Below are 56,316 nucleotides of genomic sequence, written 5' to 3'. Positions count from 1 at the left end.
CGTGAAGTCGCGCATCGATCCTGCCGCGTGCTTGCTCAATGCATCGCAGAATGCCGTGAAGGTAACGCTGGAAGCGATCCAGGCGCTGGGCGGCAACGGCTACATCAACGAATTCCCTGCGGGCCGCCTGTTGCGCGATGCCAAGCTCTACGAGATTGGCGCCGGTACGAATGAAATTCGCCGCATGCTGATCGGTCGCGAGCTGTTTCACGGGAAGGCGTGAGGTTGAGGGCGTCATCTTCTTGCTTGGATGACGCCCGGCCTTGAAAGTGCGCACGCGTCGCACGAAGAAAGTATCCGGCAAGATTGGCCCCTCACCCCGGCCCTCTCCCCGGAGGGGAGAGGGAGAAGTGGGGTGGCTCAGAAACGCAGGCTGTAGTTGAGCATGCCCATCATGCCCTGCCCGTGCTGCCCGAAATACTGATCCATACCGAACTGCAGGTTGGAACGCGCCGACATCGCCCAGTCGAGCGTGAGCCCCGCCTGGCTTTGATAGCGTGACAGGCCAACGCCGCCCACCGGCGCCCACTGATCCAATGCGCTGAAGCTGGCCTCGAAAACATCGCCGTGCGTGGCAAATGCCTCCTGCCACTGCAGGTACCCCTGCAGACTGAGGCTGCCACCACCCGCCAACGACCAGGTATGCCCGGCACGCAAGCCCAGGCCAGCCTGCCAGCGATCCACCGTCTGCGAAGCCGACTTGAGGCCGAAGCCGTCGCCGCCCAGTTCGTTGAAGCCATCGCGTTGGATACGTGCGTACTGCAGGTTGGCGTACGGAGTGAACTGCACGTCACCCAGTGATGCGCGATAGCCGGTTTCACCGTAGGCCACGCCATAGCGGCCATTGGTATCGCTGGCGACAGCGGACATGTCGCTGCCCAGCTCAAGATGCCGGCGCATGGTTTCGCGATACGTGCCGTAACCCAGCCGGCCCATGCCGTACCACGCGCCCTGCGTGACACCGCCATAGAGCATGCCTTCGACGGCGCGGCTCTGGCCCTGGTCGGCGTATTCGGCAAGACGTCCCAGCCCCTGACTCTGGCTTATCGCGAAACCGAACACGCCATTGCTGCCGAAGCGGCGATCCTGACCGACCATCCAGCCACTGAGGTCGTAACCCACCTCACCGTAGCCGCTGCGGCTCATGCTGCCGTGATAGCCCAGCGTTTGCGCCCAGCCGCCCGTGCCGCGGGTGTCGACCAGCGTGTCGAAATGGTCGGACAAGGCACGCGTGCCGGCGTCGATGGCTTCAAACGTCATCGCCGCACTCGCAGCGTGCAGCTGACCGGACAAACTCTCCAGCGAGTGCTGAAGTGCCGCGGTGCTCGCGGTCTGCTGCAGGTTGGCAGCGCCGTTGATGAAGTCCGTGGTAATCGGACCGTTGTTAACCGTGCCACCAGAGCCGACCTGCGCATTGATCTGGCTAAAGGCATTGTCCACGCGCTTTGCCGCGCCAAACGAAGCGGCCGTGTAACTCATGCCGGTGACAGCGGTAGCCTGCACCTGAGTGACATTGAGCCACGCACTGGTACTGTCGTAATTGAGTGTGGCGGTCAGCAGTACGCCTGGCGCCAGGTCCGGCCCACTCCCGGTGAAGGTGCCGGTGAGGCCGCCCTTCGCCGTCAGCACGTTGGTATGCGAGTTCGCTACGTAACTCTTGGCGGCGCCGATGACATAGAGGTCGCCACTTTCCAGCACGGCCTGGCCATCGATGTTGAGCGCCGAGCCCAGCTCGACCGCCAGCCGCCCGGTTTGCGCGCCACCACCGCCGATGCCCTGGAAGTAACTGCCGCTGACATGGACGTCGCCACCGGCCACCACCAGCGCGCCCAGGTTCTGCACGTCTTTGCCGAAGCTGTGAGCGCCAGCCATCACGGCATTAGCGCCATCGATGTAGAGACTGCCAGCCAACGAGGGCGCCACCAGCGCACCGTTCAAAATGTGAGTATCGCCCTGGTAAGTCGGGGCCTGGGTCAGCGTCAGCGTGCCACTGCCATCCTTCGAGAGGCCGCCCGCACCGCTGATGGCGTTGCCCCAGGTGGAGTTGGCGTTGAGAGTGACCTTGAAGTCGCCCCAGTCGAAGCGGCCCGGCCCCTTCACGGCCTTGGCCACATCGAGCATGCCGTAGCCGAACACCGGATCCACGCCCGGCGCACCGAGATCGTCCGCCGTGCCCAGCAGCGTCTGGCGCACCTGATCGTTGGTGAAATAGGGGAAGGCTTGCCAAACCAGCGCCGCCGCACCGGATACCGCCGGCGCCGCGAACGAGGTGCCACCGACGACCCACAAGGTGGCCTTGCCGGTATCGTCCTTGCCACTCACCACCACGTCGCCCGGCGCGGCAAGGCAGTAATGCATGGCCACGCCACACTGATTGGAATAGCTGGCCAGTTGCGTAGGGTGGTTGCTGTCCACTGCCACCGCGACCAGCCAGCCTTTCTCCAGATCACTCGCGCCTGGCTGGCTCGGCAAACTGGCAATCGTGCTGGGATTGGGTTGCGATGCGTTACCCGCGGCAAACACCACCAATCCGCCCGCCGAATTGACGAAGGGGCTGTAGGCGTCGTGGAAACCCTTGGTGGTCGCGGTATCCGTGCTGTCCCAGGTGATGCCGCCCCAGGAGTTGTTCATCACCCTGACGCCGGTGGTGATGAGGTCGCCATTGATCTGCCCGAACGGCGCTGCGTCACTCGCACTGACTTTGGTCGGCGGCCGTGTGCCGTTGTCGCTCGGTGCGCTGTCGGAAATGATGCGTGCCGACACAATGTTTGCGCCCGGTGCGATACCACCGGGGAACTGGTCGAACGCTTTGCCCGCCGCGATTTCCGACACCCATGTGCCATGACCGATGACGTCGTCAACCGCCAGGTTGTTGGTGCCGGGATTGATGTAGACCAGGTTCTGGACCACCCGGCCGGCCAGCGCGGGGTGATTGCGCATCACGCCACTGTCGACCACGCCAATGGTTACGCCGGCACCGGTGAAACCTGCCTTGTGCGCCGCATAGGTCTGCGTCAGCGACAACTGCGCATCCAGCGGCGGCTGGTTTGATGTCGTCGGAGGGGTGGTGGGCGGTGTGGTGGGTGGCTTGGTGCCACCTGACCCCGGGGTCGGTGGCTGGTACCCCGGGCCAGGCGGGGTATAGGGCGGCGCCGGTTTGACGTTGCCGTTGCCGCCGCCTCCACAAGCGGTCAGGCCAAGTGCCATCCACACTACGACAGACAACTGGCGGAACTGCAGTCCGCGCGCACCACTATCCATAGCTTCCCCTGTGCTCTTCTGAGCGACCTGTGCCATCCCGGCGCAGCGGTTCCTTACTACTGGACTCCGCCAGCACCCTCCTTGCGCCATATTCGCACAAGCTTTCGCGCAAATTCTTACGGTACGTCACGAACCCGACAGGTGGGCACTAGCCCAGCCGGGTCCCGTGCAGGGGAAAAGAGGGTAAGGCGGCCGCCTGTCAGAACGACAGGCGGTAGTTGAGCGTGTCCATCTTGCCGTGGTCGTGCTGGGCGACGTACTGGTCCATCCCGAGCGACAAGCTGGAGCGTGCGGTAATGGCCCAGTCAAGGCTGAAGCCGGCATCGCCGCCGTAACGCGACAGGCCGATACCACCGACCGGTGCCCATTGGTTGAGTACGGCGAAGCTCGCGTCGAGTACGTCACCGTGCATGCTGAAGGCGCGCTGCCACAACAGGTGGCCTTGCAAACTCAGACTGCCGCCGCCCGCCAGCGACCAGTCACGCCCTGCACGCAAACCCGCACCGCCCTGCCAGCGCTCGATGGTCTGTGCGCCGGCCTTGAGGCCGAAGCCGTCGCCACCAAGCTCGTTGAAACCATCGGTACGGATCGTGGCGTACTGCAGATTGACGTAAGGCGTGACCTGCACGCTGCCCAGCGACAGGCGATAACCGCTTTCGCCATAAGCCACGTCGTAGTGACCATTGGTGTCGCTGGCCACCGCCTCCACGGCGCTCCCCAGTTCGATATGGCGGCGCATATCTTCGCGATAGGTGCCTACGCCCAGGCGCCCCATCAGATACCACTGGTTCTGCACCAGGCCGCCGTAAAGCATGCCTTCGACCGCTCGGCTCCGGCCCTGATCGGCGAACTCGTCCAGACGTCCCAGATCCTGACTCTGGCTCACCCCGAAACCGACCACACCGTTGCTACCCAGGCGCCGGTCCTGACCCACCATCCAGCCGCTCAGGTCGTAGCCCACGTTGTTATAGCCGCTACGACTCATGCTGCCGTAGTCGCCCAACGACTGCGTCCAGCCGCCCACACTGCCCACATCGGTGAGTTGATCGAAGCGATGAGAGAGAGCGCGCGTACCGGCATCCATGGCATCAAACGTCATGGCCGCGCTGGCCGCATGCAACTGGCCGGAGAGACTGGTCAGCGACTGTTGCAAGGCGGCGGTCGTGGCGGTCTGTTGAAGATTGGCAGCGCCGCTGAGGAAGGACGCGGGCGTACCGCCGGCAGTCGTGCCCCCCTGAGCGACCTGCGTATTGATCTGGCCAAAAGCCGCATCCACACGCTGTGCGGCGCCAAACGATGCCGGCGTGTAGGTCACGCCAGTCACCGATGTGGCTTGCACCTGGCTCACGTTCAACCAGGCATCGAAGGCGCTGTAGTTGAGCGTAGCGGTAAGCAGTACGCCGGTGGCCTTGTTGAGTCCGGAGAACGTTCCGCTGAGACCGGCGTTGGCGGTGAGCACATCGGTGTGCGTATTCGCCTGATAGCCGCTGTTGATGCCGGTGACATAGAGATCGCCCCCGGTGATGCTTGCCGAACCCGTCACCCGCAACGCCGAACCCAGCGACACGGCCAGGCGGCCGGCGCCCACCTGGCTGTAATTGCCACCCACGGTGGTATCGGTGCCGCTTACGGCGATGACGCCGGCATTGGCCACCGAGCCGCCGATTGTCGGCGTGCCACTGAGTACACCTTGCGCACCGATGCTGACGCTGGACGCCAGTGATTTCGCGACCAACATGCCGCCCTGCACCTGAGTCAGCCCGGTATAGCTGGAAGGCTGCGTGAGGTTGAGCGTACCGCTGCCCTGCTTGATCAGACCGCCCGCACCGGAGATCGGGTTATTCCAGTTGGAGACGCCGCTGAAACTCACGGTGACGTCGCCCCAGTTGAACTGTTCGGGGCCGTTGACTGCCTTGCCCACATCAAGCTCGCCATACCCAAACGTGGTATTGGGTTGCGAACCGCCTAACGGATCGGCCGTGCCCAGCAGTGTCTGCCGCACCAGGTCATTGGTGAAGTAAGGGTAGGCCTGCCACACCAGCGCCGCCGCGCCCGACACCTGGGGAGCCGCGAGCGAGGTGCCTTCAACGATCCAGTACGTCTCATTGCTGGCGCTGGTGTCGTTCTTGCCGCTCACGATCACGTCGCCCGGCGCTGCCAGGCAGAAGTTCATCGCGATGCCGCACTTGTTGGAGTAACCCTCCAGCTGAGTCGGGTTATTGCTGTTGACGGCCACCACGGTGAGCCAGCCCTTCTGCAGGTCGGGCGCCAGGCTGGGCAGTGCGGCGATGGTGCTTGGATTGGCCTGCGAGTCGTTGCCGGCCGCGAATACCACCAGCCCGCCCCAGGAGTTGATGAAGGTGTTGTACGCGTCATGAAAACCCTGCGTGGTGGCGGTGTCGCTGGCGCTCCAGCTGATGCCACCCCACGAATTGTTCATTACTTTCACGCCATTGCTGATCAGGTCGGCATTGACCTGGCCCAGCGGAATGGCGTCGGAGGCCGTCACCGGCGCCGGCGCCGTGGATCCGTTATCGTCAGGCGCGTTGTCATCAATGATGCGGGCGGAAACGATGTCCGCTCCCGGCGCGATGCCACCGGCGAACTGCCCGAACGGCGTGCCCGCGGCGATTTCCGCGACGTATGTTCCATGACCGACAACGTCATCGACACCGAGGTTGTTAGTCGACGGATTGACGTAGGTGAGATTCTTGATGACACGTCCGGCCAGCGCAGGATGCGAGGCCATCACCCCGCTATCCACCACGCCGATGGTCACGCCAGCGCCATTGAAGCCCGCCGCATGCGCGGCATAGGTGTTAGTGAGGCTGAGCTGGGCATCAATCGGCGGCTGCGCAACGCTGGACGACGAAGGTGGCGTTGACGGCGGAGTCACCGGCGGCGCCGGGGTGGGCCGGGTGTTGCCGCCACCGCCTCCTCCGCCACATGCCGCCAGGCCCAACGCCATCCAAACCAGCACCGCCGCACGGCGGTACCGCAAACCCTGCATACCCGTACTCATGGCACCCACCCCGTTACCACGTGTTCTGGTCGACGTCCTGTGCGCGCCCCCTGCCCCCAGCAACGCGCGACAACCGACATAGTGGCACAACGAAAACGCAACTAAATGCCGCAAATATCGCAGTGCCATTGCAAAGGGGTCTGGTTTGCCCCCATCTGGGCCAGACTGCGATAATCCCTAGGTTATCTACCGGGCATCCTTGCCCTATCAAGTACTTGCGGAGATCTCCATGTCGGACGTCAGCGTTGTCATCGTGGGTGCCAAGCGCACTGCCATTGGCTCTTTCCTCGGCCAGTTCACTGGCGTACCTACGCCCACGCTGGGCGCCACGGCCATCCGTGCCGCGCTGGAGCAGTCCGGCGTTGGCGCTGCCGACGTCAGCGAAGTCATCATGGGTTGCGTCCTGCCTGCCAACCTGGGTCAGGCACCGGCGCGTCAGGCGTCGCTGGGCGCCGGCCTGCCGGCCAGCACGGGCTGCACCACCGTCAACAAGGTATGCGGTTCGGGCATGAAGTCCATCATGCTGGGCCATGACCTGATCAAGGCCGGTTCTGCCGCCATCGTGGTGGCGGGCGGCATGGAGTCGATGACCAATGCGCCGCACATGGTCAACGCGCGCACCGGTATCCGCTACGGCGACGGCACCCTGGTCGACCATATGGCATGGGACGGCCTGACCAACCCGTACGACGGCAAGGCCATGGGTGTGTTCGGCGAACTGTGCGCCGACAAGTACCACTTCACCCGCGAGGAGCAGGACACCTTCTCCACCGAATCGGTCGAGCGCGCCAAGGCCGCCCAGGCATCGGGCGCCTTCGCTGACGAAATCGTTCCGGTCACCGTAACCAGCCGCAAGGGCGAAGTGAAGGTCGATACCGACGAACAGCCGGGCCGCTCGGACATCAGCAAGATCCCGACGCTCAAGCCGGCGTTCCGCAAAGAGAATGGCACCATCACGGCAGCCAGCTCGTCCAGCATCTCCGACGGCGCGGCCGCCGTGGTGCTGATGTCGGCCGACGACGCCAAGGCTCGTGGTCTCAAGCCGCTGGCCCGTATCGTCGCCCACGCCACCCACTCGCAGGAGCCGGAGTGGTTCACCACAGCGCCGGTGGGCGCCCTGCACAAGGTGCTGGAGAAGGCTGGCTGGAAGGTCAGCGACGTCGATCTGTTCGAGGTCAATGAGGCCTTTGCCGTGGTCGCCATGGCCGCCATGCGGGAGCTGGACATTCCCCGCGACAAGATCAATGTCAACGGCGGCGCCTGTGCACTGGGCCACCCGATCGGCGCCAGCGGTGCCCGTCTGGTGGTCACCCTCGTCAACGCCCTGAAGACCCGCGGCGTTAAGCGTGGTGTGGCGTCCCTCTGCATCGGCGGCGGCGAGGCCACGGCAATTGCGGTGGAATTGCTCTGATTCACGGCAATTCACGGCACCTGGCCCCCAGGTGCCGATGAAAGCGGGGTTAACCGTTTTCACTGCTTTACATAAAGATGTGGCGCAATTTCCACGAAAGCGTTATTAATACGCCCGCCAAACGGCATTCCACGGCAAAGGAGATTCAACATGAAGTTCACGCGTACCCTTCTCGCCTCTGCGCTCGTCGCGCTGCTGGCGGCTTGCAGCAACGGCGCGCAGGATTCCGCGCAGGACGCCCAGAAGTCGGCTGACCAGCAGCAGTCTGCTGCTGAGCAGGCTCAGAAGGCTGCTGCTGCTCCGGCTGAGCAGGCCCCGGCTGCTGCCCCGGCTTCGACCGCTGCTGCTCCGGCTGAACAGCCGGCGCCGACCCCGGCTTCGACGGCCGCAGCTCCGGCTGCTGCTTCGACCGCTGCTGGTCACTAAGTACCATCGTGTACTTCAAGAAACCGGCCGCCTCTGGCGGCCGGTTTTTTTGTGCCCGAAAAAATGGAAAAGCACCGGGGATGTTGCGTTGCCGATTTAGCCGATGCGCCACCACCGGTATCATCCTTGGCTTCCTTCGAACGGCAGTGTTAGCTCATGAGTGTCATCGCCTCGCAGATCGATCCCCGCTCTCCGGAATTCCAGGCCAGCAGCGCGCAGCTGAAAGGGCTGGTGGACGACCTGCACCACGAGCTGGCCCGCAGTGCCGAAGGTGGTGGCGAAAAGGCCCGCGAGAAGCACACCGCGCGCGGCAAGCTACTGCCGCGTGAGCGCATCCGCGCCCTGCTCGATCCCGGCTCACCGTTCCTCGAGCTCTCCCCGCTCGCTGCCCATGGCATGTACGACGACGCCGCGCCAGCGGCCGGCATCATTACCGGTATCGGCCGCGTCAATGGCATCGAAGTGGTGGTGGTGGCCAACGACGCCACGGTGAAGGGCGGCACCTATTTCCCGATGACCGTGAAGAAGCATCTCCGGGCGCAGGAGGTGGCGCTGGAGAACCGCCTGCCCTGCATCTATCTGGTCGATTCCGGTGGCGCCTTTCTGCCGCTGCAGGATGAGGTGTTCCCGGACAAGGAACATTTCGGCCGAATCTTCTACAACCAGGCCCGCATGTCTGGCCTGGGGATTCCGCAGATTGCCGTGGTGATGGGCTCGTGCACCGCTGGCGGTGCCTATGTGCCGGCCATGAGCGATGAAACGATCATCGTGCGCGAACAGGGCACCATCTTTCTCGGCGGCCCGCCGCTGGTGAAGGCGGCCACCGGCGAAGTAGTCGATGCCGAAGCACTGGGTGGCGCGGACGTCCATACGTCCGTGTCCGGCGTGGCCGACCACTTCGCGGAGAACGACGCCCATGCGCTGTCGATTGCCCGCGATATCGTCGCCAGCCTCAATCGCAAGAAGCCGATGCCACTGGCATTGCGCGCGCCGGCCGAGCCGCTCTACCCCGCGGAAGAACTGTATGGCGTGATTCCGCAGGATACGCGCCGCCCGTTCGACATCCGCGAGGTGATCGCCCGCATCGTCGATGGCTCGGAGTTTCACGAGTTCAAGGCGCGCTATGGCAAGACCCTCGTGTGCGGATTCGCGCATATCCACGGCTACCCGGTAGGCATCATCGCCAACAACGGCATCCTGTTTTCCGAATCGGCACTCAAGGGTGCGCACTTCATCGAGCTGTGCAATCAGCGCAATGTGCCGCTGGTGTTCCTACAAAACATCACCGGCTTCATGGTCGGCAAGAAATACGAGAACGCCGGCATCGCGAAAGACGGCGCGAAGATGGTGACCGCGGTAGCGTGCTCGCACGTACCGAAGTTTACGGTGGTGATTGGCGGCAGCTTCGGCGCCGGCAACTATGCGATGTGCGGACGGGCTTACGGCGCACGCTTCCTGTGGATGTGGCCGAACTCGCGCATCAGCGTGATGGGCGGCGAACAGGCCTCGTCCGTGCTCGCGACGGTGCGCCGTGACGGCATCGAAGCCAGTGGCAAGAGCTGGAGTGCGGAAGACGAGGAAGCCTTCAAGGCTCCCATCCGCGAACAGTACGAGCGCCAGGGTCACCCCTATTACGCCAGCGCCCGCCTGTGGGACGACGGCATCATCGATCCGGCCGATACGCGTCGGGTGCTGGGCCTGGCGATTTCCGCATCGCTCAACGCGCCGATCGAGCCGCAGCGTTACGGCGTATTCCGCATGTAACTGCGAAAGGCCGCTCCCCACGGGCGAGCGGCCTACGATGATTCACCAAAGATGTGTCATCACCGGTATCTCACCGGCGATGCGGTGTCTCTTAGCGTGGCACGCGCAACGCGGAATCGCGCAGCGCCGCGTCATGCTCCACTTCGTCGTGGCCCGCAACATCCAGGTTGTCCGTCAGGCCATGACCGGCCGGATGGCGCATGGCCGTGGGTGGCACTGTGATCTCTGCGGCGTCACCGTCTGGCACGAAGTTGTCCGGAGAAGGCTGCTGCTGCATGAGGGACTCCTGGTAGGTCCTGGGATTGTAGCTATGTGCAGGCGATCCCCCGAAAGATCAACCACGGGAGGACGCCTTCCTGTCCGCGGCGGACGCATCGCCAAAGCTTGCGCTCCCAAACCATCCCCGCGAAAACCTGCGCCTTCCCCCAGGGACTGCACCGCCCGTTGAGGGGAGATCTCTGCATTTGCGCAATGGCTCCCTGAGCGGTACCGTTTTTGAAAGCGCTTTCTCACGTCGACGAAGGAAGGACTCCTATGGCCGTGCAGAAGTCTGTCGCATTTTCCCTATGTTGCCTCGCTGCTGGCATGGCCTTGACCTCCAGCCCAATGGCGATAGGTCAGAACGCACTCCCGACCATTCCCATCGACAACCAGCCCGTCAGCGCGGCTCCGGTGGTCCATGAGGACAACAAGTCCGAAGACAATTCGCGCGCCTTCAACACGCCCACCGATGATGGCAGGCCCGGCGAATACTACTTCGCACTGGGCGTCCAGGCGGTCAAGAAAGGCGACTACGCGCACGCGATAGCCATGTACAAGGTGGCGGCCTCCTGGGCATACAAGCCTGCCGAGTACAACCTGGGCGTGATGTATTTGAGTGGCCAGGGCACCGCCGTCGATCTGCCCACCGCCATGGCCTGGATGGCGCTCGCAGCCGAGCGCAACGACGCACAGTACGTTCGCGCAAAAAAGCTTGTTTACGCCCATCTCTCACCCGAACAGTTTGCGAAGGCAAATGAGATCTGGCGCGGACTGCTGCCCACTTACGGTGACGAAAACGCGATGCCTCGCGCCAAGGCACGCTGGCTCGAAGCCAAGGAGAACGCCACCGGCTCGCGCGTGGGATCGTCTGCGGCCCACGTGGAAGTGGGCGGCGCAGCGGGTTCGCCTAATCACATGAATTCGCCGAGCTACGATTCCCACAGCGGGTTTCATGAAACGAAAAATCCCGCTGAGCTGGCGGGTGTTCACCAGGCTGATGGCGCCATTGCCTATCAACAACTCCGGGCCACGGATAATCCTTACGACCCCAAATTCACCACCGTGTCTGGCCAGGTAGCGGTAGGTGCACTTACCCCCGTCGACAAGAAAACCGGGGAAGCCACCAAGAATGACAGTGGGAACCCACCCGACGCAGCCGACCAGGGCCATCCGTAACCGCCCGTTTCCATCGGTTACGTTCGGACGTCCAGTCGCGATTGCTCCCTGCCAGCGTTGGGAGTAGCGTCAACGTGCTGCGTTCCCCGTGTAGAAGACCGGAGGTATCGCTATGAGCTTGCAAAGTCTCTCGGCGTTGCGCGCACTCTGCATCGTCGCCTTGCTGGGGTTCCCAGTCGCCGCGGCTTGTGCGGACACCTCATCGGCACTGCCCACGATCCCGGTGGACACCCAGGCTCCGCCTCCGCAAGTGGTGAGCTTTCACGCTACGTCGGACGTGCCCAGCAGCCGCACGGATCCATTCAATACGCCTGCGGACGACGGCCGCCCGGGAGAGTATTTCTTCTATCTGGGCGCCCTCGCCAACCAGAATCACGACTACGCACACGCTATCGCCATGTACAAAGTCTCGGCGTCGTGGGCGTACAAGCCGGCCCAGTACAACCTGGGCGTGCTCTATCTCAATGGGCGGGGTTCCCCGGTAGATCTGCCGCGCGCCATGGCGTGGTTCGCACTCGCCGCCGAGCGCAACGAGCCGCAGTACGTGTACGCCAAGCAGCTGCTATACGCGCACCTGACGCCACAACAGTTCGAAGACGCCAACGTTATCTGGCGTGAGTTGCTGCCCACTTACAGCGATGCGGCCGCCATGCCCCGAGCCAAGGCCCGCTGGCGCGAAGTGCTTTATTCCGCGACCGGATCTCGTGTGGGCTCGGCGGCGCCCCATCTGGTGATTGGCGGCACGGTGGGCCTGAATGATCATCAGGCACCGCCAAGTTACGATGTCGGCAACGGCGGCATCATCGCCACCACACCCGGCGAAGTTACCGGCGTCCATCAAACGGACGGTGTGCTCGCCTATCAGCAGTTGCGCTCAAGCAGCGACCCTTACGACCCCAAGTTCGAGAGCTATCTGCTGTCCGGCACGGTGACGGTGGGCATCCTTACGCCGGTCAATCCGGATGATCCGGCCCTCCGCAAGTTCCATCCGCCGATGGATACAAATCCGCCCGATCACCCGTAGGGCATGGTGCCGGCGCGTTCGGCGTCACTTTGCGCGGGGGCGGAATTCCAGCGGATGCACGTCGTGCGCCGCGGCGGGCGGCTTGGGCCCGCAGGCGCCGCAGGTGCTGCAACCGTCACTACAATTGCCGGTGGCCTGCCTGGGTTGCAGGCGGCGGCCCAGCGCACGCTGCCAGGCCGGGTGACCGGGCTGATCGAAATGCAGCGCGGCGGCGGCTAGCCATCGATTGGTGAGCTGCGGAGCGAGCTTCCGGAAAGTGATCAACGCACTGATCAGCACGATCACGCCGATGATCACGTACTGCAGCAGCAAACCATCACTCATGTCAGCCAGCTCGCGATCTGATACGTGAGGAACGAGGCCACATACGCCACCACAAACATGTAGCCGAACGAGATGCCCACGTTGCGCCAGGAATTGGTTTCGCGGCGAATTACCGCCAGCGTCGACATGCACTGCGGCGCAAACGCAAACCACACCAGCAGCGACAACGCACTGGCCAGCGAGAAGTTGGCCGCCAGCGCCTGGGCCAGACCTGCGCCGTCAGCGCCGTCGCCACCCACGGCATACACCGTCGCCAGCGCCGCCACTGCCGTTTCGCGAGCAGCAAAGGCGGGGATCAGCGACACGCTCATCTGCCAGTTGAAGCCCAGCGGCGCGAAGATCACCTGCAGACCACGGCCGATATAACCAGCGAAGCTGTAATCGATGGCCGGCCCGGTGGCCCCTGCCGGCGCCGCCGGGAAGGTGGAGAGAAACCACATCAGCACGGTCAACCCGAGAATCACACCGGTGAGGCGCTTGAGGAAGATCATGCCGCGCTCCCACAAGCCGATCGCCACGTCGCGCACCTTGGGCAGGCGATAGGACGGCAGCTCCATCAGCAACGCATGTTCACTGCGGTCGCGGCGCATCTTTTTGATCACCCAGCCCACCGCCATCGCGCCGATGACACCAGCGGCGTACAGCGCAAACAGCACCAGCCCCTGCATGTTGAAGATGCCAAGCACCCGGCGCGTGGGAATGAATGCGCCGATCAGCAGCGCATACACCGGCAGGCGCGCCGAACACGTCATCAGCGGCGCCACCAGGATGGTGGCCAGGCGGTCACGCGGATCGGTAATGCTGCGCGTACCCATGATGCCGGGAATGGCGCACGCGAAACTCGAAAGCAACGGAATGAACGAGCGCCCGGTGAGACCCACCGACACCATCAGGCGATCCAGCAGGAACGCCGCGCGTGGCAGGTAGCCCGATTCTTCGAGCACCAGAATGAAGAAGAACAGCACCAGAATCACCGGCAGAAAACCGATTACCGTGCCAATGCCGCCAAACACACCGTCGACCAGCAGACTCTGCAGCGGCCCGGCGGGCATCCACGCCGTCGCGTGTTCACCCAGCCAGCCGAAGCCCGCGCCGATCAGGTCGCTCATCGGCTTACCGGCGGCGTACACCGCCTGGAAGATCAGAAACATCACGACAGCCAGAATCGCCAACCCGAAGACCGGGTGCAGCGCCCAGCGATCCAGCGCATCGTCGAGCTCGGCGGTGGCACGCGGCATGGTCACGGTGGCGGCCAGCAGTTCGCGCACCTGCGCGTGCAGATCGGCGCGGCTGGCCGGATCGTCCGGCAGGGCCGGTGGCGCTTCGGGAATCTCGCCGTCCACCCGATCGATCAGTGCCTTCACACCGTCGCGCTTCACGGCCACGGTTTCCACCACCGGCATGCCGAGGCGGCGCGACAGTTCAGCCACGTCAATGACGATGCCACGGCGGCGCGCGGCGTCCATCATGTTCAGGGCCAGCACCACGGGGCGGCCCAGGCGCTTCACTTCCAGCACGAAACGCAGATGCAGGCGCAGGTTGGTGGCATCGGCCACGCACACCACCAGATCCGGTGCCGCTTCGCCCGGGTAGTTGCCCTCCAGCACGTCGCGGGTGATCTGCTCGTCGGGGCTGGTAGCGTCGAAACTGTAGGTGCCCGGCAGATCCAGCACCTGCAGCACGCGCCCGGACGGCGCGCTGAAGCGACCTTCCTTGCGCTCGACCGTGACGCCGGCGTAATTGGCCACCTTCTGGCGGCCGCCGGTGAGTTGGTTGAACAGCGCCGTCTTGCCGCAATTGGGATTGCCGACCAGGGCAATGCGCACGGTGCCGGTGCTCATGCCGTCATCTCCGGTCGCACCATCACCCGCGCCGCTTCATTGCGCCGAAGCGCGAAGCGGGTCGAACCGATCTGGATCAGCAGGGGATCGGCGCCCAACGGGCCCAACGCCACCACGCGAACCGGCTCACCTGCCACAAACCCAAGGTCGCGCAGTCGCTGCGCGATGGGGTCGGAAGCATGAGCATCGTCCACTCGGTCCACCACGGCAGTAGCCCCTTTCGGCAGGTCGGACAGGCGCACTGGTCACCAAAACCAAATAAGAATGGTTCGCATTGTATAGGAGTTGCCCGGGAACTGCAGCGCGGCCCAATGCCGCTCGGCGTTGCCCATCGCCCCGCAAGAACATGCCACCTGAACCGTCTCGCACCCGCCCGGGTTGGAAGTGGCGAAACGCGCCCCGATAGCAAACCTCGTGGATGTGGCTGCCGGGAGGGCGGTGCAGCATCCGGGCACACACCTTCGTGAGGTCGACATGGCTTTGTTTTCCCGACACGCCTCAGGGCTCCGGCTTGAACGGATGCAGGCGTCTGCGCAGTACCGCGGCGATAGCTTTGTGAACACCTACCCTTCCAGCGCCCCACGCGTGGAAGATCAGCGGCCATCCATGGCCGATTTCATCTTTGGCGGCGAAGGACGCACGCCGTTGCGCCCCTTGCCCTCGCTCGACCCGCGCCCCGCCTGGACCCGTCCGGTGGAAACCGGCCTTCGCGCCACCTGGCTGGGTCATTCGACGGTGTTGCTCGAAATCGACGGCGTGCGCGTGCTGACCGACCCCGTATGGGGTCCGCGCGCCTCACCGTTTTCCTTTCTCGGCCCCAAACGCTTTCAGCCGGTACCGGTGGATATCGCCGCCCTGCCACCGCTCGATGCCGTGCTGATTTCACACGACCATTACGACCACCTCGACTACCCGACCATCCGGGCGCTGGCGAAGCTGGATGTGCCGTTCATCACCTCGCTGGGCGTGGGCGTTCATCTGGAAGCGTGGGGCGTACCGGCGGATCGCATCACCGAACTGGACTGGTGGGAAAGCGTGACTCTGCCGCGCGGCCTGACCATGACGGCAGCACCCTCGCATCATTTCTCCGGCCGCAGCCTGCACGATCGCAACGCAACGCTGTGGTCCTCCTTCGTCTTGCGCGGCGAGCGCAGCGCCGTGTTCTTCAGCGGCGACACCGGCCTCTCGCCGCATTTTGCGGAGATCGGCCAGCGCCTCGGGCCGTTCGATCTGGTGATGATCGAAGTCGGCGCGTTTCATCCCTCCTGGGGCAGCGTGCACCTGGGGCCGGACAACGCTCTGACCGCATGGCGTCAGCTGGGCAGCGGACGCTTGTTGCCGGTGCACTGGGGCACCTTCAACCTTGCCATGCATCCGTGGGCGGAACCGGCGGAGGTACTGCTCGCAAAAGCACCCGAAGGCCTGCTGATGCCACGCCTGGGCGAACCGGTGGAACCGGCGCGCATCGACGTGGTGCAACCATGGTGGCGCGATGTGGCGCCCGGTCATTGGCAGGGTTCGGCGCTCGAAGCGGCGGAGTTTCTGGTGTTGCCGGCGAAGGATTAGAGTGCTTCCGCTTTAAGATGTCGCCCCTCGACAGGAGCACTCCATGACCAGCAGCATCCAGATCACCGATCACGCCGGCGTCCGTCGCATCGCACTGAATCGCCCGCAGGTGCACAACGCCTTCGATGATGAACTGATCGCGGAGCTGACCGCCGCACTGGAACAGGCCGGCGCCGAGGCCAGCGTTCGCGCCGTGGTACTCACTGGCGAAGGCGCCAGCTTTTCCGCCGGCGCCGATCTCAACTGGATGCGTGGCATGGCCAGCGCCAGCGAAGCGGCGAACCGCGACGATTCCTTGCGGCTTGCCAAGCTCATGCGCACGCTGCAATACCTGCCCAAGCCCACCGTTGCGCGCGTCAATGGCGCGGCCTATGGCGGCGGCGTCGGTCTGGTCGCGTGCTGCGATATCGCCATCGGCGTGGACAGCGCACGCTTTGGACTTACCGAAGTGAAACTGGGCCTGGTCCCGGCGGTGATCTCGCCGTATGTCATCAACGCCATCGGGCTGCGCCATGCACGGCGCCTGTTCGTTACCGGCGAACTGTTCGATGCAACGACCGCGTTGCAGATCGGCCTGTTGCACCAGTGCGTCGCTGCCGATCAGCTGGATGACGCCGTCCAGGCGTCGCTGCATCTGTTGTCGAAAGCAGGCCCGCTCGCACAGACGGAGGCCAAGCAGCTGGCGTTGCGCATGGCCGGCGCGGACGAAGCCGGGGCCGAACGCATCGATCGCGAAAACGCCGCCCTGATCGCGCGTCTGCGCGTATCGCCCGAAGGTCAGGAAGGCCTCGGCGCTTTTCTCGGCAAACGCACACCCGCATGGTGCACGACAGCCTGACATTCGCCATTGCATACTCGGCGCCGCACTGCTCCATTCAGGGAATGACGCCATGCTCGATCATGTTGGGTTGCAAGTTTCCGGCTACGAACGCAGCCGCGAGTTTTATCGCAAAGTGCTGGCGCCGCTTGGCGGCGCCCTGCTGATGGAAGTCACCGCCGAACAGACCGGCGACGGCGCACACGCCGGCTTCGGCACCCACGGCGTGCCGACCTTCTGGATCGGCACGTCGCAGCACGGTCACGGCAATGGCACCGTGCATGTGGCCTTTACCGCCAGCAACCGCGCCACGGTGGATGCGTTCTATCGCGCTGCGCTCGATGCAGGCGCCAGGGACCATGGCGCACCGGGGCTTCGCCCGCATTACCACGAGCACTACTACGGTGCCTTCGTGCTTGACCCCGATGGGCACAATATCGAAGCGGTGTGTCACCAGCCGGAGTGACAACGCGGTAACAGCCATCCCAGGTCTTTCAGCACCCGCAGAGTCTCAGGCACCGAAGGTTGCTGCAGACCTCGTCCAAGGAAGCCACGCCATGACCCATCCGATCATCAACATCGCCGACGTCGAAGTGCAGCCCTACCCGCCGGGCATGGGGCCCACCGGGGATACCGCCAGCCGCTTTGAAGCGCGCATGGGGCGTTTCTCCGCACAGATCGGTGCAAAGAAGCTCGGCTACAACATCACGGCCGTGCCGCCGGGCAAACGCGCCTTTCCCCTCCACTGCCATCGCATCAACGAGGAAATGTTTTTCATCCTCGAAGGCAATGGCGAAGTGCGTATGGGCGACCAGTGCTATCCGATTCGCGCAGGCGACGTGATTGCCTGCCCGCCCGGCGGTCCGGAGAAGGCGCACCAGATCATCAATACCGGCACCACGGAGATGCGCTACCTCGCCGTGAGCACCAAGGAGTCGCCGGAGGTTTGCGAATACCCGGACAGCGGCAAGGTCGGCATCATGGCCGAGTATCCGCCTGCGCCCGATGGCACGCCGCGCGGCTTCCGTCTGGTCACGCGCGCGGATATGCAGGTCGGTTACTGGGATGAGGAATAAGCCTCGCTAATACAGCGGCGCAACCCCCAAATGCTGCGCCGCGCATCGGCTGCGGCGCAGCAATCTGCTACGTTTGGCAACTTCGCATCATCCCCGGAAGCCGCATGTTCGAGCGCGTACTCATTGCCAACCGTGGCGAGATCGCCTGCCGCGTCATTCGTACCTGCCGCCGGCTCGGCATCCACACCATCGCCGTGTATTCGGAAGCTGACGCCAACGCCCAGCATGTGCGGCTGGCGGATGAGGCATGGCCCATTGGCGGCCCCCGCCCCACCGAATCGTACTTGCGCGGCGACGCGATTCTGGACGTGGCGCGCAAGAGCGGTGCGCAGGCGATCCATCCGGGTTACGGATTCCTTTCCGAGAACACCGCGTTCGCGCGTGCGTGCACCGATGCGGGTATCGCCTTCATCGGCCCGCGCCCGGAAAGTATCGACGCCATGGGTTCCAAGGCTGCCGCCAAGGCGCTGATGGAGCAGCACGAGGTACCGCTGGTGCCGGGCTATCACGGCGCGGACCAGTCGTCCGAGGTGCTGGCCGAGCAGGCACGCCGCACCGGCTTCCCGCTGATGATCAAGGCAGCGGCAGGTGGTGGTGGCAAGGGCATGCGCATCGTGCGCAACGAGGGCGAATTTGCCGATGCGCTGGCCTCGGCGCAGCGCGAAGCCGCCAGCGCGTTTGGCGACACGCGCGTGATCCTCGAACGTTACGTGGAGCATCCGCGCCACATTGAGTTCCAGGTGTTCGGCGACACCCACGGCAACGTCATCCACCTCAACGAACGCGAATGCTCCGCACAGCGCCGCTACCAGAAGGTACTGGAAGAAACGCCCTCGCCTTTCCTAGACGAAGCGCGTCGCGCCGCGATGGGCGCCGCCGCTGTAGCAGCCGCCAAGGCCGTGAGCTACGTGGGTGCGGGCACCGTTGAGTTCATCGTGGGCCAGAGCGGCGAGTTCTTCTTCATGGAGATGAACACGCGCCTGCAGGTTGAACACCCGGTCACCGAAGAAACACTCGGACTCGATCTGGTCGAATGGCAGCTGCGCATCGCTTACGGTGAACCGTTGCCGCTGGCGCAAGAGCAAATCCACGCGCGTGGCCACGCCATCGAAGTGCGCCTGTATGCGGAAGATCCGGACCAGAACTTCCTGCCCGGCTCCGGCAAGCTGCTCAAGCTGCGCCTGCCGGCACCGTCGCGTCACGTGCGCATCGACGGCGGCGTGATTGAAGGCGACACCGTCACGATCTTCTACGACCCGATGATCGCCAAGCTGATCGTGTGGGATCAGGATCGCCCGCAAGCACTGCAGCGATTGCGCGATGCACTGATGGCCAGCGAGATCGTCGGCCCCAAATCCAATATCGCGTTTCTCGAGCGGCTGGCGCGTCATCCCGTGGTGACCGAATGCCGTATCGACACCGGCTATCTCGACCGCCATCTCAACGAATTCCTCGCGGGCGATGCGCAGCCTGACGACCGCGTGCTATTTGCCGCCACCGCCGCCGCGTTGTTGCACGATGAAGCCGCCGTGGCGAATAAGGCGCACGACCACGCCGATCCGTTCTCGCCTTGGTCGCGTGCCGACGCATGGCGCGTAGGCCACGCCGGCAAGCGCATCATTGCCCTGTCGCTGCACGGGCAACGCTACGAAATCGACGCCTACGGCCATGATGGCGATTACCGCCTGCAGCATGGCGAGGCAACGGCCGATGTGCGTGGCGCGCGCCACGACGGCTTGGCGCTGAGCGCCCGCATTGATAACGAAGCATTGCGCCTGCCGGCGCGCGTCGATGGGTCGCGTGTCACCGTGCACGACGCCGCTGGCCACCGCCATACCTTTGAACGGGCCGCTGCATTTGCCTGGCAATCGAAGGAAGGTGGCGGCGGCAACCAGATCGTGGCGCCCATGCCTGGCCGCATCGTGCTGGTCAAGGCGAATGCCGGCGATGCCGTGGAAGAAGGCCAGGAGCTGCTGGTGATGGAAGCCATGAAAATGGAGCTGGCTTTGAAGGCGCCGCGCGCCGGCACCATCGCCAGCGTCAGCGCCGCACAAGGTGATTTCGTCGAGGCGGACGCCGTGCTTGTGCGCTTTGCGGATTGAATTTGTCGAGCTGAGAGGCTGCCAAATCAAGCCGCAAAGCAAAGTCACCGGATGAACTCGCTACGATTGCCGCTTTGGGGCCGCCCTACGGGCGCTTTGCGCTTGTCACTCCGTCGCAAGGGTGACGATCCAAGCCCTCGTAGCGGCCCGACCTCCGCCCCGAACCACATGAACGCGCTATGCTCAACGCTATGAACGCCAGCAACCATGTCCGCATCGTAGAAGTCGGCGCCCGCGACGGCCTGCAGAATGAAAAGACCCTGCTTCCGACGGACGTGAAGATCGCGTTGATCGATCGTCTCTCCAGCACTGGCCTGCAGACCGTCGAAGCCACCAGCTTCGTCAGCCCCAAGTGGGTGCCGCAGATGGCTGACGCCGCCGAGGTCTACCAGGGCATTCGCAAGGTACCCGGCGTGAGTTATCCGGTGTTGGTACCCAACGAGCAAGGCTACGAACGCGCGCGCGCGGTGGGTGTGAGCGAAATTGCCGTCTTCACCGCCGCTTCCGAAGCGTTCAACCGCAAGAACATCAATGCCTCGATCGACGAGTCGATCGAACGCTTCATGCCCGTCATGGCACGCGCCAACGCCGATGGCGTGAAAGTGCGCGGCTATGTCTCCACCGTACTCGGCTGCCCGTATCAGGGCGAGGTGGCGGTGAGTGATGTGGTGCGTGTCGCACGTCGTCTGCACGAACTTGGCTGCTACGAGATTTCGCTGGGCGACACCATCGGTGTCGGCACCCCGGCGAAAGCGCGCGCGATGTTGCACGCGGTGGCACAGGAAGTGCCCATGGCCGCGCTGGCTGTGCATTTCCACGACACCTACGGCCAGGCATTGGCCAACATCCTCGCCTGCCTTGAAGAAGGCGTGCGCGTGGTGGACAGCGCCGTCTCCGGTACCGGCGGATGCCCCTATGCGAAGGGCGCCACCGGCAACGTCGCCAGTGAAGATGTGGTGTACATGCTGCATGGCATGGGCATGCACACGGGCATCGATCTGGACATTCTCATCGCCACCGGCGCGTGGCTTGCGGCGCAGCTGCACAAGGAAACGGCCAGCCGTGTGACCAAGGCGCGTACGGCAACGGCGTAGCGCGGCGCGTCTGCGCTGATGAGACGGGTGAGGCGCATGCTGGCGCCTTTCTCCTGGATACGTTGCGACGTCATGCGGCCCCTCATACGCCATCATGGATGAGGACTTCACCGAACCGCGGTTCGCCGCCCGTGGCAGCGCCTACGTCTATGTGCTGCCCTGCCGAGACGAGGATCTGCTGAAGATCGGCTTTTCGCGCGAGCCGCTACAGCGCTTCCGCACCTTGCATCGGCGCTTCTTCGAGTTCTTCGATCTGGACCGCGGTTTGCTGATCGAGGTTGATCGCGTCTCACAGGCGCGTCGCGTCGAACGCCTGTTTCTCACCACCTGGGCCGAACACAGCGCGCCCGCGCCCCTTGCGGTGCCCATGGCAGCGGCGGGACACACCGAGTGGTATCGCGGCATTGCTGGCGAAGTGACGCCCCTGGCTCATCAACTCGCCCAGCGCGAGGGCCTGACACTGCACGAGCCGCTGCGGCCCTGGCTTGCGGCGCAGCTGATGCAGCGTGCCGACGCTCTGTATGACTGGAGCGAACGGATGCTTGGCCAGGCCCAGGCGGAGCGCTTGTATCTCGGCCAATCGGGTCCCACCGAACAAGCCCTGCTGGACACGCTGAACCTGTGCGACTGCCTGGCCCTTCCGCTCGCGCGGTTGCTGCCCGCCTCCGTGCAGGCGTGGTACCGCTACGGCCCGCATCGCTCGCTCTACCCGGTTTGATCGCGCCCCGGCCACTTTTCATCCCTGCCAGGGGGCCTTTCGTCGCCGTTATCCCCAATCTGTCGAAAAACAGCGGCCAGCGGCGCCAACGCTGGGTATGCTCCGATCCGTCCTCTTCAGCCACCGGCGTTCCGACGTGATCAAGAGCCTGCTCTTTGTTTTCCGACTGGTCGTGGCATGGTTTCTCGCCTTGCTGTTCGCGGCCTTGCTGATCACCAACAGCGCGCCCTTCCGTCATCACGACACGGGTGGCATGGCGGTGTTGCTGGTGGCGCTCACCCTGCTACTGGTGATCACCAGCGCGGTCTCTCATATGCGCCGCGTCAGGCTCATCGCCGAGCATATGGATACCGACACACTGGGCAACCGTCAGCGCCGGCGCGTGGAAGTGCCTTTCGAGGCCGACGAAACCTTCGACCTGCTCGACGCGGCCATCCGCGAGCTGCCGCGCACCGAAGATATCGAAAGCGCCCGCGACAGTCTGCAGATCCGCGCCAAGGTGGAACGCCCCCTACCCTACGGCCGCAGCCCGCTCGGGCGGCTGGACCCATCCACCTGGTTTGGCCATCTGCGCAACCAGATCTACGCCACCGTGACGCCGGGCGACGGCGCCAGCAGTGTCACGCTGATCTGCGAACCGGAAGCCGCCGCCTGGAGCGACTGGTTCCGCGTGGATGAAGGCACCAACCTGGAGAACGCCGAAGCCATTACGCGTGCCATCTCGCGGCGCATTGCCGAAAAGCGCCGCGACGAAGCCTCGCGCGCCAAACAGTCCGAGAGCGAGAAAGAACGCACGGTGGCGCGGCTGAATCTGTTGCATGCACAGGTCGAGCCGCACTTTCTCTACAACACGCTGGCCAGCGCGCAATACCTCGCACGCACCGATCCGCCGCGGGCAGATCAGATGCTGGGGCATCTTATCCACTACCTGCGCCACTCCCTGCCTTTGACCGAAGACGCGCTGTCGACGCTGGGCGACGAACTGGAACGCACCCGCGCCTATCTGGAGATCATGAAGCTGCGCATGGGCCAGCGGCTTGCGTTGCAAATCGATGTGCCGGACGACCTACGCCCCATCTCGCTGCCACCGATGATGCTGCAGACCCTGGTCGAAAACGCCATCAAACACGGGTTGGAACCCAAGCCCGGCGGCGGCACGGTATGGATACTGGCCCGCCGCGACGATGGTGCAGTCGCCGTCACGGTGGCCGATGATGGGGTGGGCTTCAGCACCGCCACCGCGGGCACCGGTATCGGCCTGAAGAACGTGCGTGAACGGCTGCGGCTCATCTACGGCACCGATGCGTCGCTCTCGGTGGTGAGCAATGCCCCCGAAGGCGTGGCCAGCACCATCACCGTTCCGGCGCGTGTCGCCGACAACGGCCGCACGGAGGCATCGCCGTGACCACTGCCATCCTTGCCGAAGACGAAGCGCTGCTGCGTACCGCCCTGCGTGAGCTGCTTGCGCAGGCGTGGCCTGAGCTGGAGATCCTGGCCGAATGCGAAGACGGCGCCAGCGCACTGGAAGCCATTGACATGCACCAGCCGGACATCGCGTTTCTTGATATCCGCATGCCTGGCCTCAGCGGCCTGGAAGTCGCAGCGGCCACGACCGAAGCCAGCCCCAACACACAAGTCGTTTTCACCACGGCCTACGACCAGTACGCGGTGGACGCTTTCGAGCGTGGCGCCGTGGACTACCTGCTCAAGCCCATCGCCCGCTCGCGCCTTGACGCCACGGTGCAACGGCTGAAGGCACGCGGCAGTCATCCAACGGACGCAGCCACCTTGACCGCGCTCTTGCGGCAACTGTCAGGTCAAGGTGCGCCGGGTGTGCAACCGCTCACCTGGATCACCGCCAGCAACGGCCGCGAGACGCGACTGATCATGGTGGACGACGTGGCCTATTTTCGCGCCGACAACAAGTACACCGTCGCCATGACCGCCGATGGCGAAGCACTGCTTCGCACCCCCATCCGCGAGCTGGCCGGCCTGCTCGACCCTGCGACATTCAAGCAAATCCATCGATCCACCATCGTCAATCTCAAAGCTGTGGCATCCATCGTTCGCGACGACACCGGCAAGGGCACGCTGCGCCTGAAGCAGCGCCCGGAAACGCTGGTGGTGAGCCAGCCCTTCATGGCTCTGTTCCGAAACATGTAAGCCCTACGCACTTTACAAGAGGTCATCATGGACACGTTGATCCTGCTTTTCTACATGCTATTGGCCCTCACTGGATATGAGCGCGGGCACACCGTCGTGACGCATGCTGTCGTCAACGGCGAAAACGTGATCGACAGCCAGGTCCAGATCGATGGGCCTATGGCCACCTTCCGCTGCCTGCGCAGCAAGAGCGGTGTGTGTCACTACACCGTGCTACCCAGGCGCTGCGCCGCCAGTGGCGGCGACTGCAAACCGCCACTCAGCAGCTTCAGCATGCGAGAGGGCAAATCGCTGTTGGTCACCGACCTGCCAACCGACTTCGCCAGCTGCGTGACGGCCAGCCCGGCGGCCGCCGGTGAATGCGCGCAGCAGATCGCCAGTGCTTCGCCATAGGAAAAAGTGAGCTTCCCCTCCCAGGGGCGTACGTCGCTAGAATCGGACGTCTGAAGGGTGGGAGGCGCCGATGCGGTGGAATCGTTGGAAGGTTGGTATGGGTGTACTGGCAGCCCTGCTGCTGACTGGCACCTCGGCGGCGATGGCCTCCGCTACGCGCGGCGACATCCTGTTGGTTCCCGAACGCATATGGACGGCTGAAGGCGACGCAGCCCATACCGGCTGGGCCGTGCTGATCCACGATGGCGCCATCGCTGCGGCGGGCCCGCTGAACACCCTCCACGCGCCTGCCGGGGTGCAGCGGATCGATCTCCCGGGCACGACGCTGACGCCGGGTCTGATCGACCTGCACTCCCACGTCTTCCTGCACCCTTACAACGAAACGTTGTGGAACGATCAGGTGCTGAAGGAGCCGCAGGACTACCGAACGCTCGAGGCCGCCGCGCACGCGCGTGCCACCCTGCTGGCCGGTTTCACCACGCTGCGCGATCTCGGTACCGAGGGCGCAGGCTACGCCGATGTCTCGATCAAACGCGCCATTGACGAAGGCATGATCCCTGGGCCGCGCATGTTCATAGCGACACGCGCCATCGTGGCGACTGCCAGCTATGGTCCGGGTCCGCGCGGCTTTCGTTCTGACATGGAACTACCTGGCGGCGCGCAGGAAGTCAGCGGCGTCGATGCAGCCATCCGCGCGACGCGCGAGCAAGCCGGACACGGTGCGGATTGGATCAAGCTCTACGCCGACTATCGCGTTGGCGCCGACGGCAGCACGCAACCCACGCTGTCGCTGGCGGAGATGAAGGCCATCGTCGATACCGCCCATCTTTCGGGCCGCCCGGTAGCAGCACACGCGGCCAGTGACGCTGGCGTGCGTCTCGCTGTGGAGGCCGGCGTGGACAGCATTGAACACGGTTATGGCGCCAGCGAAGCCACGTTCAAGATGCTCAAGCAGCGCGGCGTGGCCTATGAGCCGACGCTTACCGCGGTCGAATCGACCGCGCAGTACTTCGACCATTACGTGCCGGGGCAAAGCGAACCGACGCCGCGCATGCGCGATGCGGAACGCGCGTTCCGCACGGCGCTCAAGCTTGGCGTGATGATTGGAAACGGTAGCGACGTAGGCGTATTCACCCACGGCGACAACTGGCGCGAGCCGGCCAACATGGTGCGCGATGGCATGACGCCAACGCAGGCGCTGCATGCCGCCACCGATGTGGCCGCACGCATCCTGCGCCAACAGCAAACCTTTGGGCGCATCACGCCCGGGCTACGCGCCGACCTCGCCGCGTTCAATGGCGATCCCAGCACACACATCGACGATCTCCAGCATGCCGTCTTCGTGATGAAGGACGGCGTTATCTACCGCACGCCGCAAACGACGCCATGACCGACTTTCATATCAGGCCCATCGAAGCACGCGACAATGCCGCCGTCGCCAACATCATCCGCTCGGTGATGCCCGAGTTCGGCGCGGACGGCCCCGGCTTCGCCATCCACGATGCCGAGGTGGACACAATGTATGAGGCCTACGCGCGTCCGCGCAGCGCCTATTTCGTCGTCGAGCGTGATGGCGTGGTGCTGGGCGGTGGCGGCATCGCTCCACTGGAAGGCGGCGATGCCCATGTCTGCGAACTGCGGAAAATGTACTTTCTGCCGGCCGCCCGCGGCATCGGCGCCGGCAGCGCGATGATGCAACGCTGCCTCGACGCAGCCCGCGCGCAAGGTTTTCGCCGCTGCTACCTTGAAACACTGACTGGCATGGACGCCGCCCAAGCGCTCTATCGCCGCCACGGCTTCACGACGCTGGCATGCCCCATGGGCGGCACGGGCCATTTCAGTTGCGATCAGTACTTTATTCGCGAACTGTAGGAGTGCCGCCATGACCTCTCACGACCCGCGCATCGACGCCTATATCGCCAAGGCCGCACCGTTCGCCCAACCCATCCTGCAGCATCTGCGCGAGGTGGTGCATACGGCTTGCCCCGAGGTGGAGGAAGGCGTGAAGTGGAGCATGCCGTTCTTCAGTTACCAGGGGGCGCCGCTGTGCAATATGGCGGCCTTCAGGCAACACTGCGCGTTCGGCTTCTGGCTGCACAAAGACGTGTTCGGAGACAGCGCAGAAGAAGGCATGGGCCAGTTCGGCAAACTCACCTCACTGAAAGATCTCCCACCGAAGAAGACGCTGACGGCGCTGATCCGCAAGGCCATGGCGCTCAACGAAGCCGGCGTGAAAGTGAAGCGTCCCAAAGCCGCCAAACCTGCGCCCGTAACACCTGACGACCTTACCGCCATGCTCGCCATGAAGAAGCACACCGCTGCGCGCAAGACTTATGAGAGCTTTCCACCCGGCGCGCAACGCGAATACGTGGAATGGATTACTGAAGCCAAGACAGACGCCACACGCCAGAAGCGCCTAGCCACCACACTTGAATGGCTGGCCGAAGGCAAGCGTCGCAACTGGAAGTACGAAGCATGCTGAAAGCCCCTGTATTGAAATTCGAGATCGACGATCCGGCATCGCCTGACGTCACCCCGTTGATCCAGCAATTGGACGGCTATCTGGCGGAGCTGTACCCCACCGGCAACATCCAGCCCGTGCCGTTGGAGGAACTCAAACAGCCCAATGTGACCTTTCTCACGGCACGCGTCGACGGCATGCCGGTGGCCTGTGGCGCCTGTGTGAGTCACGACGATTACGTCGAGGTAAAGCGCATGTACGTGCTACCGGCCTGCCGGGGACTGGGGCTGGGCAAGCAATTGCTTGAAGCGCTGGAGAACGTGGTGCGCCGTCGCGGCGATAAGGTGATCCGGCTGGAAACGGGTACGGCACAGACCGAGGCGCTGGAGCTGTATGAGCGCGCAGGCTATCGCCGCTGCCCGCCGTTCGGCGAACATCACGCCAACTCCCGCAGCATCTGCATGGAAAAAGTGCTCGCATGATCCGCATCGCCCGCGCCGACGACGCCGCCGCCATCCATGACATCTACACACCCTCGGTGCTGCACGGGGTGGAAACCTTTGAAACCGAGCTGCCCGGTGTCGATACCATGCGCCAGCGCATCGAGGGGCGGCTACAGCACTACCCGTGGCTGGTCTGGGAAGATGCCGGGCGCGTGCTGGCCTACGCTTACGCCAGCCGCTTTCGTGAGCGGGCTGCGTACGACTGGATTGCCGAGACGTCGATCTACGTCCATGTCGACGCGCGCCGGCGCGGTATCGCTCGCCGCCTGTACGACACGCTGCTCGATGCGATGCGCCTGCAGGGCATCAACCAGGCCGTCGGCGTGATCACGCTGCCTGGCCTCGGCAGTGTGGCGATGCACGAAGCCATGGGTTTCACCCCGGCCGGCGTGTGGCGTAGCTCGGGTTACAAGCTCGATGCCTGGTGGGACGTGGGCGTATGGCAGCTGGAACTGCAGGCGCCGGAGAACCCGCCCCGGCCAGTGGTGCCATTCGCCGGGCTGCGTGAGACGGCAGCGTGGACCGCGTTGCTGCAGCGCGCAAACGCCTGACGGACCACCATCTGCGGGAGCGCCCGCACACATCGCACGGCTAAAGGGCAAGCCCGCGCGGCCTCACCCCCTCCTCGGCTACCATTCGGGTTTTGGCTTTTCCGAGGAATCCCCATGCAGCTCAATCAGGTCAAGGCGATCATCACCGGCGGCGCCTCCGGTCTCGGCCACGCTGTCGCGCAGTATCTGGTCGCCAACGGCGGCAAGGTCGCCCTGTTCGACGTCAACGAAGAGAAGGGCCAGGAAGCCGCCAAGGCGCTGGGTGGCCACTTCTTCCGTACCGATGTCACCTCTGAGGAAGGCGTAACGGCCAATGTTGCCGCCGCTCGCGACGCCATGGGTGGCCTCAATGTGTTGGTGAACTGCGCCGGCATCCTTGGCGCGGGCCGCATGCTGGGCAAGGATGGCCCGATGCCGCTCAACACCTTCGCCACCACCGTGATGGTGAACCTGGTGGGCAGCTTTAACGTGGCCAAGGCCGGCGCCAACCTTATGCAGGCCAATGAAGCCGGCGAAGATGGCGAGCGCGGCGTGATCATCAATACCGCGTCGGTTGCTGCTTTCGAAGGCCAGATTGGCCAGGCGGCGTATTCCGCCTCCAAGGGCGGCGTGGTCGGCATGACGCTGCCGATGGCGCGCGAGCTTTCGCGCTTCGGCATCCGCGTGGCAACCATCGCACCGGGCATCTTCTGGACCCCGATGGTGGACGGCATGCCGCCGCAGGTGCAGGAGTCGCTGTCGGCTTCGATTCCGTTCCCCTCGCGCCTGGGCAAGCCGGACGAATTCGCCAACACCGTGGGCTTCATTCTTGGCAATCGCTACATCAACGGCGAAACCATTCGCCTCGATGGCGCCGTGCGTTTGCAGCCCAAGTGATAGAAAAATAGTGGAGAGAAGTGAGGAGTGAGAGATGCACTCCCCACACCTTGCTCTCTCTCACTTCTCACTCCTCTTAACTCACTTCTCGCTCTCAACTCATTCTGGCCCTTATGAAAGCTTCCGACGTCAAGAAAGGCAACGTGGTCGAACACGAAGGCAACGTGTATCAGGTGCGCGATATCGAGCGCAGCTCGCCGACCGCGCGTGGCGGCAACGTCACCTTCCGCTTCACCATGTATTCGATCCCGGGTGGCCGCAAGTTCGACCTGAGCCTGCGTGCCGACGACGATCTCAAGGAAATGGACCTGGTGCGCCGCGAGGTGAATTTCTCGTACATGGACGGCGATGCGTTCGTGTTCATGGATAACGAGGACTACACCCAGTACATGCTGTCGCCGGAGCTGGTCGGCGACAACGCCGGCTACATCGTGGAAGGCACCGAGGGCTACTACGTGCAGCTGATCGACGATGCACCGGTGGGCCTGCAGGTGCCGACCAGCGTCACGCTTACCGTGGTCGACACCGCACCCGAGCTCAAGGGCGCCAGCGCCACCAAGCGTACCAAGCCCGCCAAGCTCAATACCGGTATCGAAATTCAGGTGCCCGAGTACATCACCAACGAAGAGAAGGTGTGGGTGAATACGCTGACGGGCGAGTTCGCCGGCCGCGCTTGATCTAGGAGTGAGTGAAGAGGAGTGAGAGAGAGCTGCATGCTCTTCTCTCACTTCTCACTTCTAACTCCTCTCTCTTCGGCTCCAACATAAAGCCATGCCATCGACCTCCACTCGACGCGTGCTGCTGCCTTGCCTGGCACTGAGCCTGCTGGCGCTCGCTGGCTGCGCACCGGCGCCGGTGCGTAACCCCATCGCTCAATGGGTACCCTCGCCGAACTACGACGCGCGCCGCCCCGTGTTGATCGTGCTGCACTTCACCAACGAGCACTCGGCCGCCCAAGCACTGCACACCCTGAGCACCGCCAATAGCGGCGGGCCGGTAAGTTCGCATTATCTGATCGGCAACGACGGCCGCATCTATCAGTTGGTGGCCGACGACATGCGCGCGTGGCACGCGGGTGCCGGACGCTGGGGCACCATCACTGACGTCAATTCCGCCTCCATCGGCATCGAGCTGGATAACGACGGCGATTCGCCGTTCACCCAGGTACAGATCGACAGTCTGCTGCGCCTGCTGGCCGATCTCACCGACCGGCTTCGCATTCCCCGCACGCAGATCATCGGCCACGAGGACCTGGCCCCTGGCCGCAAGGACGACCCCGGCCCGCGCTTCCCGTGGCAACAACTGGCCCAGGCAGGTTTCGGACTTTGGCCAAAGGGCCCCCTGGCCGATCCGCCGCCGGACTTTGACCCATGGGCGGCGCTGGGGCTGATCGGCTATCCGCTGGATGACCGTCCGTCCACGGTGAAGTCGTTCCACCATCACTTCCGCGGCATGGACGGCGACACGCTGGACGCGCAAGACTTGCGCGTGCTGTACGCACTCAGCCGCCAGCTCGGAGCACCGGGCGGCTGACGACACTGATCGTCGCGTTTGCTTCAGGCGCATTAAGGCAAAATCGCTCTATCGTTTAGGAGTGAACGACGCGTCATGTCCCCGAGTGGTTATTCGCTGCGTGCCACGGTCGTCGACAGTCTGTTGACCGCCAAGCGGCCCGATGTGCCCATGCGCGTAGCGTTGCGCAACACCGCGGCCGTCATCCTGCCGCTGGCCATCGGCATTGCCAGTGGGCACCCGGGCATCGGCCTGGGTATCGGCGCCGGCGCGCTGGACACCATGTTCTCCGACCAGCCGGGCCCGTACCGGCAGCGCATGGTGCGCCTGCTGCTCGCCTCGCTGGCCGCCGGGCTGGCGTCGCTGACCGGCTTTCTGATTGGCGACCAGCTGATTCCGATGCTGATCGCCACGGCGGTGTTCGGATTCCTCGGCGGCCTGCTGGTGGTGTTTGGCACCGACATGACCCGCGTGGGCATGACCAGCATGATCCTGCTGGTGGTCACCGCAGCGACACCGCGTCCACTGCATGAGGCCATCGGCGCGGCCAGCCTGATCTTTGCCGGTGGCCTGCTGCTGACCGTGTTCTCGGTCGCGGCATGGCCGCTGCAACGTTATCGCCCGGAGCGCCACGCGCTGGCCGAGGTGTATCGCGGCCTTTCCTCGCTGGCCCGGCAGCAGGCGCATGACGAGGCGGATGTTCCGGCACTCACCGATGCCATGACCACGCTGCAACACACCTTGCTGGGCCGGCACCATGCCACGGGCCGCGCCATGGAAGCCTTTGGCGTGTTGCTGGAGCTGGCCGAGCGCATTCGCCTCGAGCTCACCGCCATGGCGGAGCTGCGCGCCAACCCGAACATCCACGCCATGTTCCGCGGCGACGCCGCACGGGTGCTCGCCGCCATCGCCAACGCGCTGGAAGCCGGCGAGTCGCCGCGACAGGCGGAGCGTGCGCTGCAGACCCTGCAAGCCAGCGAGAACGCCCTGCTGAGCAACGGCGGCAATGCCGAAGGACTGGCTACGCACATCCACGCGCTCTCGGGCCAGCTCGCCGCGGCGGTGCGTAACGCGAACTGGGCCGGCAGTCGCGGCGAACTGCGCGCTGCAGCGGCCGAGACGCCACTACCGGCGGCACTTCGCAGCAATTCGGCACGCGCCACCCTGCGCGCCAACCTCACGCCGCACTCGGTGGCGTTCCGCCACGCTGTCCGTAGCGCGGTAACACTTACTGCCACGCTGTTTGTGGCTCGCCAGCTGGCCCTGCCCCACGGCTACTGGTTACCCATGACGGCAGCCATCGTGCTTCGCCCGGACTTCGCCGCCACCTTCAATTTCGGGTTGCTGCGCGTGGTCGGCACCGTGCTCGGCCTGGTGCTCACCACGGCCTTGCTGTACGTGGCCCCGCACGAAGTCTGGGCGCATCTCGCCCTGATGGCCGTGCTGTGCATGGCGTTCCGTTACCTCGCCACCGCGCATTACGGCGTGGCCGTGGCGGCACTGACCGGCACGGTGGTTATCCTGCTTTCGTTCGAAGGCGTGAACCCGGGCGACGCGGTGACGGATCGCGTCATCAATACCGCGCTCGGCAGTGGCATGGCGCTGCTGGCCTATGTGCTGTGGCCCACCTGGGAGCGTGGCCGCGCACGCGCGGCACTGTCGGACATGCTCGATGCCTACGCCGACTATCTGCACGCACTCGCCCGCCCCGAACGGCGCGACGGCCGCCGCGAGGCCCGTACCGCCGCACGCACGGCGCGCAGCAATGCGCTTGCGTCGCTCGATCGCATGCGCGCGGAGCCGGCTACCCCGCCACCGTTGCTTGATCTGGCCAATGCGCTGTTCGCCAACGGCAATCGTCTCGCGCGTACTGCGATGACACTGGAAGCGCTGATCAACGATCACGACAACCTGCCGGAAACGGTGGAAATGTGCGCCTTTGTCGATCACGCCTCAGCCGCGCTGCATGAAATTGCCGACGCGTTGCGCGACTCGCGCACACCAGATCGGCTGCCTGACCTGCGCAGTCTGCAGCGTACCTATGCGGCGTTGCTCAATATGGCGGAAGACCGTCAGGCGGCGGATCTGCTGAGTCGCATCACCGACCGATTGGTGGACAACATCAATACGCTGTCCCATGTGATCGGGCGTAGCCGTAGCAAGTCGGCGGCGACGGCGTAATCCGTATTACTCCCTCTCCCCTCCGGTGAGAGGGTTGGGGTGAGGGGTCAATCTTGCCACCGCAATAAAGAAGCACGAGCTTCTTTTGCGCCGTTTCCTCGAGCACCCGCCCCTCACCCCAGCCCTCTCCCCGGAGGGGAGAGGGAGTAAAAGCTACGCGCCGACCCTGCGCCGCACTGCATCGATATCACGCACCGGCCGTACCTCGATGCGCCCTGTGCGAGCCCACGGAAACTCCTTGGCGATACGCACCGCCTCGTCCATATCCGCCGCTTCGATCAGGTTGAAACCGCCGAGATATTCCTTGGCTTCAGCGAATGGCCCGTCGATGATGCTCATCTTGTCGTCGCGCACGCGCAGCGACTTTGTTTCCTTGGGTGACTCCAGCTGCATGGAGTCGAGCAGATAGCCTTGCTCACGCAGAGCGTCGGCCTTGACGAAGCAACCATGCATGATGGTGTCCAGCTCGCCAGCTGGCAGAGCGTCCAGCAGGGTGTCGTCGTTGTAGATCATGACCAGAAATTTCATACGGCCTCCCATGGCGGACTGGTGTGATCGCGCCCGACATGATGCCGGGAAATGTGCGACAGATACACGCCCAGCCATGCCTCGGCTTTCGCTGCGACCACCCAGGCCATGAAAACTCACGTGGCTCAACAGGCGTGGGCATATCCTGCGCCGCACCAATCTGCCTGCGCCTGAGACTCACAAGCACGGCAAGAGCACCATTCGTGAACCGGAGATGCGCTCCGCAGCGAGCCTGGGCACGGGCTTTGCGCCCTACGGATTCCTGCGGAGGCATCACACTGATACCTTCTTGGGCTGGCGGTATGCCCCTTGCCTTGCGCCAGCGGGTCCCGCGACGGTTTTGAATTCAGGACTTACACTCGCCGATATGCTCAAAATCGACACGCACGCCCACATCCTTCCGCGCGACTGGCCCAACCTGGCGGCCAAGTTCGGCGATGAGCGCTTCCCGGTGATGATTCACAACGACGGGCGCCACCGCATCTACAAGGACGGCAAGTTCTTCCGGGAGGTGTGGGAGTCGGCGTTCGACGCCGAGCAGCGCATCGCCGACTACGCGCGATTCGGCGTCGATGTGCAGGTGGTTTCCACCGTGCCGGTGCTGTTTTCGTACTGGGCGCCGGGCTATCAGGCGCTGGAGCTGCATCGTCACCTGAACGACCAGACCGCCCTGCTCTGCAACAACTACCCGCGCCACTACGCGGGCATTGGCACCGTGCCGCTGCAGTCGCCCGAGCTGGCCATTCGCGAACTGGAGCGCTGCATCGACGAGCTGGGCCTGCAGGGCGTACAGGTCGGCTCGCACTGCAACGACTGGAATCTGGACGCGCCGGAGCTGTTCCCGTTCTTCGAGGCGGCGGCTGACCTCGGCGCGGCGGTGATGGTGCACCCGTGGGACATGATGGGCGCTGCCAGCATGCCCAAGTACTGGCTACCCTGGCTGGTGGGCATGCCGGCCGAGCAGTCGCGCGCGGCCTGTTGCCTGGTCTTTGGCGGCGTACTGGAACGCCTGCCCAAGTTGCGCGTGATGCTGGCGCACGGTGGCGGCAGCTTTCCTTGGAGCATCGGCCGCATCGAGCACGGTTTCCGCATGCGGCCGGATCTGGTGGCCACTGACAACCCCCGTAATCCACGCGAGTATCTCCAGCGGCTCTACTTCGACTCCTGCGTGCACGACCCGCACGCCCTGCGCTATCTCCTGGATGTGACAGGCGTCGACCGCGTCATGCTGGGGACCGACTATCCTTTCCCGCTGGGGGAACAGCATCCGGGGAGTGGCATCGAGGCGCTAGGCCTGGATGATGCCAACCGCGCGCGGCTCTTCCACGGCACCGCCCTGGAATGGCTGGGGCTGCCCCGACAACGTTTTGAACCTAACGCCCTCTCACAGGAGCAGGCATGAGCTTCTTCCGCAACATGGTTTTTGCCAGCGCCCTGGCCGTCGTTGGCGCAGCCCACGCTACAGACATCAGCATGGCCGGCGGCAGCGTCAGCTTCAGTACGCCCGACCAGTGGATGGGCATCATGGAAACCCAGGGCGACCCTGAAGTACGCGTGTTTCAGGTGCCCGACCCCTCACCCGGCGGCAATAACAACCTGGCCCGCGTCACCGTGACGGTGAAGCAGGTGCCTGACGTCAACGCCTTCCAGCAGTACGTATCCGGCGCCATGAGCAAGGCCAAGGCACTGACCGGCTACCAGCCAGGCAACGGTGGCGCAGCAGACAACTTCGTCTACACCGCGCAAGAAAACGGTGCGCAGTTCAGCTACAGCGAGCGCTACTGGTTCAAGGACAGCCACGCCATCCAGCTGCGCTGTGTGCGCCCGGCGCAGAGCCAGGCCGGCGCCACCTGGAAGGCCGCGTTCGACAAGGGTTGCGACGCCATCGCCGCTCGCCTGAAGTAAGCCGAACTTTCTGCGACGTGCTGGTTAACGGCACGTCGCATCTGCAAGAGATTCCCTGATGTCCGCTCCGTACGAAGCCACCCTCGCCTGGGCGCAGGCCCAGGACGCCGCCGATCCGCTACGCAGTTTCCGCGACGAGTTTCTGATCCCGCCCCATGAGGGGCACGACAGTCACTACTTCTGCGGCAACTCGCTGGGTCTGCAGCCGCGCGCGGTGCGGCCCGCGCTCAGCGCCGAGCTGGACTATTGGGGCGAACTGGGTGTGGAAGGCCATTTCAAGGGCCGCCTGCCGTGGATGGACTACCACGAGTTCGTGCGTGACGACCTCGCCACCGTCGTGGGCGCGCAGCCGCACGAAGTGGTGGCCATGAACACGTTGGGCGTGAACCTGCACCTGATGATGGTGAGCTTCTACCGCCCCACGCCGGAGCGGCACGCCATTCTCATTGAAGCCGGCGCGTTCCCTACTGACCGCTACGCCGTCGAGTCGCAAATCCGCTTCCATGGCTACGACCCGGCCACCGCGCTGATCGAACTGGAAGGCGACGAAGCGAATGGCCTCATCTCCATGGAAGCGATCGAGCGCGTGCTTGCCGAGCATGGGTCGCGCATCGCGTTTGTGATGCTGCCGGGTATTCAGTACCGCACCGGTCAGGCGTTTGATCTTGCCGCGATTACGCGCCTGGCCAGTCGCCACGGCTGCATGGTCGGTTTCGATCTCGCGCACGCGGTGGGCAATCTGCCGCTGCAGTTGCACGACAGCGGCGCCGACTTCGCCATCTGGTGCAGCTACAAATACCTCAACAGCGGCCCCGGTGCGGTGGGCGGCGCGTTCGTGCACGAGCGCCACGCACGCACTACACTGCCACGCTTCGCCGGCTGGTGGGGGCACGATAAGACCTCGCGCTTCCAGATGGGCCCCGAGTTTGTGCCCACCTATGGCGCCGACGGCTGGCAGCTGAGCAACCCGCCGATTCTCGCCCTCGCCCCGCTGCGCGTATCGCTGGAAATTTTCCGTCGCGCGGGCATGCAGCCTCTGCGTGAAAAGTCGCTGCGCCTTACGGGTTATCTGGAGTGGCTGGTACACAGCCAGCTGCATGACGTGCTGGAAGTGGTGACGCCAAGCGATCCCTCGCGTCGCGGCAGTCAGCTTTCCATCCGTGTGCTGGGTGGCCGCGAACGCGGGCGCTCGTTGTTCGAATACCTGATGGAGCAAGGCATCATTGGCGACTGGCGCGAGCCCGATGTGATCCGCATTTCGCCGACGCCTTTGTACAACCGCTTTGCCGATTGCCTGGCGTTTGTCGAAGCCACCCGCCACTGGGCACAGCGGGGCTGATCAGACAACAGCCACCCGCACCGAACCATGGCTCTCTGCAGGAGCGCACTTGTGCGCTCCTGCAGGTGCATAGGTCAGCCGATTCGGCTCTCCGGGTGACGCACCTGTCCTTCTCCGCGCACCACGAATCGTTCCACGGTCAGCGACTCCGCTCCCATGGGGCCATAGGCATGCAGGCGCGTCGTCGAAATACCAATCTCCGCGCCCAGCCCAAGCTGTCCACCGTCGGAAAAACGCGACGACGCGTTGACCATCACCACCGCGGAACGCAGCGACTGCACGAACGTTGCGGCGGCTGCGTCGTCATTGGTGGCTATCACTTCGGTATGGTCTGAACTGAAGCGGCGGATATGGGCGATAGCCTCGTCGAGACTATCCACGACGCGCACCGCAATGATCAGATCAAGAAATTCGGCGGCATAGTCATCCTCCGTCGCAGCGCGTGCTGCCGGCACGAGCGCTTGCGTGGCGGCGTCGCCGAGCAACGTCGTGCCCCGTTCATGCAGTGCTTGCGCGGCACGCGGCAGAAAATCTTTCGCCACGTCGCGATGGACTAACAGCGTCTCCAGTGCATTGCACACACCCGGGCGGGAAGTTTTGCCATCGATCAACAGATTCAGAGCAAGCGCGAGGTCGGCGGAGCGGTCCACGTAAAGGTGGCACACACCCTGGTAGTGTTTGATGACCGGTACGCGAGCGTGCTCGGTGACAAACCGGATCAGGCCTGCGCCACCCCGTGGAATGGCCAGATCCACAATGTCGCTCAGCTGCAGCAGTTCGATCATCGTCTCCCGGCTGAGATCCTCGACCAATGTCACTGCTGCCTCGGGTATGTCATGAGCACGCAGCGCCTCGTGCAGCGCAGCCGCAATCGCCCGGTTGGAATGAATCGCCTCCGAACCGCCGCGCAGGATCACCGCGTTGCCCGCCATCAGACACAACGCGGCTGCATCAGCGGTCACGTTGGGACGTGCTTCGTAGAACATCAGCACCACGCCGAGCGGGATGCGTACCCGTTCGATGGTAATGCCGTTGGGCCGCGTCTCGCGTCGCGTCACCACGCCGACGGGATCGGGTAATGCTGCAACCTCGCGCAGCGCCTGCGCGATACCAGCCACGCGCAATGCATCCAGACGCAGTCGATCCAGCATGGCGCCCTGCACGCCCTTGGCGGCGGCCTGCTGCATGTCCCGCGCGTTCGCGTCGAGAATGGCGGCGGTGCTTGCCTCGAGTGCAGTGGCCATACCCTGAAGCAAGGCGCGTTTGGCATTCGTATCGAGCGCGGCCAGCAGCGGCGCTGCATCGCGGCACATCAACGCCTGCGAACGGATGTCACTCATGCTCTTACCTCCTCGGTGATCTCCGTGTCACCCAGCGTGGTCAGGTCGTCCCGATGAACCACCTCGTCGCCATAGCTGTAGCCCAGTAACGGTTCGATCTCGCGGCTGTGTTGCCCGGCCAGGCGGCGCGACTCGTTAGCACCGTACTGGCAGATGCCACGCGCGACCGGCTTGTTCTGACCATCCACGATCTCGATCAGATCGCCACGATGAAACTCGCCGCTGACCTGCACGATGCCGCCCGGCAACAGCGATGCGCGGCCGCCAGCCAGCGCCCTCGCCGCGCCCGCATCCACATGGATACGCCCCGGCGCCGCCGGCGCGTGCCGCAACCAGTACTTGCGTGCCTGCATGCGCGTTCGCGCTGCATCGATCAGGGTGCCCTGCAGGCGATCGCGCGCCAGTCCCTCCACCGTGGCACTGTCCCTGCCGTTGAACAACGCCGTAGGAATACCGGCCGCCGCCGCTTTGGCAGCGGCCTCCAGCTTGGTACGCATACCGCCTGTACCCACGGCGCTGCCGCTACCGCCAGCCATGGCCAGCACCTCGGGCGTCAGCGCTGTGACGTGGGCGATGGGGACCGCGGACGTATCACGACGGGGATCGGCGCTGTACAGCGCGTCGATGTCCGACGCGATCAACAGCAGATCCGCGTCAACCAGCGCAGCCACAATGGCCGCCAGATTGTCATTGTCACCGAGCTTGAGCTCGTCCACGGCTACCGTGTCGTTCTCATTCACCACCGGCAGCACATCGAGCGCCAATAACTCACGCAGGGTAGCGCGCGCATTCAAGTAGCGCCGGCGATTGCGCAGGTCATCGTGGGTCAGCAGCACCTGCGCCACCGGGCGCGGGCTCAACGACTGCCAGAGCGCGATCATCGGCGCCTGACCCAGCGCCGCCAGAGCTTGCCGGGCCGCAATATCGCTGCCCGAAGGCGCATGCACCCTCAGCTGTGCCCGCCCCGCAGCCACCGCACCCGACGACACCAGCACCACTTGCCGCCCGGCGTGACGACTGCTTTCAATGAAGCGCGCCAGCGCTTCTGCATGGCGTGCCGTCAGGCCACCACCATCGGCAGCAAGCAGGTTGCTGCCCACCTTGAGGACGGCACGCCGCCACGACGGCAGCGTTTGCACGGGTATGTCGTGACCAGGCCGCTCGCTCATCAGCGCACCTCTAAAGGTGCATCGATGCGGTCGCCATGGCTGCGAGGCGAGGACACGACCAGCATGCGAACATCGCCGGGGCCCTCGTTGCGGGCCTGATGGGCTTGTTCCGGCGCCACGTGCAAGCCATGCCCAGCGGGCAAGCGATGGGTTACACCATCCAGCTCCAGCGTGAGCTGGCCTTCGAGCACATAAAAGAACTGCCTGGATCGCGCATGGCGGTGCCGGACCTCCCATGCGCCCGGCGGCATGCGCTCCTCGATTACGCTCAGGTCGTCACCGGCCAGCAAATGCCAGCCGTCGCAACCCTGACCCCATGAGTAATGTTCGGCATTCCCCGTACTGACGGTCCCCATGCCCTTTCCCGTTTAGCCGTCCAGACGGCTGAGTCTATCGCGCAATGCATCCAGGCGCAGGTCATACCCGGAACCAGGGGATACGCGAGCCGCCAGACTCGCCTCGGGCGTACGCCCCTCGCCGGCCGAGGCAGCAGCATCCGCCGCGGCACGGTAGGCATCACGGAACGGCACGCCCGCCGCCGCCTGCTCAATGGCAACATCAGTGGCGTACATGGCCGGCTCGATGGCGGCGCGCATGACCGGCTCGTTCCATGCCATGCGTGCCAACAAGTCAGGCACCAGCTCAAGCGCAGCCAGGCCGTGACGGACGCCGTGGAACAACGAACCCTTGGAGAACTGCAGATCGCGCTGATAGCCGGACGGCAGCGACAGCAGCTGCTCGATCTCGGTTCGCGCCGCGGCCACGCTGGCATAGCTGGCACGCAGCAACTCCACCACATCCGGATTGCGCTTGTTCGGCATGATCGAACTGCCGGTGGTGTATTCGGACGGCAGCTTTACGAAGTTGAACTCCGCCGTGGTGAACAGCGAGAGATCCCACGCCAGACGCCGCACATCCAGCAAGGCACCCGCGATGGCTTCAAGCACCGCCATCTCGAACTTGCCGCGCGACAGCTGCGCATAAATCGGTGACACCTGCATGCGGGAAAAGCCCAGCGCCCGCGTGGTGTGCTCGCGATCGAGCTTGAGGTTCACGCCATAGCCCGCGGCGGTACCCAGCGGATTGGCGTCGATCAGCAGCGCCGTCTGCTTCGCACGCAGCGCGTTGTCGATAAAGCCTTCGGCAAAACCGGCAAACCACATGCCCGTGGACGACACCACGGCACGCTGAATGTGCGTATAGCCCGGCAGCGGAATCGCCGGTTGGGCCGCGCGGTCGAGGCAAACCCCGGCAATGGCACGGCAATGCTGCTCGAGTGCCGCCAGCTTTTCCTTCAGCCACAGACGCGTGGCGACCAGGATCTGGTCGTTGCGGCTACGCCCCGTATGCACGCGGCGGCCCGCATCGCCCAGACGCTCGGTCAGGCGCGCCTCGATGGCCGAATGGCCGTCTTCGTAGCGATCATCCAGCACGAAGCTGCCGGCACGGAAATCCTCTGCCAGCACATCGAGCTCGCGCTTCAGCGCCGCCGCTTCCTCGGCACTCACCACACCGATGTTGGCCAGACCTTCCACATGGGCTTTGCTGGCGGTGATGTCGTGCAGGAAGAACTCGCGATCCAGCACCACGTCGTCGCCGGCAAGGAACTGCATGATGCGGGCGTCGATCTTGATATTGGATTTCTGCCAGAGGGGCTGAGTCATAGAAAGATCCTTCAGAAAAGAGGAAACAGAAGTGAGTTGTGAGAGAAAGCAGCGTCGAGGTTCCCCCTCTCACTTCTCACTCCTCGTCACTCATTCCTCGCTCTTAAACGGGAATGGCGGTGTATTCATCCACGCCGATGGCGCGATTGATGTTCTGCATGGCCTGCGTCGCGGCACCTTTCAGCAGGTTGTCCAGCGTCGCCACGATCACCACACGCTTGCCGTCGTTCGAGACGGCGAAACCACCAATGTCCACGTGGTGCTTGTGGGCGACATGGCTTACCCACGGCGCCTCGTCGACCACATGCACCAGCTTCTCGCCTTCGTACGCAGCATTAAAGCGATTGACGATGTCCTCACGCTTCACCTGGCGGGCCAGATACAGGTTGGTGGTGACCGTAAGGCCACGGAAGTGCGGCGCCACGTGGGGAATGAACTCCACCGGCACATTGAGGTGACGGCTCGCCTCCTTCTCGTGCATGTGGCCGGTGAGCGAGTACGGCATCAGGTTGTCGCGCAGCTTCTCCGGATCGTTCTTGTCGGAAGGCGTGGTGCCGGCACCGGAATAGCCCGACACACCGAAGCTCACCGGCGGCGCCGCCAGCAGATCCTTCAGCGGTGCAATCGACAACTGGATCGCCGTGGCGTAGCAACCGGGGTTGCTGATGCGCTTCTCGCCACGCCAGCGCGCGCGAGTCAACTCCGGCAGTCCGTAGTACCACTTCTCGTTGAAGCGGTAGTCGGCCGACAGATCGACTATGAGAGTCTCCGGCTTCGCCTTGTCGATGGCTTCGACGTAGGGCGCAGCCTTGCCATTGGGTAGTGCGAGCACCACGACATCGGCGCCTTGCGCGGCCACCGCCTCGGGATCGAGATTGGCGTAGCGCAGTTCACCATGGAACCCCTCCACGTGATCGGCCACGCGCTGGCCATCCAGCTCACGCGAAGAGACAAACGCCAATTCCAGCGCGGGATGCGCAGCCACCAGCCTGATAAGTTCGGCGCCCGTATGCCCGCGGGCACCTACGATGCCGATGCGATGTTTGATCGTGCTCATGATTCAGTCCACCAAAGTCGGCAGTCGCTGGGCGCAGTGCGCGACGCAAGCTGCGATCGTGTCGAAGTCGTCGATGCCATACCAGAACACTTTCCAGCGCGGCTGCTTCAGGCAGCCATCCGATTCGGCGTAATAGAAATGGTTGACGGCGTTGCCGTGACGCGACCGCCAGAACAGCTGCGGGTTTTCTTCGCGCATCACCTGCCACACGGCGCGACCGAGGCCTTCGCCCTGCGCATCGTCCAGCACGGCAAACTTGTCGAGATACGGCAGGCCGTTTTCCATGGTGAGAATCATCGCGGTGCGATAGTTCTCGCTCACATACACGCGGAACGGCTTGGTGTGTTCAAAGTAGTCCGGCACCAGCGCGCGGCCAAAGCTCGATTCGATGAGGGAGCGCATGCGCTCCAGATCAATGCCTTCCCACGACTCAAAGCGCTTCACCTTCTCGCCGCGACGCACCAGCGTGCCGGAACCCTTGTGGGTGAACAGCTCTTTGGCCAACTCGGACGGCTTGGTGATGGACACCGAGGACGTCAGCGGCAGGTCGTTCAACAGATCAGCGATCTGCTCGATCTTCAGACGCATGCCACCGTTGATCCACGGCTGCGACATCAGATGTTCAAATTCGGTGCTGAGGTTGATCGAGTCGATGATCTTGCCCTGATCATCCAGCAGGCCACCGGTACCCGTCAGGAACACGATCTTGTACGGCTGCAGCACGCGCACGAGCTCGTTGGCCGCAAAATCGGCATTGACGTTGAGGATCTGCCCCTCTTCCGTTTCACCCAGACTGGCGATCACCGGAATGGAACCCGCGCGCAGGCTGGCCTCGATCGGCGCGAGGTTGATCTCGCTCACCTTGCCGACCAGTCCATAAACATCGCGATCGATATAGCTGGCCGTGAACACGCCCGATGGCACCGAAGTAGCGCGCGTATCCATGGTCTGCAATGCCTCGACCAGGCGCAGGTTTTGCTCCTGGAACACCTTGCGCACGATAGAAAGCGCCTTCGGTGTAGTGACGCGCAGGCCGTTCACCGTGTGCTTCTCGATGCCCGCCGCCGACAGCTCTTCATCGAGCTGTGGGCCGGCACCGTGCAGGACGATCGGCGTCAAGCCCACCTGCTGCAGAAACGTCAGCGACGAGGTGAGCGCGGGCAGGTCGTCGCGCAGCACCGCGCCGCCTACCTTTACCACGGCGAAGCGCTTGGCATCCAACTGGGAAAAGCGCTTGAGGTACTGCTGGATTTCCTTCGCGCTGCCCATGCTCGACAGCAGGCGCACGATGGTTTTCCGGGTGTGCTTGTGAGCTTCCACGTTTACTTGCTCTTATCGATGATGCGGTAAATGGTTTCGGCGTAGTGCTTGAGCTGATCGAGTGCAACCCACTCATCCGCGGTGTGCGCCTGGGCGATGTCGCCGGGGCCATAGACGAAGCAGATATAGCCTGCGGCGGAGAACAGCGCGGCCTCCGTCCAGAAGTCCACGGCGTTGCCAATCGGGATATTCAACTCGTCTGCCAGATCGCGCGCCGCCAGACGGCGAACCTCTGCCGTGGCGGTGTCACCCGCCGGCAGCGAATCGCCGCGGAACAGTTCGTCGAATGCGACCGGCTGCGGGTCGACCAGCGTGCGGAAAGTTTGCAGCATCTGATCCGGCGCCATGGTGGGCAAAGGACGGAAGCCGAAGCGCACCTCCGCCGATGGCGCGATCATGTTGGCCTTGATGCCGCCTTCCACCTTACCTATGTTGAAACGCAGCCCGGTGAGGCCACCGAAGCGCTCGTGCGATTGCTTCTCGACGAAATCGAGCGCGGCAGCGCCCCAGCGCACGGCCTGATGCACCGCGCTATCGCTGGGCTTCTGCTCGCCCGACGCATGGCCCGCACTACCTTTGAAGCGCATCTGCACCGAATGGATGCCGCGATGCGCCAGCACCGCCTCGCCCTTGGTCGGCTCGGCCACGATCACGGCGTCATAGGCGGGCTTGTCCTTGAGGAAGCCAGCGATGCAGCGCGGGTCGTTGGCCTCTTCGTCGGTGGAAAGCAACAGCGCCATGTCGCCATGGGTCACGTTGGCCACTGCGACGAGCGCAGCAGCAGCGCCCTTGATATCGCAGGCACCCAGGCCGATCGCACGGTCTTCCGTGATCCGCAGCTCATGCGGGTTGGCCGTCCAGTGCGGCGAATCGGGCACGGTGTCCATGTGCACGTTGAACAGCACTTTCGGCTGGCCGCGCACGGCGTAAAGCGTCACGGCGCCGGCGCCGTAGTCAGTCACGGTGACATCGAAGCCTGGCAGGTTCTCCCGCAGGTAATCGAAGATGCCGCCGGTACCGATTTCGCGCGGCGGATTGCGCGTGTCATAGCTGACCAGCGCGCGAAGATGTCGGAGGGTATCGTCCAGTAGTGCGCTCATGCGATCCGTCTGGTGAATGGGTTGACTCAGGGATTCCCTTGACGTCGTTCCCGCGAAGGCGGAAATCCAGTGCTTTTTGCCTCGCGGATGCGAAAGTCACTGGATCCCGTCCTACGCAGGGATGACAAATCAGCGGTTAACTTCAGCCCACAGCGTGCTGCTCATACCGAACAGCTTGATGAAGCCCTCAGCCTCAGCCACACCCCAGTCGGCCGACTGCGCGTAGGTCGCGCCCTTGGCGTTGAGGATGTGCGGCGAACGCACTTCCACCGCCGTGACCTGCGCGCCGGAAGTTTCCAGCACCACCTCGCCGTTGACGCAGGCCTGGCTGGAAGCGAGGAACGCTTCGAGATCGGTCTTGATCGGATCGTGATAGAAACCCTCGTACACCACTTCCACCCACTTGCGCGCCACATCCGGCTTGAAGCGGTTCTGCTGCTTGGTCAGCACGGCCTCTTCCAGCGCACGGTGCGCGGCGAGCAGGGAAATCAGACCCGGCGCTTCGTACACGATGCGGCCCTTCAGGCCGATGGTGGTGTCGCCGGTATACATGCCACGGCCCACGCCGTACGGCGCAAACAGCTCGTTGAGTTTGGCCAGCAGCTTGGCGCCCGGCATCTTTTGCCCGTTGAGCGACACCGCCTCGCCCTTCTCGAAGCCAAGGGTGACCGACAGCTTTTCGGACGGCCATTCAGCACGCGGCTTGCACCAGCCACGCGCGCCCTCGCCCGGCGTCTTCCAGTGGTCGATCTCGCCACCGGACAGGGTCACGCCCAGCAGGTTCTCGTTGATGGTGTAGCTCTTCTGCTTGGCGCGGACTTCGAAGCCACGCTCTTCCAGATAGGCCTGCTCATAGGCGCGCGTCTGGGTGTGCTCCTTCTGAATCTCGCGGATCGGTGCCACGATCTCGTAGTCGCCCAGCGCCTTCACCGCCAGATCAAAGCGGACCTGATCGTTACCCATGCCGGTGCAACCGTGGGCGATGGCCTTGGTGCCCAGCTCCTTGGCGCGCGCAATGGCGGCGTCCACGATGAGGTAGCGGTCGGACACCAGCAACGGGTACTGGCCCTGGTAGGCCTCACCGGCATGCACGAACGGCTTGACGAAGCCTTCCCAGATCGCCGGGCCACCATCGACGGTGACATGGCTGGCCACGCCCAGCTCCTTGGCGCGCTGTTCGATATAGGCGCGCTCCTCGGCATCCACGCCGCCGGTATCGGCAAAGACGGTGTGCACGGCCCAGCCGCGCTCTTTGAGGTAGGGCACGCAGAAGCTGGTGTCGAGGCCACCGGAGAAGGCGAGAACGATATCTTTGCTCATGACTTGCAGATCCTGGAATGGATGGCTAAACGGATAAATGACTAGATGGATTCAATCACGATACGCGGCTCACAGCGCACCGGAAAGTTCACAGAATTGGCGATGAAACAGGCGTGATGTGCCGGATCGTGCGCAGCCTCGGCCTTGGCGGGGTCGCTGTCCGCCGTGATGGTCACCACCGGATGTAGTACCACCTCGGTGAACCGGCCGCCGTGCACGGTGGTTTCCATGGTGCCTTCGGCGTTGTCGGTGTATGCCGTCACCACCACGCCGGCGAGCACTGCCTGATGCAGGTAGGACAGCATGTGGCAGGTGGACAGCGCCGTCACCAGCATGTCTTCCGGGTTGTATTTGCTGGCGTCGCCACGAAACGACGGATCGGACGAGCCTTCGATCATCGGCTTTCCAGCAATGCGGATCTCATGCCCGCGACCATAGCCCTGATAGGTCTTGGTGCCGGTGCCCTGATTGCCCGTCCAGGTGACATCGACCTTGTAATGATGCTGATGCGTATGGCTCACGACCGGCCCCTTTCTTCTCGTGACATGAGATCGGCCAGCTCCGCATCGCCGCGACCGGCGCGCTCACGCAGCCCGGCGAGGACGCCCGCACGATTGGCGGCGGGATGGTTCTGGCTCAGCTTGAACTTGCCTTCGATGCGGTCGATGGAGATCTCCAGGCCCACGATGGCCCGCAGCATCTTTTCGACGTGGTCTTCCGGCGCATCGGACACGCGCCACGGCACCGGCTGGCCGGCTTCATGCCGATCGGTGAGGCGACCGAGGAGCTGGCGCAACCAGCCGGCGTCCTGCGTCGTGCGCAAGCGGCCATGCACGTGCACCACCGCGTAATTCCAGGTGGGTACTTCCCGATGAGTTTCCTGCTTGCTCGGGTACCAGTTCGGGCTCACATAGCCGTCCGGACCGCGAAATATCACCAACACCTCGGCACCGTCCATACCCGACAGCTCGTTGCCACGAGCGACGTGACCATGGAGTGCTCCGTCAACCAGTTCGAACGGAAGGTGATTGGCCGCCAGGCCGCCCTCCCCGTTCGTCACCACGGTGGCGAACGGGTACGCGCGCATCAGCGCGTGCAGCTTGGCGCTGTCGGCTTCCTTAAAATGCGCGGGCTGATACATATCAGCGCTGGCCGATCAGCGAAGCCATCACCGCCTTCTGCACGTGCAGGCGGTTTTCCGCTTCATCGATGGCGATGCAGGCGGGCGAGTCCATCACCGCATCCGTAGCCTTCACATTGCGGCGCAGCGGCAGGCAGTGACTGAAGAGACCGTTGTTGGTCAACGCCATCTTCGCCTCATCGACGATGAAGTGCTTGTTCGCGTCGCGGATGGGCTTTTCCTGATCCCAGCGGCCGAAGAACGGCAGCGCACCCCAGCTCTTGGCGTACACCACATCGGCGCCAGTGTAGGCTTCCTCGATGTTGTGACTGATCTTGAGCGAACCGCCATTTTCCTTGGCGTTCTGATAGCCGTATGCCATGTAGCGCTCATCCAGCACGTAGTCTGGCGTGGGGCAAAGAAGCGTCACATCCATGCCCATCTTGGTGGCGATGAGCAGCGCGGAGTTGGCCACCGCCGTGTTGAGCGGCTTGGGGTGGTACGTCCAGGTGAGCACGTACTTCTTGTTTTGCAGGTTGCCCAGGTGTTCCTTGAGCGCCAGCGCGTGCGCCAGCTCCTGGCATGGATGGGTGATGGTTTCCATGTTGATCACCGGCACCGTGGCGTACTTGGCGAACGCCTTGATGACGTTGTCCTCACGATCCACGGCCCAGTCCTGGAACTTGGGGAAGGCGCGCACGGCTATCAGGTCCACATAGCGCGAGAGCACACGCGCGACTTCAGCAATGTGCTCTTCCGTATCGCCGTCCATTACGGTGCCGACGTCAAACTCGATCGGCCATGCGTCCTTGCCCGGCGCCAGCACGACGGCATGGCCACCCAAATGGAACGTACCCAGCTCGAAACTGGTGCGCGTACGCATCGACGGGTTGAAGAACATCAGCGCCACCGACTTGCCGGCCAGCTGCTGGCCGCGCGGGGAGCGCTTGAAGGCGGCGGCTTGCTCGAGCAGCGCGTCGATCTCGGCGCGGCTGTAATCCTGGGTGGTCAGAAAGTGGCGAAGCGTCATGTTGGTGGATGCCCTTGTCGAATCGTCGAAATCCGGAAACAAAAAAACCCGGCTATAGGCCGGGTTTTGTCGTCGATACACATTAAACGCGTGCGACAGCCTACCCGGCCGAATGTCGGACCAGCGGTCGGCGAGCACGCGACGTCATGCCAGCGGCCATGCGGGCGCTGGTAAGGACAGTGGCGGTATAGACGGCTGCGGACATGAAAGTTCCGGATGGTTGAACGCGCATCATGACGGGATTTTCGCTGCCATGCAACAACGGTAGTCTCGGTTGCCCGCGCCAGACAACAGATCGCCGCCCGGAGGCGGCGATCTCATGGTGTCTCAGTCGGCGGGAGAAACGCTGACCCGCACCCTCAGGCGCTCACCGGGGTCGTAGTTGAGGCGGGAGAGGTAGACCTCGCCGCGGTAGCGGTATTCCACGTCGTAACCCATGATGCGGCGCTGCTCGCTCACGGCGCTGACCTGACGACAATGGGTTTCGGTGGTTTCGTATTCGCCACCGCCCGACTGCGTCACGCCGTTGCCCACGGCGCCACCGGCGACCGCGCCGGCCACGGTGGCGGCGGTGCGGCCATTGCCCTTGCCGACGGTGCTGCCGAGCACGCCACCCACCACCGCGCCCAGGATGGTGCCGGCAGTCGACCCCTGGCTGGGAGTCTGACGCACCACTTGCTGGTCATAGCATTCCTGGCGGGGCACCTCGGTGCGCGCCACCCCGTACACCGGATCGACGCGCAGCACATCGGCCCACCCGTAATGGGTGTTGTCGTCGTTCTGATTCGGGTACCGCGCATCCTGCGCGAATACGCCGGTGGTCACTAAGGACAACACCAGCGCGGGGATCAACCACTTGGTCATTACGACCTCCGCTTGGGGTCAAACAGGTGCTTCTGTGCACCTCTAGCAGTCATTGCATCAAATTCACACTGAATCGTGGCTTAGAGGTTTTCCTGAAGGCCTGTCCTCCGGCACTTCTGTTCATGCGTTTGGCCCGCGGGTTGCCCGGCGCCGCGGGAGCCTCCTCCCCTCGCCTGCGGAGCAGCCTGCGGCTTGTTAAGATGCGCGACCGGCTTGCGCCCGCACGGCGCCCGCTCCCACCGCCCGGACCTCCTGACCGATGCCGATTTCGCTCCACAACAGCCTGACGCGCCGCGTTGAACCGTTCACCCCGCTCAACCCCGACCGGGTGACCATGTATCTGTGCGGACCGACGGTCTACAACTACGTGCATATCGGCAACGCGCGTGGCCCGGTGCTGTTCGACGTGCTGGCTCGCCTGCTGCGCCGCCATTACCCCAACGTGGTCTACGCCCGCAACATCACCGACGTGGACGACAAGATCAATGCCGCGGCCCTGGAACGGGGTGTCGGCATCGAGAGCATCACCAGCCGCTACACCCAGGCCTATCGCGAGGACATGGCCAAGCTGGGCATCGCCCCGCCGGATATCGAGCCGCACGCCACAGCCCATATCCCGCAGATCATCACGATGATCGAGCGCCTGATCGCCAACGGCCATGCCTATGCGGCCGAAGGCCACGTGCTGTTCGAGGTGGAGTCGTACGCAGCCTACGGCGCCCTCTCCGGCCGTGATCCGGACGAGCTGCTTGCCGGCGCTCGCGTCGAAGTGGCCCCGTACAAGAAAAGCCCCGGCGATTTCGTGCTGTGGAAGCCCTCCACGCCCGAGCTGCCGGGTTGGGACAGCCCCTGGGGCCGCGGCCGCCCGGGTTGGCATATCGAATGCTCGGCCATGAGCGAGGCTCATCTGGGCGAGACCATCGACATCCATGCCGGTGGCGTGGATCTGCAGTTCCCGCATCACGAGAACGAAATTGCTCAGTCCACCTGCGCCCATGGCGGCAAGGTATTTGCCCGTTACTGGCTGCACAACGGCATGCTCACCTTCAGCGGCCGCAAGATGTCCAAGTCGCTGGGCAACGTGATGCTCGTGCACGAGCTGCTGAAGGAGCACCCGCCGGAGGCACTGCGCCTGCTGCTGCTGCGCGGCCACTATCGCCAGCCGCTGGACTGGTCGGAAGCGGCTGTCCAGCAATCGATCAGCACACTGGATGGTTGGTACCGCGTGCTGCGCGATCTGATGGATATCGAGGTCGACACCACCCATCTGCCAGTGCCGCCGACCGTTGAAGCCGCACTGTGCGACGACCTCAACACCCCGCAGGCCCTGGCTGAACTGTCGCAGCTGGCGGATGCCGCGCGCCAGGCCAGCGACCTCGAAGCCAAGCGCGCGGCCAAGGCCGCCCTGCTCGGCGCAGGCGCCCTGCTTGGCTTGCTGCAGCAGGACACTGAAGCGTGGTTCAAGCACGCCAGCGGTGCCGCTGAGATTGACGAGGCACGCATCGAGGCACTGCTGGAAGAACGCCGCGCCGCTCGCGCCGCAAAAGACTTCAAGCGCGCTGATGCCATTCGCGAAGAACTCACGGCGATGGGCATTGCGATTGAAGATGGCGCCCAAGGTACGCGCTGGAGCGTGGTGAAGGGTTGAGCTGCAGAAGCGCAAGCTGCCGATCAAGCTCAACCCTACCGCGAGCACCCACCCCTCTCCCCAGCCCTCTCCCCTTTGGGGAGAGGGCGAAAAAGCGGCGGGCGCCCAAACGCGCGATAATACGCAGCATGAATGCCATCGCCACATCCAGCGCCGCGCAGGCGCAGCAAGACATCGTCGACGAGTTCGCCTTCTTTGGCGACTGGACTGAGCGCTATCAGTACCTGATCGACCTTGGTAAGCAGCTGCCGGATTTCCCCGAAGATTTGAAAACGGAGGATTACCGCGTGCACGGCTGCCAATCGATGGTATGGCTGGTACCCAGCGGCAATGCCGAGCAGATGCACTTCCAGGCCACCAGCGATTCGGCGATCGTTTCGGGCCTGATTGCCTTGGTACTGCGCGTGTACTCCGGTCACTCCGCGCGCGCCATCATCGCCACCGAGCCCAGTTTCATCGAGGCCATTGGCCTGGCCAAGCACCTGTCGCCAACACGTTCGAACGGCCTTGCTGCGATGCTGGCGAAGATCAAGGCATACGCGGCAGCAAGCCTGGGAGTGAGTCAATAGAAGTGAGCAACGTAGAGAAAGCTGTACGAGGCGTGCTTTCTCTCACTCCTCACTTCTCTTCACCCACTACTAAAAACAAAGCCCCGCCTGAAGCGGGGCTTTGTTCATCTCTTCGGCGCTAAACGAGCGACCTCAGTCGCCCATCTGCTTCTGCAGGTGCTCGCGACGCTCCTGCGCATCGAGCGACAGCGTGGCGATCGGACGGGCGTCGAGACGCTCCAGGCCAATTTCCTCGTCGGTCTCTTCGCAGTAGCCGTAGCGGCCTTCTTCGATGCGACGCAATGCCTTGTCGATCTTGGAAATCAGCTTGCGGTAGCGATCGCGGGTACGCAGTTCCAGCGAGTTTTCCGTTTCGCGGGTGGCGCGTTCGGCCTCGTCGCCCACGTCACGCACCTCGTCACGCAGGTTCTCCATCGTCTGGCGCGACTCTTCCACGAGCTGTTCGCGCCACTCACGCAACTTGTTGCGGAAGTAGGCGAGGTGCTTGGGGTTCATGTACTCCTCGTTATTCGAGGGGCGGTAACCCTTGGGCAGGTCGATCAGCGTCGTCGAAGGCAGCGCATAGCGGCCATCTTCGCGGGTGATGCCATTGTCGAGAGTTGCAGATTTATTCATCGAGGACTGCTGGGCTTTCTGTGTTTTGAGAGGGGTATGACGAGCCGTTGCGCTGGCCACCTTGCCCGAGAGGGGCGAAGAGGCCGGCTTGGACGGCGCGGCGGGGATGGATGCCGCCTTAACCGGTGCCGGCGTCACCTGCCGGGCAGCGGCAGGCTGCTTGGCGGGAACGGCCTTGGCTACCGGCTTGGCCGGCGCCGCCTTAGGGGCCTTTTCCGGTACGGCGACCGGCTTGGCTACGACCTTGGGCGGCTGTTTCTTGGCAGGCGCGGTCACTTTCTTGGCGACCGGCTTTACCTCTTTCTTTACAACCACCGGCTTCTTGACCGGCGCGGCCTTCTTGGCCTGTGGCTTGGGAGCGGCTTTCTTGGCTACAACGTGCTTGGCAGGAGCCGCCTTGGCGGGGGCTGGCGCAGCCTTTTTGGCGACCGGCTTCTTTGCTACAGCCTTCTTGGAGGCGACTTTCTTGGCGACCGGCTTCTTGGCCGGGGCCGCCTTGGAGGTCACCGCTTTCGCCGCCCGCCCTGTGGCGGCCGTCTTCTTGCCGGCTTTGACGTCCTTCACCTTGCCGGCAGGCTTTCCCTTCTGCGGCTTGGTGGCTGTCGCACTACGCGTAGTTTTCGCCATTTCCCTTCACCATTTTGGCCTTGGCGGCCGGGTGTTATAGCCCAACGACCTTACACCGGCAACCATGCTTCTGGAATACTTGCGCAACTATATGCCGCAAGCTGTTTCGGCAGCCTCGTCGTGACACGACTAATACTTCTACTGCTCGGCTTCTACAAGCGCTGGCTAAGCCCCCTGCTGGGTCAGCGCTGCCGCTTCCACCCCAGCTGTTCCGATTATGCACGGATTGCCATCGTGCGCTTTGGTCCATTCAAGGGTGGCATGCTGACGGGATGGCGCCTGCTGCGCTGCCAGCCGCTGTGCGAGGGCGGCGAAGATCCGGTACCCGAGCAGTTTACTTTCCGCCGCTGTTGCCCCCCTGGAGAACCCCATGTCCACTGATTGGCTGATCAAGAACGCCGAACTGGTCAACGAAGGCCGCCGTTTCCATGCCGATGTGCGTGTGAAGCAGGGCCGCATCGACGCCATTGGCGGCGATCTCGACGCCCGCCCGGGTGAGCAGGTGGTCGATGCCAGTGGCCTGTGGCTGTTCCCGGGCATGATTGACGACCAGGTGCACTTCCGTGAGCCGGGCCTGACGCAGAAAGCCGACATCGCCCACGAATCGCGTGCCTGTGCCGCCGGCGGCATCACCAGCTACATGGAAATGCCCAACACCAAGCCCCCGGCACTGGATCGCGACACGCTGGAGGCCAAGTACGCCCGCGCCGCGGAAACCTCGGCGGTGAACTACGCGTTCTACATGGGCGCCAGCAACGACAACCTGGAAGCCATCCGCCGCCTCGACCCGCTGGCCGCCCCCGGCATCAAGGTGTTCATGGGCGCCTCCACCGGCAACATGCTGGTGGATAAGCCGGAGGTGCTCGATGGCATCTTCCGCGAGGCGCCGACGCCGATCATCACGCACTGCGAAGACACGCCGATGATCGATGCCAACCTGGCCATAGCCCATGCGAAGTACGGCGATGACATCCCTGCGTGGGAGCATCCGCTGATCCGTTCGCGCGAGGCGTGCATCAAGTCCACCCGTCTGGCTATTGAGCTCGCCAAGCGCCACAACAGCCGGCTGCACGTGCTGCATATTTCCACGGCCGACGAGCTGGCCCTGTTCCAGCCCGGCCCGCTCAAGGGCAAGCGCATTACTGCCGAAACCTGCGTGCACTTTCTGCACTTTGACGACCGCGATTACGAGAGCCTGCGGTTCCTGATCAAGTGCAACCCGGCGGTCAAGACCGCCGCTGATCGCGAGGCCATCACCAAGGCGCTGGCCGAGGGCCGCATCGACGTGCTGGCTACCGACCACGCACCTCACCTGCTGGAAGAAAAGGCCCAGCTGTACGACAAGGCGCCGAGTGGCCTGCCTCTGGTGCAGTTCGCGCTGCAGGCCGCGCTGCAACGCGTATTTGAGGGAAAGCTGACGCTGGAACGCGTGGTGGAATCGGTCACGCATGCACCAGCCACGCTGTTCGATGTGAAGGAGCGCGGTTTCCTGCGCGAAGGCTATGCCGCCGACCTCGTACTGGTGGATCCGAATAAGCCGCACACCGTGCGCCGCGAAGAAGTCCTGTCCAAGTGCGGCTGGTCGCCGTTCGAGGGTTACACCTTCAACAGCTCGATCGCGGCGACCTTCGTCAATGGTCAGCGCGTGTGGGACGGCTCCGTTATCGACCAGAGCGTGCGCGGTCAGCGTCTGGCATTTGCCCGATGAGTTGGACGACCAGGGCAAGCACGCTGCTTGCCCTTTGACTGGCCGCCCTGCCTGGCATGGCGGCCACGCTGCCTTCGAGCGTGTCGCAAGGCGGGCTGGTGGTCGTCACGGTGCCTGACATCGCCACGGCCACCGTGAATGGCAAGACCGTGCGGGTGGGCGAGGATGGCACCCTGGTATTCGCCGCCGGTCGCGACGAGAAAGGACCGCTGACGCTTGCCCTCGCCTATCGCGACGGCCACCGGGAAACCACTCGCGTTGCGGTGACACCGCGCAGCTGGCCGGTTGAACGCGTGAACGGTGTGCCGCAGAAAACGGTCAACCCGCCGCCTGACATCGCTGCACGTATCCAGCGCGAACAAGCGGAAGTTGCTGCCGCCCGCCGCCGCGACGATGACCGTGAGGACTTTCTTCACGGCTTCATCTGGCCGGTACAGGGTCGCATCAGCGGCCGCTTTGGCAGCCAGCGCATTTTCAACGGGACTCCCAAGTCACCGCATCCAGGCATGGATATCGCGGTGCCGGAAGGCACGCCGGTCAAAGCGCCTGCAGCAGGTGTCGTGACATTCGCCAAGCCCGATCTGTATCTCACCGGCGGCACCGTGCTGATCGACCATGGCTACGGGCTCAGTTCCAACTTTCTTCATCTGTCACGCCTGGATGTGAAAGTGGGTCAACGCGTGCAGCAAGGCGATGTCATCGGTGCAGCGGGCATGACCGGACGCGCGACGGGGCCGCATGTGCACTGGGGCGTCAATTGGTTTGAAGTGCGCCTGGATCCGTTGTTGTTGCCGGGGATCGAGAGCACGAACTGATGGGGGAAATCGCAAGATTGCCCCCTCACCCCAACCCTCTCCTCGCTCCTCAAAGCCGGGGCCATCCATGGCCCCTCTCCGCGTGCCCCTTTCCGGGGAGAGGGAGCAGATTCTCTAGGGCACGGCCTTGAGCGTGATGCTCACCGGACCATGCTCGCCGGAGCGCCCTAATACGCTTACGCGCGTATCGTTGATGGCCAGTAGCTTGTCGCCCTGCTGCAAACGCACGCCGATAGCGAAATCCACGCCGTCACGCAGGTCAGCCGGGTCGTACGTCAGCAGGAAATCGACGGGCGATGCGCCAACGGGCTGAATACGCGTTTCGGACAGGGTGCGTGCCGCCACATCCTGCTTGCTTACATCAGCCAGCGTCACCAGCAGATAGGCATCCGCTGGTACGGGCTGCGGCAAGTCGTAACGAATGTCGCCGACGATGGACTTCATCAACGTCTGGTTCACTGGCGCAGCGGGTTGCGCCACGGATGCCGACGAGGTATCGGTCTTGGCGTGATGCGAAAACATCGAGCAGGCCGAAAGCGCCATCGCGGCGACGGCCAATAATGAGAGACGGGACAGCATGTTTCACTCCTGGGGAGCCTGATGACAGACACCCCACGATGCTAACAGGCTGCCGTTGAACCGCGGCTCAGGCGCAGCCCTTGCCCGCGTAACCGCCCTCGACGCCCTTACTGGCATAAGCCACGGCATCGTGCGGATGCAGGCTTTCCTGGTGTTCCACGCGAATATGGAAATCGCCAAGACTTGCATCGGCGTCGAGCGCCTTCTGAATGCGGCGCGCCGCGTCTTCGCAGAACATCAGGTTGCCGCCATTGGCAAGCGCGAATGCTTGTTCGTCCTCGCGCTTCACGGCAGTCTGCACCGGCGTACCCAGGGCTTGCTCAGTGCGATCGATCAGGCTGATCAGATCGAACGCCGCGCCTTCCGCCGGACGCACGCGTAAACGGGCCACGCTGCGCTGGGCATGGGGCGTGGCGACGATGCCCTTTTCACTGCCCAGCCACGCCAACACAGCGGCGTGATCGATCGGCCGGGAGGCGTCAAAGTCCTTGGCGAACTGATCCTGGATCAGCTGACGCGACAGCGCCGCCGATGCGGGACAGGTGGAGGAGTAGACGATCTCTGTTCCGAACTCGAGCAGAAACTGGTCGCCCACGAGGCTGGCTTCGATCGTCACCGGATAGGCACGCCAGCCGCTGTTGCCACTGCGCAGCGCAGGGCGGCGCACCAGGTGCTCGAAGCGAATGCTGAGGCACGCGCGGTCCGACAGGTCTTTGTGCGAGTCGAGGAAGCCGCGCAGCAGTTCGCGCAGCGATGTGGCGCTCAGCGTCTGGGTGCTGAGCGCCTGCTCCACCTGCAGATACAGGCGCGACATGTGGATGCCACGCTTGTCCGGGCGGCGCAGATTGACGAAGGCGCCGACGCGCGCGCTCGCGCGCTGCACATCGCCGTCGCCCGCATCGAAACGCACCGGCACCTCGATGCCGTCCATACCGACCCAATCCAGCTCGCCGGCAAGATGCGGCTGGGCGTGAACTGCCACATCAGGCAGCAGGCGGGCGGTGTTTTCCTCGGTATACATGGTGAATCCTATGATCCAGCGAGCGGGCAAACCGCGCGAGAGACGTCAATCTTGGGGCAGCACGGGGGCCTAACAATAGTGGCGCCCGGGAAACGCTGCGTCCCCACATGGGTTTATGCGGCGTCGCGGCGCCATGCACGGGCCGCCTGCCAGGCCTGCCAGACCACGCCAGGACCCTGACGCCCCTGCCCTTTGCGCAGCACGTCCAGCGGGTTGGCCGCCTTGCGCGCCTGTGCGACCAGGGCACGTCCGTAGCGCGACTCCAGCCCCCGGAAGGCACTGAGCGGCCCGGGCAGGCGCTCGGCTTCGCGCCAGGCAGCGTCCAGATCGTCCAGCTGGGCGCGAATGGCGTCATTGCGCGCAGGGCTGGCAGACCGCAGCTCGTTGCGGCTCAAGCCATAGCGTGCGAGACGCGACATGGGCAGCGCGAGGCGATCGCGATCGGCGTCCTCTTC

Annotated in this window: 56 protein-coding genes (2 of these 56 cut by a window edge); 33 read left to right on the top strand and 23 right to left on the bottom strand. The window is 64.0% G+C overall.

Going from position 1 to position 56,316, the window contains the following annotated elements; genetic code table 11:
* Positions 1-223, top strand: partial view of an isovaleryl-CoA dehydrogenase gene (locus OQE56_RS07845; RefSeq protein WP_267223163.1) — the end only. Its footprint begins 935 nt before the window's first position; 223 of the gene's 1,158 nt are visible here — the last part of the coding sequence; its start codon lies off the left edge, out of view; its stop codon occupies positions 221-223.
* 137 nt (positions 224-360) lie between these two features.
* Here the strand turns inward: OQE56_RS07845 and OQE56_RS07840 are convergent, their stop codons facing one another.
* Together OQE56_RS07840 and OQE56_RS07835 are read right to left on the bottom strand one after the other, a co-directional pair.
* A complete protein-coding gene (locus tag OQE56_RS07840; RefSeq protein WP_267223162.1) occupies positions 361-3,261 on the bottom strand; it encodes a S8 family serine peptidase in 2,901 nt (966 codons plus the stop codon).
* A 199-nt stretch (positions 3,262-3,460) separates the two neighbouring features.
* Positions 3,461-6,283 carry a S8 family serine peptidase gene (locus OQE56_RS07835; protein ID WP_267223161.1) on the bottom strand — a complete coding sequence of 941 codons (2,823 nt, stop codon included), beginning with the start codon at positions 6,281-6,283 and terminating at the stop codon, positions 3,461-3,463.
* Between the two features lie 229 nt (positions 6,284-6,512).
* Between OQE56_RS07835 and OQE56_RS07830 the strand changes: the two genes are divergently transcribed.
* The 3 genes from OQE56_RS07830 (at position 6,513) to OQE56_RS07820 (ending at position 9,884) form a co-directional block, all read left to right on the top strand.
* The gene (locus tag OQE56_RS07830) at positions 6,513-7,694 is read left to right on the top strand and encodes a thiolase family protein (protein WP_267223159.1); all 1,182 of its coding nucleotides are present in this window, start codon (positions 6,513-6,515) and stop codon (positions 7,692-7,694) included.
* Positions 7,695-7,844: 150 nt separating this feature from the next.
* Positions 7,845-8,120 (top strand): hypothetical protein, encoded by a 276-nt coding sequence (locus tag OQE56_RS07825; protein WP_323748567.1) that lies wholly within the window; start codon positions 7,845-7,847, stop codon positions 8,118-8,120.
* A 156-nt stretch (positions 8,121-8,276) separates the two neighbouring features.
* Positions 8,277-9,884: a carboxyl transferase domain-containing protein gene (locus tag OQE56_RS07820; RefSeq protein WP_267223157.1), complete on the top strand. Its 1,608-nt coding sequence runs from the start codon at positions 8,277-8,279 to the stop codon at positions 9,882-9,884.
* 91 nt (positions 9,885-9,975) lie between these two features.
* On the opposite strand, the gene OQE56_RS07815 is transcribed toward OQE56_RS07820, so the two are convergent.
* Positions 9,976-10,161 carry a hypothetical protein gene (locus tag OQE56_RS07815; protein WP_267223154.1) on the bottom strand — a complete coding sequence of 62 codons (186 nt, stop codon included), beginning with the start codon at positions 10,159-10,161 and terminating at the stop codon, positions 9,976-9,978.
* Positions 10,162-10,469: 308 nt separating this feature from the next.
* Between OQE56_RS07815 and OQE56_RS07810 the strand changes: the two genes are divergently transcribed.
* Both OQE56_RS07810 and OQE56_RS07805 read left to right on the top strand, forming a co-directional pair.
* On the top strand, positions 10,470-11,321 hold the full coding sequence (locus tag OQE56_RS07810; protein WP_425601606.1) for an SEL1-like repeat protein: 852 nt from the start codon (positions 10,470-10,472) through the stop codon (positions 11,319-11,321).
* A 112-nt stretch (positions 11,322-11,433) separates the two neighbouring features.
* Entirely contained in the window at positions 11,434-12,345 is a 912-nt protein-coding gene (locus tag OQE56_RS07805) for a tetratricopeptide repeat protein (RefSeq protein WP_267223151.1), read from the top strand.
* 24 nt (positions 12,346-12,369) lie between these two features.
* Here the strand turns inward: OQE56_RS07805 and OQE56_RS07800 are convergent, their stop codons facing one another.
* The 3 genes from OQE56_RS07800 to OQE56_RS07790 are packed head-to-tail and all read right to left on the bottom strand — an operon-like array spanning position 12,370 to position 14,752.
* The gene (locus tag OQE56_RS07800) at positions 12,370-12,669 is read right to left on the bottom strand and encodes a DUF6587 family protein (protein WP_267223149.1); all 300 of its coding nucleotides are present in this window, start codon (positions 12,667-12,669) and stop codon (positions 12,370-12,372) included.
* The gene (gene feoB / locus OQE56_RS07795) at positions 12,666-14,510 is read right to left on the bottom strand and encodes a ferrous iron transporter B (protein ID WP_267223147.1); all 1,845 of its coding nucleotides are present in this window, start codon (positions 14,508-14,510) and stop codon (positions 12,666-12,668) included. Before feoB ends, OQE56_RS07800 begins: the two co-directional genes overlap by 4 nt.
* Positions 14,507-14,752: a FeoA family protein gene (locus OQE56_RS07790; protein WP_267223143.1), complete on the bottom strand. Its 246-nt coding sequence runs from the start codon at positions 14,750-14,752 to the stop codon at positions 14,507-14,509. The genes feoB and OQE56_RS07790 overlap by 4 nt, the downstream gene beginning before the upstream one ends.
* Positions 14,753-15,116: 364 nt before the next feature.
* Between OQE56_RS07790 and OQE56_RS07785 the strand changes: the two genes are divergently transcribed.
* The 19 genes from OQE56_RS07785 to OQE56_RS07695 all read left to right on the top strand — a co-directional run bounded on the left by OQE56_RS07785 (position 15,117) and on the right by OQE56_RS07695 (position 32,523).
* Positions 15,117-16,076, top strand: coding sequence for an MBL fold metallo-hydrolase (locus OQE56_RS07785; RefSeq protein ID WP_267223141.1), 960 nt, complete (start codon positions 15,117-15,119; stop codon positions 16,074-16,076).
* 43 nt (positions 16,077-16,119) lie between these two features.
* Positions 16,120-16,914: an enoyl-CoA hydratase-related protein gene (locus tag OQE56_RS07780; protein ID WP_267223139.1), complete on the top strand. Its 795-nt coding sequence runs from the start codon at positions 16,120-16,122 to the stop codon at positions 16,912-16,914.
* Between the two features lie 52 nt (positions 16,915-16,966).
* Positions 16,967-17,359: a VOC family protein gene (locus tag OQE56_RS07775; RefSeq protein WP_267223137.1), complete on the top strand. Its 393-nt coding sequence runs from the start codon at positions 16,967-16,969 to the stop codon at positions 17,357-17,359.
* A 91-nt stretch (positions 17,360-17,450) separates the two neighbouring features.
* Positions 17,451-17,969 carry a cupin domain-containing protein gene (locus OQE56_RS07770; RefSeq protein WP_267223135.1) on the top strand — a complete coding sequence of 173 codons (519 nt, stop codon included), beginning with the start codon at positions 17,451-17,453 and terminating at the stop codon, positions 17,967-17,969.
* A 104-nt stretch (positions 17,970-18,073) separates the two neighbouring features.
* Positions 18,074-20,071: an acetyl/propionyl/methylcrotonyl-CoA carboxylase subunit alpha gene (locus tag OQE56_RS07765; RefSeq protein ID WP_267223133.1), complete on the top strand. Its 1,998-nt coding sequence runs from the start codon at positions 18,074-18,076 to the stop codon at positions 20,069-20,071.
* A 191-nt stretch (positions 20,072-20,262) separates the two neighbouring features.
* Entirely contained in the window at positions 20,263-21,165 is a 903-nt protein-coding gene (locus OQE56_RS07760; RefSeq protein WP_267223413.1) for a hydroxymethylglutaryl-CoA lyase, read from the top strand.
* Positions 21,166-21,259: 94 nt separating this feature from the next.
* Positions 21,260-21,883: a GIY-YIG nuclease family protein gene (locus tag OQE56_RS07755; protein ID WP_267223132.1), complete on the top strand. Its 624-nt coding sequence runs from the start codon at positions 21,260-21,262 to the stop codon at positions 21,881-21,883.
* A 97-nt stretch (positions 21,884-21,980) separates the two neighbouring features.
* Positions 21,981-23,288, top strand: coding sequence for a histidine kinase (locus tag OQE56_RS07750; protein ID WP_267223130.1), 1,308 nt, complete (start codon positions 21,981-21,983; stop codon positions 23,286-23,288).
* Entirely contained in the window at positions 23,285-24,046 is a 762-nt protein-coding gene (locus OQE56_RS07745; RefSeq protein ID WP_425601605.1) for a LytR/AlgR family response regulator transcription factor, read from the top strand. The genes OQE56_RS07750 and OQE56_RS07745 overlap by 4 nt, the downstream gene beginning before the upstream one ends.
* A gap of 27 nt (positions 24,047-24,073) precedes the next feature.
* The gene (locus OQE56_RS07740; protein ID WP_267223128.1) at positions 24,074-24,439 is read left to right on the top strand and encodes a hypothetical protein; all 366 of its coding nucleotides are present in this window, start codon (positions 24,074-24,076) and stop codon (positions 24,437-24,439) included.
* 142 nt (positions 24,440-24,581) lie between these two features.
* Positions 24,582-25,829 (top strand): metal-dependent hydrolase family protein, encoded by a 1,248-nt coding sequence (locus tag OQE56_RS07735; RefSeq protein WP_267223409.1) that lies wholly within the window; start codon positions 24,582-24,584, stop codon positions 25,827-25,829.
* Positions 25,826-26,311, top strand: a complete 486-nt coding sequence (locus OQE56_RS07730; RefSeq protein ID WP_267223125.1) for a GNAT family N-acetyltransferase — start codon at positions 25,826-25,828, stop codon at positions 26,309-26,311. The genes OQE56_RS07735 and OQE56_RS07730 overlap by 4 nt, the downstream gene beginning before the upstream one ends.
* Before the next feature lie 10 nt (positions 26,312-26,321).
* Positions 26,322-26,921 carry a YdeI/OmpD-associated family protein gene (locus tag OQE56_RS07725; protein WP_267223124.1) on the top strand — a complete coding sequence of 200 codons (600 nt, stop codon included), beginning with the start codon at positions 26,322-26,324 and terminating at the stop codon, positions 26,919-26,921.
* Positions 26,915-27,382, top strand: coding sequence for a GNAT family N-acetyltransferase (locus OQE56_RS07720; protein ID WP_267223122.1), 468 nt, complete (start codon positions 26,915-26,917; stop codon positions 27,380-27,382). The genes OQE56_RS07725 and OQE56_RS07720 overlap by 7 nt, the downstream gene beginning before the upstream one ends.
* Complete coding sequence (locus tag OQE56_RS07715) at positions 27,379-27,954, top strand: GNAT family N-acetyltransferase (protein WP_267223120.1); 576 nt, start codon at positions 27,379-27,381, stop codon at positions 27,952-27,954. The genes OQE56_RS07720 and OQE56_RS07715 overlap by 4 nt, the downstream gene beginning before the upstream one ends.
* Positions 27,955-28,068: 114 nt before the next feature.
* A complete protein-coding gene (locus OQE56_RS07710; RefSeq protein ID WP_267223118.1) occupies positions 28,069-28,830 on the top strand; it encodes an SDR family NAD(P)-dependent oxidoreductase in 762 nt (253 codons plus the stop codon).
* A gap of 113 nt (positions 28,831-28,943) precedes the next feature.
* Complete coding sequence (gene efpL, locus OQE56_RS07705; protein WP_267223116.1) at positions 28,944-29,507, top strand: elongation factor P-like protein EfpL; 564 nt, start codon at positions 28,944-28,946, stop codon at positions 29,505-29,507.
* 94 nt (positions 29,508-29,601) lie between these two features.
* Entirely contained in the window at positions 29,602-30,363 is a 762-nt protein-coding gene (locus OQE56_RS07700) for an N-acetylmuramoyl-L-alanine amidase (RefSeq protein ID WP_267223115.1), read from the top strand.
* Between the two features lie 75 nt (positions 30,364-30,438).
* A complete protein-coding gene (locus OQE56_RS07695) occupies positions 30,439-32,523 on the top strand; it encodes an FUSC family protein (RefSeq protein ID WP_267223113.1) in 2,085 nt (694 codons plus the stop codon).
* A gap of 153 nt (positions 32,524-32,676) precedes the next feature.
* Here the strand turns inward: OQE56_RS07695 and OQE56_RS07690 are convergent, their stop codons facing one another.
* Complete coding sequence (locus tag OQE56_RS07690; RefSeq protein WP_267223111.1) at positions 32,677-33,051, bottom strand: YciI family protein; 375 nt, start codon at positions 33,049-33,051, stop codon at positions 32,677-32,679.
* Between the two features lie 367 nt (positions 33,052-33,418).
* On the opposite strand from OQE56_RS07690, the gene OQE56_RS07685 reads away from it, so the two are divergent.
* Genes OQE56_RS07685 through kynU form a run of 3 tightly spaced genes read left to right on the top strand, consistent with a single transcriptional unit; the run spans position 33,419 to position 36,295 of the window.
* Positions 33,419-34,453, top strand: coding sequence for an amidohydrolase family protein (locus OQE56_RS07685; protein WP_267223109.1), 1,035 nt, complete (start codon positions 33,419-33,421; stop codon positions 34,451-34,453).
* On the top strand, positions 34,450-34,956 hold the full coding sequence (locus tag OQE56_RS07680; protein WP_267223107.1) for a hypothetical protein: 507 nt from the start codon (positions 34,450-34,452) through the stop codon (positions 34,954-34,956). Before OQE56_RS07685 ends, OQE56_RS07680 begins: the two co-directional genes overlap by 4 nt.
* Before the next feature lie 58 nt (positions 34,957-35,014).
* Positions 35,015-36,295, top strand: coding sequence for a kynureninase (gene kynU / locus OQE56_RS07675; RefSeq protein WP_267223105.1), 1,281 nt, complete (start codon positions 35,015-35,017; stop codon positions 36,293-36,295).
* Between the two features lie 74 nt (positions 36,296-36,369).
* Here kynU and OQE56_RS07670 read toward each other — a convergent pair whose 3' ends face one another.
* From OQE56_RS07670 to OQE56_RS07615, 12 genes are all read right to left on the bottom strand, one after another.
* On the bottom strand, positions 36,370-37,635 hold the full coding sequence (locus tag OQE56_RS07670) for a glutamate-5-semialdehyde dehydrogenase (protein ID WP_267223103.1): 1,266 nt from the start codon (positions 37,633-37,635) through the stop codon (positions 36,370-36,372).
* Positions 37,632-38,804: a glutamate 5-kinase gene (gene proB, locus OQE56_RS07665; RefSeq protein ID WP_267223101.1), complete on the bottom strand. Its 1,173-nt coding sequence runs from the start codon at positions 38,802-38,804 to the stop codon at positions 37,632-37,634. The genes OQE56_RS07670 and proB overlap by 4 nt, the downstream gene beginning before the upstream one ends.
* Positions 38,804-39,160 (bottom strand): cupin domain-containing protein, encoded by a 357-nt coding sequence (locus OQE56_RS07660; protein WP_267223100.1) that lies wholly within the window; start codon positions 39,158-39,160, stop codon positions 38,804-38,806. Before OQE56_RS07660 ends, proB begins: the two co-directional genes overlap by 1 nt.
* 12 nt (positions 39,161-39,172) lie before the next feature.
* Positions 39,173-40,468, bottom strand: a complete 1,296-nt coding sequence (gene argH / locus OQE56_RS07655) for an argininosuccinate lyase (protein ID WP_267223098.1) — start codon at positions 40,466-40,468, stop codon at positions 39,173-39,175.
* Between the two features lie 103 nt (positions 40,469-40,571).
* Entirely contained in the window at positions 40,572-41,525 is a 954-nt protein-coding gene (gene argC / locus OQE56_RS07650) for an N-acetyl-gamma-glutamyl-phosphate reductase (RefSeq protein WP_267223096.1), read from the bottom strand.
* Positions 41,526-41,528: 3 nt separating this feature from the next.
* The gene (locus OQE56_RS07645; protein WP_267223095.1) at positions 41,529-42,845 is read right to left on the bottom strand and encodes an acetylglutamate kinase; all 1,317 of its coding nucleotides are present in this window, start codon (positions 42,843-42,845) and stop codon (positions 41,529-41,531) included.
* A gap of 2 nt (positions 42,846-42,847) precedes the next feature.
* Positions 42,848-43,945 carry an acetylornithine deacetylase gene (locus OQE56_RS07640; RefSeq protein WP_267223092.1) on the bottom strand — a complete coding sequence of 366 codons (1,098 nt, stop codon included), beginning with the start codon at positions 43,943-43,945 and terminating at the stop codon, positions 42,848-42,850.
* Between the two features lie 129 nt (positions 43,946-44,074).
* A complete protein-coding gene (locus tag OQE56_RS07635) occupies positions 44,075-45,265 on the bottom strand; it encodes an argininosuccinate synthase (protein ID WP_267223090.1) in 1,191 nt (396 codons plus the stop codon).
* Positions 45,266-45,306: 41 nt separating this feature from the next.
* On the bottom strand, positions 45,307-45,786 hold the full coding sequence (locus OQE56_RS07630; RefSeq protein WP_267223088.1) for an OsmC family protein: 480 nt from the start codon (positions 45,784-45,786) through the stop codon (positions 45,307-45,309).
* Positions 45,783-46,406 carry an FMN-binding negative transcriptional regulator gene (locus OQE56_RS07625; protein WP_267223086.1) on the bottom strand — a complete coding sequence of 208 codons (624 nt, stop codon included), beginning with the start codon at positions 46,404-46,406 and terminating at the stop codon, positions 45,783-45,785. Before OQE56_RS07625 ends, OQE56_RS07630 begins: the two co-directional genes overlap by 4 nt.
* A 1-nt stretch (position 46,407) precedes the next feature.
* A complete protein-coding gene (locus OQE56_RS07620) occupies positions 46,408-47,415 on the bottom strand; it encodes an N-acetylornithine carbamoyltransferase (RefSeq protein WP_267223083.1) in 1,008 nt (335 codons plus the stop codon).
* A gap of 327 nt (positions 47,416-47,742) precedes the next feature.
* On the bottom strand, positions 47,743-48,279 hold the full coding sequence (locus tag OQE56_RS07615) for a glycine zipper 2TM domain-containing protein (protein ID WP_267223081.1): 537 nt from the start codon (positions 48,277-48,279) through the stop codon (positions 47,743-47,745).
* Positions 48,280-48,538: 259 nt separating this feature from the next.
* Here OQE56_RS07615 and cysS point away from each other — a divergent pair, with 259 nt between their 5' ends.
* Both cysS and OQE56_RS07605 read left to right on the top strand, forming a co-directional pair.
* Entirely contained in the window at positions 48,539-49,927 is a 1,389-nt protein-coding gene (gene cysS / locus OQE56_RS07610; protein WP_267223079.1) for a cysteine--tRNA ligase, read from the top strand.
* 128 nt (positions 49,928-50,055) lie between these two features.
* A complete protein-coding gene (locus tag OQE56_RS07605) occupies positions 50,056-50,496 on the top strand; it encodes a SufE family protein (RefSeq protein WP_267223076.1) in 441 nt (146 codons plus the stop codon).
* 132 nt (positions 50,497-50,628) lie between these two features.
* Here the strand turns inward: OQE56_RS07605 and dksA are convergent, their stop codons facing one another.
* Positions 50,629-51,738, bottom strand: a complete 1,110-nt coding sequence (gene dksA, locus OQE56_RS07600; protein WP_267223074.1) for an RNA polymerase-binding protein DksA — start codon at positions 51,736-51,738, stop codon at positions 50,629-50,631.
* A 120-nt stretch (positions 51,739-51,858) separates the two neighbouring features.
* Here dksA and yidD point away from each other — a divergent pair, with 120 nt between their 5' ends.
* From yidD to OQE56_RS07585, 3 genes are read left to right on the top strand one after another with little or no spacing between them, the layout of a single operon-like run.
* The gene (gene yidD, locus OQE56_RS07595) at positions 51,859-52,119 is read left to right on the top strand and encodes a membrane protein insertion efficiency factor YidD (protein ID WP_267223072.1); all 261 of its coding nucleotides are present in this window, start codon (positions 51,859-51,861) and stop codon (positions 52,117-52,119) included.
* Positions 52,109-53,446: a dihydroorotase gene (locus tag OQE56_RS07590; RefSeq protein ID WP_267223069.1), complete on the top strand. Its 1,338-nt coding sequence runs from the start codon at positions 52,109-52,111 to the stop codon at positions 53,444-53,446. The genes yidD and OQE56_RS07590 overlap by 11 nt, the downstream gene beginning before the upstream one ends.
* A gap of 38 nt (positions 53,447-53,484) precedes the next feature.
* On the top strand, positions 53,485-54,261 hold the full coding sequence (locus OQE56_RS07585) for a M23 family metallopeptidase (RefSeq protein WP_425601610.1): 777 nt from the start codon (positions 53,485-53,487) through the stop codon (positions 54,259-54,261).
* A 114-nt stretch (positions 54,262-54,375) separates the two neighbouring features.
* On the opposite strand, the gene OQE56_RS07580 is transcribed toward OQE56_RS07585, so the two are convergent.
* The 3 genes from OQE56_RS07580 to OQE56_RS07570 all read right to left on the bottom strand — a co-directional run.
* Positions 54,376-54,840, bottom strand: coding sequence for a YbaY family lipoprotein (locus OQE56_RS07580; RefSeq protein WP_267223064.1), 465 nt, complete (start codon positions 54,838-54,840; stop codon positions 54,376-54,378).
* Positions 54,841-54,907: 67 nt separating this feature from the next.
* On the bottom strand, positions 54,908-55,861 hold the full coding sequence (gene folE2 / locus OQE56_RS07575; RefSeq protein ID WP_267223063.1) for a GTP cyclohydrolase FolE2: 954 nt from the start codon (positions 55,859-55,861) through the stop codon (positions 54,908-54,910).
* A 113-nt stretch (positions 55,862-55,974) separates the two neighbouring features.
* Positions 55,975-56,316, bottom strand: partial view of a squalene/phytoene synthase family protein gene (locus OQE56_RS07570; RefSeq protein WP_267223062.1) — the final stretch only. 498 nt of this gene lie beyond the right edge of the window; 342 of the gene's 840 nt are visible here — the last part of the coding sequence; its start codon lies off the right edge, out of view; its stop codon occupies positions 55,975-55,977.

The sequence above is a fragment of the Dyella silvae genome, assembly GCF_026421305.1.
In the GTDB taxonomy this organism is placed as follows: domain Bacteria; phylum Pseudomonadota; class Gammaproteobacteria; order Xanthomonadales; family Rhodanobacteraceae; genus Dyella; species Dyella silvae.
Note: the sequence above shows the minus strand (reverse complement) of the source record. Positions and strands in the feature narration are given on the sequence as shown.

Bases quoted from the DNA above. Each gene is read 5' to 3' on its own strand.
- dksA (WP_267223074.1), bottom strand. From the start codon at position 51,738: ATGGCGAAAACTACGCGTAGTGCGACAGCCACCAAGCCGCAGAAGGGA.
- OQE56_RS07730 (WP_267223125.1), top strand. From the start codon at position 25,826: ATGACCGACTTTCATATCAGGCCCATCGAAGCACGCGACAATGCCGCC.
- OQE56_RS07805 (WP_267223151.1), top strand. From the start codon at position 11,434: ATGAGCTTGCAAAGTCTCTCGGCGTTGCGCGCACTCTGCATCGTCGCC.
- OQE56_RS07815 (WP_267223154.1), bottom strand. From the start codon at position 10,161: ATGCAGCAGCAGCCTTCTCCGGACAACTTCGTGCCAGACGGTGACGCC.
- OQE56_RS07780 (WP_267223139.1), top strand. From the start codon at position 16,120: ATGACCAGCAGCATCCAGATCACCGATCACGCCGGCGTCCGTCGCATC.
- OQE56_RS07760 (WP_267223413.1), top strand. From the start codon at position 20,263: ATGAACGCCAGCAACCATGTCCGCATCGTAGAAGTCGGCGCCCGCGAC.
- OQE56_RS07615 (WP_267223081.1), bottom strand. From the start codon at position 48,279: ATGACCAAGTGGTTGATCCCCGCGCTGGTGTTGTCCTTAGTGACCACC.
- OQE56_RS07800 (WP_267223149.1), bottom strand. From the start codon at position 12,669: ATGAGTGATGGTTTGCTGCTGCAGTACGTGATCATCGGCGTGATCGTG.
- OQE56_RS07725 (WP_267223124.1), top strand. From the start codon at position 26,322: ATGACCTCTCACGACCCGCGCATCGACGCCTATATCGCCAAGGCCGCA.
- argC (WP_267223096.1), bottom strand. From the start codon at position 41,525: ATGAGCACGATCAAACATCGCATCGGCATCGTAGGTGCCCGCGGGCAT.
- OQE56_RS07775 (WP_267223137.1), top strand. From the start codon at position 16,967: ATGCTCGATCATGTTGGGTTGCAAGTTTCCGGCTACGAACGCAGCCGC.
- feoB (WP_267223147.1), bottom strand. From the start codon at position 14,510: ATGAGCACCGGCACCGTGCGCATTGCCCTGGTCGGCAATCCCAATTGC.
- OQE56_RS07620 (WP_267223083.1), bottom strand. From the start codon at position 47,415: ATGACGCTTCGCCACTTTCTGACCACCCAGGATTACAGCCGCGCCGAG.
- OQE56_RS07710 (WP_267223118.1), top strand. From the start codon at position 28,069: ATGCAGCTCAATCAGGTCAAGGCGATCATCACCGGCGGCGCCTCCGGT.
- OQE56_RS07735 (WP_267223409.1), top strand. From the start codon at position 24,582: ATGGCCTCCGCTACGCGCGGCGACATCCTGTTGGTTCCCGAACGCATA.
- OQE56_RS07810 (WP_425601606.1), top strand. From the start codon at position 10,470: ATGGCCTTGACCTCCAGCCCAATGGCGATAGGTCAGAACGCACTCCCG.
- OQE56_RS07605 (WP_267223076.1), top strand. From the start codon at position 50,056: ATGAATGCCATCGCCACATCCAGCGCCGCGCAGGCGCAGCAAGACATC.
- OQE56_RS07660 (WP_267223100.1), bottom strand. From the start codon at position 39,160: ATGGGGACCGTCAGTACGGGGAATGCCGAACATTACTCATGGGGTCAG.
- OQE56_RS07680 (WP_267223107.1), top strand. From the start codon at position 34,450: ATGAGCTTCTTCCGCAACATGGTTTTTGCCAGCGCCCTGGCCGTCGTT.
- OQE56_RS07770 (WP_267223135.1), top strand. From the start codon at position 17,451: ATGACCCATCCGATCATCAACATCGCCGACGTCGAAGTGCAGCCCTAC.
- OQE56_RS07750 (WP_267223130.1), top strand. From the start codon at position 21,981: ATGCTCCGATCCGTCCTCTTCAGCCACCGGCGTTCCGACGTGATCAAG.
- OQE56_RS07740 (WP_267223128.1), top strand. From the start codon at position 24,074: ATGGACACGTTGATCCTGCTTTTCTACATGCTATTGGCCCTCACTGGA.
- argH (WP_267223098.1), bottom strand. From the start codon at position 40,468: ATGACTCAGCCCCTCTGGCAGAAATCCAATATCAAGATCGACGCCCGC.
- OQE56_RS07640 (WP_267223092.1), bottom strand. From the start codon at position 43,945: ATGAGCGCACTACTGGACGATACCCTCCGACATCTTCGCGCGCTGGTC.
- folE2 (WP_267223063.1), bottom strand. From the start codon at position 55,861: ATGTATACCGAGGAAAACACCGCCCGCCTGCTGCCTGATGTGGCAGTT.
- OQE56_RS07785 (WP_267223141.1), top strand. From the start codon at position 15,117: ATGGCCGATTTCATCTTTGGCGGCGAAGGACGCACGCCGTTGCGCCCC.
- OQE56_RS07755 (WP_267223132.1), top strand. From the start codon at position 21,260: ATGGATGAGGACTTCACCGAACCGCGGTTCGCCGCCCGTGGCAGCGCC.
- OQE56_RS07840 (WP_267223162.1), bottom strand. From the start codon at position 3,261: ATGGATAGTGGTGCGCGCGGACTGCAGTTCCGCCAGTTGTCTGTCGTA.
- kynU (WP_267223105.1), top strand. From the start codon at position 35,015: ATGTCCGCTCCGTACGAAGCCACCCTCGCCTGGGCGCAGGCCCAGGAC.
- OQE56_RS07625 (WP_267223086.1), bottom strand. From the start codon at position 46,406: ATGTATCAGCCCGCGCATTTTAAGGAAGCCGACAGCGCCAAGCTGCAC.
- efpL (WP_267223116.1), top strand. From the start codon at position 28,944: ATGAAAGCTTCCGACGTCAAGAAAGGCAACGTGGTCGAACACGAAGGC.
- OQE56_RS07825 (WP_323748567.1), top strand. From the start codon at position 7,845: ATGAAGTTCACGCGTACCCTTCTCGCCTCTGCGCTCGTCGCGCTGCTG.
- OQE56_RS07720 (WP_267223122.1), top strand. From the start codon at position 26,915: ATGCTGAAAGCCCCTGTATTGAAATTCGAGATCGACGATCCGGCATCG.
- proB (WP_267223101.1), bottom strand. From the start codon at position 38,804: ATGAGCGAGCGGCCTGGTCACGACATACCCGTGCAAACGCTGCCGTCG.
- OQE56_RS07590 (WP_267223069.1), top strand. From the start codon at position 52,109: ATGTCCACTGATTGGCTGATCAAGAACGCCGAACTGGTCAACGAAGGC.
- OQE56_RS07635 (WP_267223090.1), bottom strand. From the start codon at position 45,265: ATGAGCAAAGATATCGTTCTCGCCTTCTCCGGTGGCCTCGACACCAGC.
- OQE56_RS07700 (WP_267223115.1), top strand. From the start codon at position 29,602: ATGCCATCGACCTCCACTCGACGCGTGCTGCTGCCTTGCCTGGCACTG.
- OQE56_RS07695 (WP_267223113.1), top strand. From the start codon at position 30,439: ATGTCCCCGAGTGGTTATTCGCTGCGTGCCACGGTCGTCGACAGTCTG.
- OQE56_RS07715 (WP_267223120.1), top strand. From the start codon at position 27,379: ATGATCCGCATCGCCCGCGCCGACGACGCCGCCGCCATCCATGACATC.
- OQE56_RS07670 (WP_267223103.1), bottom strand. From the start codon at position 37,635: ATGAGTGACATCCGTTCGCAGGCGTTGATGTGCCGCGATGCAGCGCCG.
- OQE56_RS07690 (WP_267223111.1), bottom strand. From the start codon at position 33,051: ATGAAATTTCTGGTCATGATCTACAACGACGACACCCTGCTGGACGCT.
- OQE56_RS07820 (WP_267223157.1), top strand. From the start codon at position 8,277: ATGAGTGTCATCGCCTCGCAGATCGATCCCCGCTCTCCGGAATTCCAG.
- OQE56_RS07685 (WP_267223109.1), top strand. From the start codon at position 33,419: ATGCTCAAAATCGACACGCACGCCCACATCCTTCCGCGCGACTGGCCC.
- cysS (WP_267223079.1), top strand. From the start codon at position 48,539: ATGCCGATTTCGCTCCACAACAGCCTGACGCGCCGCGTTGAACCGTTC.
- OQE56_RS07830 (WP_267223159.1), top strand. From the start codon at position 6,513: ATGTCGGACGTCAGCGTTGTCATCGTGGGTGCCAAGCGCACTGCCATT.
- OQE56_RS07580 (WP_267223064.1), bottom strand. From the start codon at position 54,840: ATGCTGTCCCGTCTCTCATTATTGGCCGTCGCCGCGATGGCGCTTTCG.
- OQE56_RS07765 (WP_267223133.1), top strand. From the start codon at position 18,074: ATGTTCGAGCGCGTACTCATTGCCAACCGTGGCGAGATCGCCTGCCGC.
- OQE56_RS07835 (WP_267223161.1), bottom strand. From the start codon at position 6,283: ATGAGTACGGGTATGCAGGGTTTGCGGTACCGCCGTGCGGCGGTGCTG.